This window comes from Paraburkholderia sp. RL18-085-BIA-A, from assembly GCF_046027075.1.
Classification (GTDB): domain Bacteria; phylum Pseudomonadota; class Gammaproteobacteria; order Burkholderiales; family Burkholderiaceae; genus Paraburkholderia.
The window spans coordinates 1-57,671 of the sequence record NZ_JARESU010000048.1 but is presented as its reverse complement, the minus strand read 5'-3'; the positions used below and the strand labels follow the sequence as shown (position 1 = coordinate 57,671).

The window sequence follows — 57,671 nt, the reverse complement described above, 5'->3', positions numbered from 1 at the left end:
TGTCAGCAATGCGGTGGCTCGTGGCGCAAAGCTGGCCGCTCAGTTACTGGCCTTCGCACGCAGACAACCGCTTGCACCGGCCGTCCTCAATCCCAGCCGCCTGGTCGAACGCATGAATGAGATGTTGCGCCGCACGTTGCCGGAGAACATCGAGCTCGGCATATCCGACACTCAGAACGGTTGGAACATCTCCGCAGATCGCAATCAGCTGGAAAGTGCTCTGCTGAATCTGGTGATCAATTCACGTGACGCGATAGACGGACCGGGCCGCATCGGCATCAGCATCGACAACGTCGACGCAAAAGCGGACGAACGCGCCCACGGCGCCGGGGTACCCGCTGGTGATTTCGTTCGGTTGTCGGTAACCGACAGCGGCAGCGGCATGTCGGAGCATGTGAAGGCCCGCGTATTCGAACCTTTCTTTACGACCAAAGCCGAGGGAAAGGGAACCGGCCTGGGGTTGAGCATGGTGTTTGGTTTCGTGTCACAGAGTTCGGGTCACGTCGGCGTCAAGAGCGCGGAAGGTCAAGGCACCACCGTGGACCTGTACTTTCCGCGCAGCCTCGAATCGGAGCACACGTCGCCGAAGTCGTCTCTGAGCCGGCAGGAGCGTGGCGGGGAAACCATCCTGATCGTCGAAGACGACGCTGATGTCCGGATAGCTGCAATCGAAATGCTTGCCCAGTTGGGATACAAAGTGCTGTCCGCGCAAGACGGCGATTCGGCGCTCGCACTCATCCAGAGTGGTCAACACGTCGACCTGATTTTCACCGACGTCGTCATGCCGGGTACGGTGAGGAGCAGCGAACTCGCGCGAATCGTCAGCGGTCCGCCGTACAACGCGCGGGTTCTGTTCGCATCGGGCTATACCCGGGACATCGTTTTCCATGACGGCAAACTGGACGAGGGTGTCGCGCTTATCAGCAAGCCGTACCGACTCGATGAACTCGCGCGAGCTGTCCGCGGTGCACTCGACGCCGCGCCTGATCTGGAAGCCGATGCGAACCGACAAGCCGGACAGCGCTAACCCTTGGAAGCATTCACCCCTGCCACTTCGTCTTTCGCATCCCATCCCCCACCCAGCGACCGGTACAACGCAACCGCTGCGAGCGCGTGCTCGCGCTTCGCCTGATTCAGCGATTCGGAGTCGCGTAGAAACGCTTCCTGCGCGGCAAGCACATCGAGAAAGCTCGACGCCCCGCCCTTGTAAAGTTCGGTCGACAGACGCAGCGCATGGTTCGACGCGTCGAGCGCGCCGCCGAGCCGTTGCACCTGCACCGCGCCACTCACCAGATCGCTGCGGTTATCCTCGATTTCCTTGAGCGCCTGCAGGATAGTCTGTTGCAAGCCGAGTTGCGATTCGCGCATGCGGCTCTCGCTCGCGTCGATATTCGCGGTGATGCGGCCCGCGTTGAAGATCGGGCTCGTCGCATTCAACGCGGCGCTGAAGAGGTTGTCGGTCAGCGTCGGCAGGCCGAGGTACGACGAAGCAAGCAGGCCATCGGCGAGATTGATCCTGAACTGCGGATAGCGCTGTGCCTTCGACACCCCCACCTCGGCCGCGCGCTGTTCGACCGTCGCATACGCGGTGCGCACGTCGGGCCGTTGTAGCAGCGCGTCGGACGGCAGTACCTGCGGCGCGCTTTGCGCGGGCACCGGGATCTCTCGGGCATCGGCGAGCAGCAAATTGTCGACGCTCTCCGGCGTACGCCCCGAATACACCGCGATCAGACTCAATTGATGCTGGACGGTGGATTGAATGCGGGGAATCTGCGCCTGCAAATCTTCCAACTGATTGCGCGCACGCGCGACGTCGAGTTGCGTCGACAGTCCGTAATGCAGACGCTCCTGCGTGAGCTTTAGCGCGCGCGCACGAATCTGTTCGTTGTCGCTGAGTATCTGCAATTGCGCTTGCGCCCAACGCAAATCGATATACGCCGCGGCTGCATTCGCGGCGAGCGCGAGCCGCAACTGATTCAATGCCGCCGCGCGCCCCGACACCTGCGCCTGCGCGGCAAGCACCGCGAGACGTTCGCCGCCGAACACATCCGGCGTCCAACTCGCCGCCAAGCCGAAGCCAGCCTGACGCACATAGCCGAGCGGCGGCGGCGCGTTCTGCCGCTCGGTCGAAGCCGTCGCCGTCGCATTCAACTCGGGCAGCAGCGCCGCGCGATTTTGCGTCACCAGATCCTGCGCCTGCTTCACGCGCTCCACCGCGGCCTGCACGTCGAGGTTGCCGGTCAGCACCGACTCGACCAGTTGATGCATCACCGGGTCGCCGAATTGCGCCCACCACGCGTCGGCGCTCACGCTGTCTTGCGGCGCGTCGACACTCCACGCAACCGGCGCGACGGTCTTGACGGTTTGCGGCAAATCCGCGTGCGTAGCGGGTTGCACCGCGCACGCCGCGAGCGTCAGCAATGCCGCGCTCGCCAGTACCTTGATAACGATCGGCTTCATGTTGGGTCCTCAATGAGCGTCGGGCGGCGGTGCGGTGTTGCCGAACGGGCGCGAGAACAGCACGCTCAGCAAACCGACCACGAAACAGAGCGACACGACGAAAAACGCGTCGGAGAAAGTGAGCACGAGCGCTTCACGCATCAGCAACGCGTGCAGCTGGTCGAGTCCCGCGTTGGCCGCATTCAGCACGTCTCCGCCAATCGCCGCGAAATAGTCGGCCTGCTTCTGCAACAACGACTCGACCACCGGGCGGCCTGTGTTCAGGTGCTCGTCGAGCCGCTCGTAATGAAAGTTCAAGCGATCGTTGAGCATCGTGCTGCTCACCGCGATCCCAATCGCGCCGCCGAGATTGCGCATCAGATTGAAGAGGCCGCTCGCGGAGCGAAGCCGCGACGGCGGCAACGCCCCCAACGCCATCGTGACAATCGGCGGAATACAGAACTGCTGGCCGATGCCGCGCAGCGCCTGCGGAATCAGCAACTGCTGCCAGCCCCATTGACTCGTCAACGGCACATACAGATAGCAGCCGATACCGAACAACAGGAGCCCGAACACCATTAGCAAGCGCATATCGACAATGCGTGCCAGCACCGAATACGCAGCCAACGCCAGCAATTGAAAACAGCCGACCGACAGCAACGCCAGGCCGATCTGCAAAGAATCGAAGCCACGTACTCGCGCCAAAAACACCGGTGTCAGAAACACCGTGCAGAAAATCCCGATCCCCGTGATGAACGACAGCAAGCTGCCGATACCGAAGTTGCGCACCGCCAGCGCGCGCAAATCGACAATCGGCTCTTTCGCCGTGAACGCATGCACGAGGAAAAGAAACCCGCAGATTGCCGCTACCCACGCGCACAGAACGATCACGTCGTCACCGAACCAGTTCTTGCGCGGACCTTCTTCGAGCACGTATTCGAGGCAACCGAGAAAGCCGGACATCAGCAGAATGCCGAGGTAGTCGCCCTTTTTCAGCAGCGAAAGATCGACTTTGTCGATGTGAACATATTTCGGCACCATCAGCGTGACGGCAACGCCGGGCACGAGATTCAAATAGAACAGCCAGTGCCACGACCATTGCGACGTGATCCAGCCGCCGATCACCGGACCGATCGTCGGCGCGAGCGACGCCAGCGCGCCGATCGTGGTGGACGCGATCAGCCGCTGTTTGCCGGGAAACAGCACGAAGGCGGTGGTGAAGACCGTCGGAATCATCGCGGCGCCGAGCGCGCCTTGCAAACCGCGAAACAGGATCATCGAGTTGATGTCCCATGCGAGACCGCACAGCATGCTGGTGACCGTGAAGCCGAACGCGGAGAACGTGAATAGCCAGCGCGTCGAAAACACACGCGTGAGCCAGCCGGACATCGGGATCACGATGATTTCGGCAATCAGATACGAAGTCTGCACCCACGAGAGTTCGTCCTGGCTAGCGGACAAGCCGCCGCCAATGTCCCGGAGCGAAGATGCCACGATCTGGATATCGAGCGTTGCCATGAAGAAGCCGACGCACATCAGCGTGAACGCAAAGACCTTGGTGCGGGTCGGCTGATCGGCGGGATTGTCGAGAAGCTGAGTCATGATCGGCTCATCCGCGCTGCGGCGCGTTGCTGGCGTCGTCGACATGCACCTTCACGGTTGCGGAGAGGCCCGGCCGCAGCACGCCTCGCATGTCCTTCGGTACGTTAAGGCGCACGCGCACCGGCACGCGCTGCACGATCTTCGTGAAGTTGCCGGTGGCGTTTTCCGCGGGCAACACGCTGAAGGTCGCGCCGGTGGCGGGCGCAAGGCTCTCCACCACGCCGCGAAGCCGCTTGCTCGATGCGTCCAGATCGACATCGACTTCATCGCCGACGCGCATCTTCTTCAACTGGTCTTCCTTGAAGTTCGCGTCGATCCACAGTCCGCTGGAAGGGACCACCGTCAGCAGCGACACGCCAGTGTTCGCCAGCAGCCCGACGCGCGCGGTGCGATTGCCGATATAGCCGTCGATGGGCGAACGAATCGTCGTGTACTCCACGTTCAATGCGGCGACACGCTGCGCTGCCTGCGCAGTGGCAATGCGCGCCTGGGCGTCGCCGATCTGCGCATCGAGCACGGCGATCTGGCGTTGCGCCGCAATCAGCGCAGCGCTGCTGCGATCGACCGCGGCGTGCGCCTTGGTCACATCGGCATCGGCCCGCTCGACCACCTGATTCGATACGGCATCGTCCTTCACGAGTTCGCGGTAACGCGTCTGGTCCGCCGCGCTGCGCGTCAACTCGGCACCGGAAGCCCGCACCTCGGCGGCCTGTTCGTTGATGGTCGCGAGCTGCAACAACTTCTTCGCCTGCAATTCGGTGACCGCGGCTTGCGCGCTCTGCACTTCCGCGCTGGCTTGCGCGAGGCGCGCGTCGTAATCGCGCGCGTCGAGGCGGATCAGCACCTGGTTCGCGCGGACAAACTGGTTGTCCTGCACGAGCACGTCGGTGACAAAGCCGTTCACCTTCGGCGCCATCACGGTCACGTCGCCGCCCACGTACGCGTCGTCGGTCGTTTCGACGAAGCGGCCGACGAAGAACCAGTACGACGCGGCGAGCGCCAGCGCGACGAGCACCGAGAGGATGGCGAGCAGCATCCACGGAATGCGCCGTGCCGGTTTGGCGGTATGCACCGCGCTCGGCGGGACGACAGTCGAAGGTGTAGTGGACATGATGTCGATATGTGCGTATGCACTCTTTGCGTTAAAAAAAACGGCGCGTGGCGCCGGCCTCCGTTACTGCTACAAGCGACTCTTCAGATTGCATCCCGCGTGATCGCAAACAGCTCGTCGCGCAACGCGGCCGCGCGCTGTTCGCCGAAGCGGTGCTCGAATTCGGCTTGCGCGGCATGCCAATGCTCGCCCCCCGCCTTCAGCCGCGCTTCACCTGCGGCCGTCAGCGCAATCGACAGCGTCCGCGGATCCCTGCCGAGTGTCTCGCTCGACACCAGCCCGTTGCGGCGCAGCGGCTGGATCGTGCGGACCAGGGTGGTGCGCTGCATGCGCATCGCTTCGGCCATTTGCTTCATCGTCATCGGGCCAGTGCGTTTGAGCCGGCCCAATAGCGAAAACTGCGTAATCGTCAGGCCGACTTTCGCCAGATGCCGGTCGTAAAGCTGCGACACGTAACGCGCGGCCTGGCGGATCGCAAAACAGTCGTCGTCCAATAGGCCATCCATTGCTGCACTTCCTCCGCTGCGCTTCGTCATTTACGAGTGCATACGCACATACACGGACGCATCGCCGCTCGTCAATACGAGCGCGTGCGGCAAAACTAACCGGTGATGCCGAACAACTCAGCGCGCAGCGCCTTCGCGCGCGCCGCCCCGAACTTCTTCTCGAACTCCTCCTGCGCGGCGCGCCACGCAATGGTGGCCTGATCGAACGTGGTTTCGCCCTTCTCAGTCAAACTGAACAGAAAGGTGCGGCCGTCGTGCTCCGCCGATTCCGCAAGCACCAGACCGTCGCGCTGCAACGGCTTCATTGCGCGGACCAGCGTGGTGCGCTCCATCACCATGGCGTCCGCAAGGTCCGCCATCGGCAGGTTCGGCTTGCGTGCGAGCTTGGCGAGAATCGTGAATTGCGCAGCCGTCAGCCCTACAGCCCCGAGATGGCGCTCGTAGATTTGCGTAACGTGCCGCGCCGCCTGCCGCAGCGCGAAGCAGTTGCATTCGTCGTAAGAGATAGGACGGGTCATGCTGCGCAGTCTATATGTGCATACGCACAGAGTCAAGTTTATTTTGATTCGACGCGCGGTTGACGTGGTCGACGCAATGGGCAAGCACGACCCGGGTAGCAGCGATCCATACATACGGTTGTTCGAAATTGCGCCGCCAGGCCTTAAAGCGCAATCACCGTCACCCCCACTTCCACACCATGCTCACCGCCACCGAGAATCGTCCCGCGCAGCAGGGACACATCGCTGTAGTCGCGGCCGATCGCAAGCGTCACGTGATCGGTATCGGCCAGCACGTCATTGGTCGGATCGAGATCGATCCAGCCGCCGCCGGGGCAATACACCGACACCCACGCATGCGACGCGTCCGCGCCGATCAAACGGGGCTGCCCCGGCAGCGGATCATTGCGCAGGTAACCGCTGACATAGCGCGCCGGCAAACCAAGCGAACGCAAGCAGCCGATCATCACCTGCGCGAAGTCCTGACACACGCCGCTCTTCAATTCGAACGCGCGCTCGGCGGGCGTATCGAACATCGTCGCCGAAGGCTTGTACACAAAGTCATCGTGAATCCGATGCATCAGATCGATCGCGCCCGCGGCGATGGGCCGGTCCGGCGGAAAGCTGGGCAGCGCATAAGCGCGCAGCGACGGCCGCGGCACGATATTCGGCGACGCGAAACAGAACTCCACCTCGGGCCGGAACTGCCCGCCGACGCGAAACTGCAGAGCATCGGCCACCTCTTCCCATCCGGGCGTGGCGTCGGGATCGAGGTCGGTCCAGCGCGGTGTGAGCGACACGGTCGTTTCGCTGACCAGCTGCAGGCGCTCGTGCGGCGCATCCAGCGCAAAGTACAGCACGTCATTGCCGAACGCATCGATGCGGCTGTTCAGATACGACGGCTCCGGTTCGATCCGCTCGCTGTGCGAGACCACCCGCTGCCACGCACAGGCGATCGGCCGGATCGTCGCGAGATGCTGCGCGGTCTCCACATAGGTGGAATAGCGGTAAGTCGTGCGATGCGAAACGGACAGCACAGTCGGCGCGTTCTTCATGACCACACCTGTGAAGCAACCGTGCTCGCGTGACTGAAATAGCGCGCGCTGATCTCATGCGCGGCCGCGCCGACAAACCCGCCGATCTGATCGCAGACCGCGATCAACTTGTCGTATGCGCCGTTGTCGTCGACCTCGCACAGCGCCGCCAGCGACGGCAACGCGTTCGCGTGCGGCATCAGCTCCGCGAACGGACGATGCCGCACGCTGCCCGCCGCCACCGCGATTTCATCGAGCTTGTTGCGCAGACGCTCATACACGCCGTAAATACCGCGCGGATTGGTCGGCTCGATCACCAGCAGGTCGAGCAACGCGGGCACTTCGAAGCGGCCCGGATACAGCGAGCGGTACGTCAGCGTGCTGTCGAACAGTTGCAGCAGCAGATCGAAACCGGCGGGTGTCGCAAGCTGGCCGTTGTCGGCGATCACGCGCAAGAACGACGTCATCGCCGACACGCGCTCGATGTGACGCCCGACGAACAGCAGACGCCAGGCTTCGTCGCGCGTCATGCGGTCGCCTTGCGCACCGCTGATCGCCGACAGTTGCACCGACAGCCGTTCGAGCGCATTGACGAGGGTTACGCGGTCATAACGGTCGTAGCGTGCGCCACGGCCATTCGCGCCTGCGCTGCCGTTGCCGCCGCCCTCGCCATTCCCGTTGCCATTGCCTTGCGATACCCCGCCACCAAACCCGCCAACCGGCATCAGCGCCTGCAACCCATCACGGAAGTCGTTGCGCGCCGCGAGAATCGTGCGCCAGTGATCATTCGACAGCCGCCCACGCACTTCGCCATTCGAGCGCGCCTGGCAATTCAGGTTCTGGCCGATGCCCGCGGGCCCGGTGCTCTCGCTCAGATTCGCGACCAGCGCGCGTTCGAACGCTTGCGGCGAATGCGGCGAGCGCATGTCGCCGGATTGCACGAGGCCGCATTGCATCGCGAGTTCGACCAGGGTCGGAAACATCGCGTCGGCGTCGTTGCTTTCCAGCGAGCCGAGAATCAGCCGCAATAGCCGCACGTTGTTCTCCGCGCGTTCGCCGTAACGGCCCGCCCAGAAGAGATTTTCCGCCGCACGGCTCGACACGGTGCGATGCTTGCGCGCGAGGTCGCCCGGTTGCATCGGCGACGGCAGCAGCGTGAACGTCGAAGTCGGCTGACTCGACAGCACCCAGGTATCCACGCTGCTGCCGCCGTATTGCATCGACACCGTCGCCTGGCGTTCCGCGGCCATCCGCGTGAAGCCGCCAGGCATCACATGCCAGCCGCCGTTGAAATCGGCAATTGCATAGACGCGCAGCACGGAAGGACGGCGGCCGATGGTGCCGTCCTCGTAACGCGGCGTGCAGGAAAAGTGCTGCACCTGCTGGATCGTGTAGGTGTCGGGCATCGCTTCGATACGCTCGCGCCATGCCGCCAGCTTCTGCCTGCCCTGATCGACGCCGGGTGGCGCATCGCGGCCGGCCATCGGCCACGTCGGCACGATGAACGCTTCGTCGAGCCGCTCGAACGCATGCTCGCGCGCCGCCTTTTCGCCGCACCACCAGGTCGCGACGCTCGGCAGCACGAGATCTTCGTCGAGCAGCACTTCGGCGATGCCCGGCAGAAAGCCGTGCATCGCCGGCGACTCGACAAAGCCCGAGCCGGGCACGTTCGACACGATCACATTGCCCGCGCGCATCACCTGCAACAGGCCGGGCACGCCGATGCTCGAATCGGCGCGCAGTTCGACGGGGTCGCAGAAGGCGTCGTCCAGGCGGCGCAGCACGACATGCACGCGTTCGAGCCCGGCCAGCGTCTTCAGATAAAGCATGTCGTCGCGCACGGTCAGGTCCTTGCCTTCGACCAGCGTGACACCGAGATAGCGCGCGAGAAACACGTGCTCGAAATAGGTCTCGCTGTACGGCCCCGGCGTGAGCAGTGCGATATGCGGCGACGACTCGGCAGAGGAACCGTCGTGATCGCTGTGACGCATCGTGGACTGCGCCGATTGGGCTAGCGTCGCGATCAGTTGCGAATAGGTCGGCGCGAGGCGGCTCACGCGCATCGAACGGAACGGATCGGCGAACAGCGTCGACACGATCAGCCGGTTTTCCAGCGCGTAACCGAGACCCGACGGCGCCTCGGTGCGATGCGCCATCACGGTCCACTCGCCGCCTGGCGTGCGCGCGAGATCGACCGCGACCACTTGCAGGAACTGGCCGCCCGGCGGCATGAATCCCTTCACCGGGCGCAGATAGCCGGGATGGCCGAACACCAGCGCGGGCGGCAGTTGGCCGCGCGCGAGCAAGGTCTGCGACCCGTAGATATCGGCGACGATCGCATTGAGCAGATGCGCGCGCTGCGTGACGCCGCGCTCGATGTGCGCCCACTCGTCCTCGCTGATCAGGAACGGCAACAGGTCGAGCGCCCACGGGCGGGACTCGCCTTTATCCGCGTAGACGTTGTAGCTGATGTCGTTGTCGCGGATCTGCTGCGCGACCGACGCGCAGTGATCTTCCAGCCGCGCGACGCCGTCCGCGCCCAGGCGCTCGAAGAATTGCCGCCACGGTTCACGCAGCGCGCCCGACTCGTCGCGCAACTCGTCCCAATGTCCGTCGTAGCCCGGCAACAGCCGCAACAGGGACGAAGCATCCGCATGCGCCGTGGACGCTTCGAAGGGAAAAGTCGATTGAAAAGCCAAGATCGTGTCGTTTCAGAAGTGTGCGGGTTTCACCAGTAGCGCAGATCGAGCGTGAACGGAAACTCCAGACTGCGCTGAGGCATGCCGACCGTGAGCGGCCCCGGCGTATGACCCGACGCGAAGAAACGTGCGCGCCGCCGGCTTTCCGCCTCATAGGCGTTGACCGGGAAGGTCTGGTAGTTGCGCCCGCCCGGATGTGCGACATGATACTGGCATCCGCCCACCGAGCGGCCGGTCCAGGTGTCGACCAGATCGAAAGTGAGCGGCGCGTCCACGCCGATGGTCGGATGCAGCGCCGACGGTTGCGACCATGCGCGATAGCGAACCCCAGCCACGTATTCACTGACGCGGCCGGTCGGCTGCAACGGCAGCGGCACGCCGTTGACGGTCAGCACATGGCGGTCGCCGTTCAGACCCAGCGCGCGCACTTCGAGCCGCTCCACCGACGAATCCACATAACGCACCGTGCCGCCCGCCGAGCCTTCTTCGCCCATCACGTGCCAGGGTTCGAGCGCATTGCGGATCGTCAGCGAGACGCCGTTCACCGTGGTCGCGCCGACCAGCGGGAAACGGAATTCGAAGTGCGGCGCGAACCAGCTGCTGTCGAATGCGAAGCCTGCTCGGTTCAGTTCGTCGAGCACGTCGTCGAAATCCATCTTCACGAAGGTGCCGAGCAGGAAGCGGTCATGCAGTTCGGTGCCCCAGCGCGTGAGCCGCTGCGTGTACGGCGTGTTCCAGAAGCGCGCCACCAGCGCGCGCAGCAGCAACTGCTGCACGAGACTCATGCGCGCGTGCGGCGGCATTTCGAAGCCGCGCAATTCGAGCAGGCCGAGGCGTCCGGTCGGACCGTCGGGCGAATAGAGCTTGTCGATGCAGAACTCGGCGCGATGTGTATTGCCGGTCACGTCGATCAGGATGTTGCGCAACGAGCGATCGATCATCCACGCGGGCAGGTTCGCGCTGTCACGGCCGCCGAGCAGGTCGATCTGCCGCTGCAACTCGCGGAACGCGACTTCGAGTTCGTAGACCTGGTCGTTGCGCGCTTCGTCGATACGCGGTGCCTGGCTGGTCGGCCCGATGAAGAGGCCGGAGAACAGATACGACAGCGACGGATGGTTGTGCCAGTACGCGATCAGACTCGCGAGCAGATCGGGCCGGCGCAGGAACGGACTGTCGGCGGGCGTCGCGCCGCCGAGCACGAGGTGATTGCCGCCGCCGGTGCCGGTGTGCCGCCCGTCGGTCATGAACTTCTCGCTGCTTAGATAACTGTGCGCCGCCGACTCATACAGGTACTCGGTGTGATCGACCAGTTGCGCCCAGTTCGCAGCGGGATGAATGTTCACTTCGATCACGCCGGGGTCCGGCGTCACCTGCAGCATTTTCAGGCGCGCGTCGCGCGGCGGCGGATAGCCTTCGAGCACGACCTGCATCTTCAACTCGGCCGCCGTCGCTTCGACAGCGGCGAGCAGGTCGAGATAACCGTCGAGTTCGGTGAGCGGCGGCATGAACACATGCAGCAACGTGCGGCCGCTGCCGAACGCATCCGTTTCGGCTTTCGGACCGGCCGCGCGTTTGGGGTCGCGCGCCTCGACGCAGATCGCCGTGCGCAGCGTCTCCTTCGACGACTCCCCGGGCGCCGGTGGCGCTTCATCGCCAGACTGATGACGCGTGTAGGCCAGCGCACCGCTGCCCGCCATGCCGCTCAGCAGATCCCCCGCCGACAGCGACAACGCGGCCGCCCGCCGCTTCTCGGCAAGGGTCGGGGACTGGCTCGCGGCAAGTTCTTCACTGTCGTATTGCCTGCGCAATTGCGCGGCCGAGCGCAGCGGCACCGGCGGCGCGAACGGATCGTGCGCGTGCTGATACGGATAGTCGGTCTTCGACACCCACGGCAGCGAGTCGAGCGGCAGCCGGTATCCCATCGGCGAGTCGCCGGGGATCAGGTACATGCGTTCTTCGCGGAAGAACCAGCGGCCGCTGACCCACTTCGGCGCTTCGTCCGGCACGTCGCGCTCGCGCGCGAGCGGCAGCACATAGCCGGTCGCGCCGCTCAAGCCCGCATCGAACACGCGACGCAAGCGCACACGCTCCAGCTCGTCGTCGAGGCGCGCGTCGAACGGATCGACGTTGACCGGCAAACGGCGCTCGCGCCACAGGTAGTACCAGACGTCTTCGAAACCGGGCTGAATGCATTCCTTGTCGAGCGACAGCTTCCCCGCGAGATGCGCAAGGAAGCGTTGCGCGTCGCCGGCGGTGTAGCGGCCTGGCTCGCGTTCGTCGGCGAACAGCGCCGGGTTGTGCCAGCAGGGCTCGCCGTCGGCGCGCCAATAGAGCGACATCGCCCAGCGCGGCAACTGCTCGCCCGGATACCACTTGCCCTGGCCGATATGCAGGAAGCCGTTCGCGCCGTAACGCGCACGCAGCTTCTCCATCAGCGCGACCGCGTAGCCGCGCTTGGTCGGACCGAGCGCGTCGGTATTCCACTCGGCGGCGTCGCGATCGCGCACCGACACGAAGGTCGGCTCGCCGCCCATCGTGAGGCGCACGTCCATGTCGGCGAGTTGCTGGTCGACCTGCTCGCCCATCTTCAGCACATCGCTCCAGACCGCTTCGCTGTACGGCCGCGTGACGCGCGGCGTCTCCAGCACCCGTTCGATCGACATCGTGTGGTCGAACTCGACTTCGGATTCGTCGACCGCGCCGGAGATCGGCGCCGCGCTGCCCGGCTCGGGCGTGCAGGCGACCGGGAGGTGCCCTTCGCCCGCGAGCAGACCGGAGGTCGGATCGAAGCCGATCCAGCCCGCGCCCGGCAGGTACACCTCGCACCACGCGTGCAGGTCGGTGAAGTCGACTTCGGTGCCGCTCGGTCCGTCGATGGATTTGACGTCGGGCGCGAGTTGCAGCAGGTAGCCGGACACGAAGCGCGCGGCCAGCCCCAGTTGCCGTAAGGTCTCCACCAGCAGCCAGCCCGAATCCCGGCACGAGCCCGCGGCGCTCACGAGCGTTTCCTCGGGCGTCTGCACGCCCGGCTCCATCCGGATCAGATAGCGGATCTCGCGTTGCAGCCGCTGGTTCAACGCGACGAGGAAGTCGGCGGTGACGGTCGGCGTGCGGTCGATGCTCGCGACGAACTCGGCGAAGCGCGGGGTCATCGGCCGCTTGATCAGATACGGCGCGAGTTCCAGTGCGAGGCCGGGCGCGTAGTCGAACGGGAATTGCTCGGCCGACGGTTCGAGAAAGAAGTCGAACGGGTTATAAACGGCCATCTCGGCGACCAGATCCACGGTCACCTTGAATTCGCGCGTCTTCTCGGGAAACACGAGGCGCGCCTGGTAATTGGCGAATGCGTCCTGCTGCCAGTTGATAAAGTGTTCGGCCGGCTCGACCCGCATCGAATAGGACAGGATCGGGGTCCGGCAATGCGGCGCAGGCTTAAGACGCACGACCTGGGGCGATAGCGAAACCAGCCTGTCGTAGCGGTAATGTGTGACGTGATGCAATGCGACGCGTATGGACACACCGGACTCCTGGACGAAGGATGGCAGCCCGCCAAAAAGCAAGCTTCATGCCGTTGAACAAAAAACCGCGTGACACGTGGGTATTGCCGGATCACCGCTTGCCGCGAAGTTCCCCGTCAATGGCCGGCGCTGCGGCCGGGCTTGCGAAACGCAGCGTGCCTCCCATGCCGCCAGGCCCTGCACCAAAGCGGCGCAGCACCCCGTGCACGATCCTGCACATACTGTGCGTTAAAGCAGTGACATCTGGCAATTGCGGCATGAAGATTGCGGCATGTTTGCGCTCATAACCGCCCCACCAACCAGGCTCGACCGATGAAAACCTTCCACTGCAATCGCTGCTCGCAACTCGTTTTTTTCGAAAACGTTCGCTGCGAACGTTGCGAGTCGTTGCTCGGCTACGTTCCGGAACTGGCGGAAATCAGCGCGTTCGAAGAGGCAGGCGAGGGACGCTGGCGGAGCCTTCATCCGCGCGCGGACGGCGCGCTGTTTCGCCAGTGTCACAACTACGCGATCGAAAACATCTGCAACTGGATGATCCCCGCCGACTCGCCCGACACCTTGTGCCCCGCGTGCCAGTTGACCCTCACGATTCCGAATCTGAGCGCGCCGGATAACCGGCTTTACTGGTATCGCATGGAAGTGGCGAAGCGGCGGCTGCTTTACACGCTGGGCGAGTTGGGCGTCGGCGTGAAGTCGCGCCAGGCGGACCCCGAGCATGGCCTCGCGTTCGAATTCCTCGAGGACGGCGGCGATGGTTCGCGTGTGATGACCGGTCACGACGACGGGCTGATCACGCTGAACATCGCGGAAGCCGACGACGCGCATCGCGAGAAGGTGCGCACCTCGATGGGCGAGCCGTATCGCACGCTGCTCGGCCACTTCCGCCACGAGACCGGCCACTACTACTTCGACCAGCTGGTGCAGGGCGATCCGCGCTGGATCGAACCGTTCCGCAAGCTGTTCGGCAACGAGCGCGCCGACTACGGCGAGGCGCTGAACGCGTACTATCGCAACGGCGCGCCGGCCGACTGGCAGGCGTCGTACATCAGCGCGTATGCGACGATGCATCCGTGGGAGGATTGGGCGGAGACATGGGCGCACTACATGTTGATCGTCGACGTGCTGGATACGTCGACTTCGTACGGTCTCGCGCTGCTGCCCGACGATCCGCGCGAGCCCACGCTCACGGACCGCACGCCGGTCGAGGATGCCAGCTTCGAGAATCTGATGAAGCGCTGGTTCCCGCTCACTTACGCGTTGAACAGCTTGAACCGCAGTCTTGGGATGAAGGACGGTTATCCGTTCACGCTGGCCGCGCCGGTGGTGGACAAGCTGCGCTTCGTGCATCGGGTGATTGCGGCGGCCAGTGATAAGGCGGCGGTGCTGACCGCTGGGGCACGACCGGCCGGGCAAACCGCAGCGACAGATACGAGGCAAACGACCAATGCCGGGGCCACCGCAGGCAACGCAGTGCCCGACCAAACGACCTCCCAGCCTCGCTAGTTCAGCCGGGAGGCCCGCGTAACCTAAGCGCTCGTGGCGCCTCGCCACCGGCCCATGAAAACCCATTGCCGGGCCCACCAGCAGCGGGCTTGATTCAGTCAATGCAGAAACCAACCGGGGCGCTGGTTCCGCGCCTGTCTTCGAGTGATGGCGCGTTTGGAGCGAACAGTCGCAAGAGCATGACAGCGCGCCAGGGAAAAATATTCACGCGAGCCGCATCGCGCGATTCGATGTAAACAGTTATTGCAAAAAGCGTGCGCCTACACCGCTTTCCTCTGACGAGAAACGCCAAGAAGCCTTTTCGTGCGGAGAGAAACGGCAGCCTCAACGTTGCGTTCAGCACATGTGAAGCAGCGCAAAAAAATGCCGCGAACGATGTCGGTCGTTCGCGGCATGGACTACCGGCAACGAAACGCGTCACGCTCGAAGCGAGCGATTTCGACGCTGTCGTTACTTTTTCTGCTGCAGGAGCGACTTCAGTTCCTGCACGTTTTCTTCTACGCGTTTTGCGATCACCGCATAAGACTCCGCCTGCGTCTGATACGCGGCTTGCGCGAGTTGCTGCATGTCGGCGAGCGACTTGTGCAGGCTCTGCTGGATCAGCTCGGCGGTTTTCGCCGAAGGCGCCGCGCCACCGGCCGACAACTGCCCGGTCAGCGACTGCAATTCGCTCAGCGTCGCGCGCAACATGTCGGCCTGCTTCTGCGCGAGCGACTGCATGCCCTGGAATGCCGTCTGATTCGCCTGAACCAGGGCTTCCACATCCTTGCGTCGCGCTTCCATGATGGCGGGTACGTCGAAGCCAGGGAGCTTGAACTGCTCCAGCATTTTGGTGAAATCGCCAAACGGATTGGCGGCGTCAGGTCGGTCCATGCGAAATCCTCCTTAACGGTTGAATACTCCCCGGCGGTGCAGCGCCGCGACGTGATTGCGTGACGGATGCAACGGCGGCTTCGTGCGCCGCACACCCCGTCAAGGCTTGCTGCTTCTGGGGTCGGACGGCACATTGGCCCAATCATGCGCTATCCGGAAACATTGCGCCAGCGGTCCTCACCCTGGCTCACCGGGCAGCCTTTCCACGGACCTCGCATGGGCATTGACGTCAGCGGCCGCGGCTCATGCAAGGTTTGGAAAGTTACTTGAGGGCTTCAGTAACCCTACGAATCCGCATGTCGACTATCGTTGCTCATGTGCCGGCGCACTGTGGCGCCGGCGTTGTCTCGATGGGAGCGAGATCATGAAAAAAGCAATTTTCGGCGCGGCCCTGGCCACCATTCTGGGCGTGACTGCAACGGCTGCATTCGCGCAGGAGGCATCACCGCCAGCCCCCCAGATGCACGGCGAGTCGCCGCGCGGCGACGGAGCGCCGCCGCATCGCGCGATGGGCCCGATGATGGGTCCGAGGGGTCCGAGCTTCGCGGTGATCAACGATCTGGAGCAACTGCGCCGCCTCTATGCGATGAGCGGACATCCGGGTGACATAGTCGCGGTGTATCACGACGTGCTGAGCAAGACGCAGGACCCGTTGCTGCGCCACTACATCTATGATTCACTGGCTCGCGAGCAGTTGAAGCCCGCCAATCCGGAGCAGGCAATCGCGACGCTGCGCACTAGTCTCGCGGAAGACCTGACTGCGGCGAACAAGGCGCCACATGGTGCGCCGGCGCAACCGCAATAAGTTCGTTCGTCACGCACATCCGTTCGCTACGAGCGCTTGCGCCGCGTCGCTGTTAAAAGCGGCGCGGCGCTATTCAACGCCCTCACTCAGGCCTGGAAGCGTCACCCTCCCCGAGTCGCGCATGCGTTCGACTCGCTGCGTTGGCTGTCCCACATTATTGCCTCACTGCCCACTTTTTCATCTTCCGCCAGGTGGCTAGCATTACAGCACTGACATGCCAGGGACTGTGAAGAATGCGCTATCCGTTGAATCTGCTGGTCGCCGCCGCGCTGCTCATCTTCGTTCTGGGCTGCATCGTCAAGCTTGCCTTGAACTGATACGCGATTTTCGCGGCGCACCGCGCGCGATGGCACCGCTTCACCCCGCTCGCCGCCAAGGCTGAGCACCACTCGCACGCCACTTCTGGCACGGCCCATCCGCTTTCTTCTCGCGCCACACAACCGCGCACGTCGCCGCTTTTGCGCGTGACATCACTCGAAATAATTGCTGAATGGAGTTCGGCGAGCGATTTGCCCATACTTCGTTTCGCTGCCGGTGCGTACGAAACAAGGACGCATGAGATCAAGGGTGCTTCACGTGCGAATACGTTCGCCGATGATCAACGATCCCACGGTTGCCCGATCATCGGCTGATACGTTCGAACATTCCGGCACCGCGTGCCGACGACAGGATGAACATGTTGACTTCAGTGAATTTCCTCAAAAAGAACGCCACCCGTTTGGTCTGCGTGGCGATGGTCTGCTGCACGGCGTTGCTGACCGGTTGCGCCGGCAGCAGCATCAGAAACACGAGCGAAGCGAGCGCGCAGCCGCAAGTGCGCCCGGACACCATCTATGTCTACACGTTCGACGCCAATCCCGATCAGGTCAAACTCGACGGCGGCGGCATGCTGCAGAAATTGAAAGCGCACGGCGGCGATTCGTCGGCGGAGCAGAAGCAGGTCGCGGAAGCGGACCAGGTACGCGAGCAGGTCGCCGACGAAATCGTGCATCAACTGCAGGCGCTGGGTCTGCATGCGATTCGCGCGGATGTCCCCGCGCCCGCTGACCAGAACGTGCTGCTCGTGCAAGGCAGCTTCGATACGATCGACTCCGGCAACCGCCGCCGCCGGGTGCTGATTGGTCTCGGCGCGGGCAAGAGCCAGGTGAGCAGCGCGGTGCAGATTCTGTATAAGCCCGCCGGCGGCACGCCGCGTCTCGTGCAAAGCTTCACCGCCGACTCGGACAGCGGCAAGGCGCCGGGTATGGCCGAAACCGCGGGCGTGGGCGCGGCCGCAGGCGCCATCGCGACGACGGCGGCAGTGGGCGGCGGCTTACACGCCGTATCCGAAACCAAACGGGCCGGCGTGTCATCGGACGCGAAGCGCCTCGGCGATGCGGTGGCCAAACAGATCGCACAGATCGGCGTCGACGGCGGATGGTTGTCGACAGCGCATACGAAGAGTTGATCGACCACGCCCGGTCAGTTCCGGGCACGTGTGAAACACGGCGCGGCAGCGTGGAGCTAATTTCCACCCTGCCGCGCGTTTCATTTCATTCACGCTTTCGTATAGCGCAGCCACACCGCATCGTGTTTCGTTTTCTCGACCGATGTCAGCTTCAGATACGCAGGCGCCCGCCAGTTGTCCATCGACACTTCGAATGAAGAGGGATGCTCGCTGCGCCCATCCACCAGCGGCAGGATCAGCACGCTCACTTCGTCGACGAGTCCCGCGTTCACGAACGCCCCGCTCACATGCGAGCCGCCTTCGACGATCAGCTTCTTCACGCCGAGTTCGCGCGCCAGCGTCTGCACCACACGATCGAGATCGAGCGCGCTCTTGCCGCCGAACAGATAAGACACGCCGATCGACTGTAAGTACGCGAGGTAGTCGTCGGCGACCTGTTCGGTCAGCACTTCGATCACGTGCGACTTGAGCGCCGTGTTGCCGCTCCACGCGACGCGGCCCTGCGGATCGATCGAAATCGCGTACTGGGCCGCCTTGCGTTCGACGAGATGATCGGTGCGCGGCAGCGCGCCCTTCGCGAGACCTTTCGGGTAATCGGTGCCGTGCGAAATCTCCTGCATGGTCACGCGTCCGCAGATCCAGCCGTCGGCTTCGAAACCGGCTGCGGTGTTTTCGTACAGGTCGGTGGCGTAGTCGAGATGCCAGCCGTCCGTCAGACTGTGGCCGTCGAGCGACGACATCATGTGAGCGACGATATAAGGTTTCATGCGTCGAGCCTCCGTGTCAGGTCAATGAAGAAACCTTGCAGCAAGGGTCGTTCCGCGAGTCGGCGGTGGTCAGGAGCGACAGACACGCTCCACAAAACGTACTTTTGCTCGGCGCCTTCGCGAAGTAAGGGTTTTGCGCGACCATCATCGGCTTGAGCGCGCCCTCGTAGATCAGCTTGTCCTGCACATCGAAGATATAGTCGCTCAAACCGAACGCGACCACCGACAACGCCATCGCCAGATGAAACGGCAGACTCAGAATGCCGACCGCATTGTGAGCATCCAGCCACATCCGCTTCAGATTCTTGCCGATGCGCAAAGCGAACAGGTCCTTCACCAGCGTCGGCAGCAGCACGATCACGCCGGACACCAGCGCGAGCCCGTACAGCAGCGAAACCACACCCATCACGCCCACGCCGATGGCGTAGCCGCCCGGCACTCCTGCCGTCATGTGCAGCAAGTCGATGAAGCGCGCCGCGTCCGAGGGCTTGCTTTGCGCGGCGTGCACCTGACCCTGTTCGTCGAGCCACGCATCCCAGCGCTGCCCCGGCGCGGATTGCCACGAAAGCCGCACGTGGTCCTCGTCGACGAGCGTCAGCGTGAACAGCTTGCGCGCGGCCGGATGCGCGTCGAGCGTGCGCTCGATCAACGCATCGGCCCGTCCGAGCGGCACCGACGGCAGGTCGACGACGGCCGGCGGCGTCGTCCAGGCGCTCAGCGAGTCCTTGAACATCGTGAGCGCGCCCGCGTAGAACGCGATGAAAAGCAGCAGACCGGCGACGATGCCGGTCCAGGTATGAACGGTCTTGTAGACGCGAAGAATGTCGCTGCGCATGTGGAAACGGAGATGAAGCGGGCGGCGGACCACTCGCGAAGCCAACGCTGAAAATAAGCGGCTGAAAGAAGGGGCTAAACGCTAGAGCGGCCAGCGCTGACAGAGCGCAACCAGCGCAAACGCGGCCAGATTGGCGAACGCAAGCCAGCCGATCGCGCGCGCCACTACGAAACATGAACGACGCGGAAGCGATCGCGATCCACAGCGGCGGCACAAGCCACATCGTCACGTGGAACTTGCTTGCCGCCGTCAGGCCGCCCGGCGACAGCCGCGTGAACAGCGCACTCGCCGCAATCGCCAAACCGAAGCCGCCGACTACCCCGGCCACGAACTTCGTCATCAGGCCGCGCTCGATCGAAGTCGCTGCGCGCCGGGACGTGGACGCGCGCGTCATCGGCCGGCACGCCGCGCACGGCGGCGTTCGATCAGCGCGCCGATGAACGGATACGAGGTGAGGCTCGCCATCAGCGTCGTAACGACGACCGACAACGACGTGGCCGGCAGCAACGCACGCGCCGCGCAAGCGAGCGACAGCGCGACGCACATAGTCGCCGCGAGGCGCGCCGGTCGCGCAGGCCACGGCGCGCGCAACCAGCGCTGGCCTGGCGCGCTGACATAGAACAGCAACGCGCCGGCCAATGCCGACACGACGATCAAAACATTCCCCATGGTTCAACGAAACGGCGTGCGCGATTCAAGTTTATTAATGAGAATCATTATCATACACGCAAGGACGGTCTCAACGGTCTCAAGTAGGGAAACCGCTCATCGCCACCCCGTTCAAGCGGCGCGCACCCCGGCGCACGCCACGCCTAGTGTGGGAACCGGTGCCGCATGCCTGCCGCCACCACCTGCTGATTGCCCGACGCCGCGCTTTGTCCGCTGACATCCTTGAGGTAAGCGCCTCATGCAAAAAGGTAACATTTACCACACGCAAAAATGAAACATTACAATGTCCTTTCTTCAATCCGCGAAAGGAGGACATCCAATGGTTCTGTTTCACCGTGGCGCAGCAATCCAGGCGTCCGCAATCAGACATGGTCACATGTTCGTCGGCCGCGCCTGCATTTTGAAGGAAGACGGCGAATCCACCTCACTGGGTGATCTTGGTCCGTTCGCAAGCCCTGCCTGTGCATACGAGTTTGCTGTGCGTTGTGCGAGTGCTTTGGTGGATGGCGAGCCGATGCCTCGGTGCCCATTCGGCAAATCATCAACCGTGGACGAGACGGCCCATAATTGACGACTCTCTCCAAAGCACTTTGCATCCCGGCGCAATAGCGCCAAACACAATCGGCCAGGCAAGGAGACGCGATGTACAAACCCGTACTAAGCCGCTTTCAATACACCCGCAAGCACGGTAAGCAACGCACCTACGACGTAACCGTCAACCTCGTGCAAAAGGCATCCGGTGTCTGTTCATACGCGGCATGGGTGCATTTCCAGGCTGAATTCAAAGGCTCCGGATTAATGCTCCCACTCGTTGCCAATACACGTGACGCTGCCGTGCTGGAAGCGCAAATACGTATTCAGACAGACATCGACAATCTGATTGGTATCGTCGAATAGGGAATCGGCCAGCGCGGGGCGATTCGGGTGAATGAATGCCGCGCGCTTTCCTAATAGTGCTTATATGAGCAGGTCTTCATAGAACGCGCCGAATCGTCGCGTCGGATGCGCCAGTTGTATTTCGAGTATCCATAAGCCGGGGTCCGGATACGGGTCGAAATCGCCGAGATTGCCCGCCTTGTAATTGCGTGCGGAAAATCGCTGACGCGATGGCCTTTGATGTCCAGGTTCAGACGCCAACCCAATGCGTCAGCCCGTTGTGCCGCATAGTCGTATAGCGCTTTGCCTCCTGCGCCGGTTTCGCGCCAATGCCGCTCGACGTCGTCGAACACGGTCTTCACGGCGGCAGCGCATGCTTTCATCTGCGCATCATCGCCCACTACGAAGGTCGCACCCACATCGCCTTCATGAGCGTCCCACACGACCCCGAGGTCGATAAAAAAAATATCGTCATCTTCGAGACGCGAGTCGCCGTCGGAGCGCTGGTTGAATTTTTTCAGCGTGTTTTCACCGAACCGCACGAGAACCGGATGCCAGATGCGGTCCATGCCAAGTTCGATCAGTAGTTTCTCGCAATGCGCGATAGCTTCCGATTCGAACATGCCCGGCCGCACGGCGGCGCGCAACTGGTCGACCACCTCCCACGTCTTGTCCCTCGCGAGTTTCATCGAGTCGATCACGTATCTGCTTCCGACCGCCTGCTTCGCTGCTGCGTCCATCAATCCGCTCCGGTTATATCCCGATGAATATAACGAGCGGGTGATCCGGTGTCTACGTGCCGCATAGGCTCACTATGCGGCACTGTGTGTCAGAAAGGACGACAATCGCCGTGAAGTCGTTTACGGAAAGATAACATACCGTTATATTATTAAAGATATAACGGAGCAATACGTTCAACTGCGCACTAGCCGGTTTTCGTTTCGCCCCCGTTCACTCGCATCTCCCCGACACCGACATCATCCATGCGCGTTCTCGTGCGGCTTGGTCGTGGGCGCTCGGTTCATGCGTGCCCTGCTTGTCAACGCTATTTGTCAACCCTGGTTGCCGCCGCGCATGTCAACACGCGCCACGCATCCATCGCAAAAGAAGAAGGAAAAATGAAAAAGGCCATCCTCGCAACCGCAGTCCTCGGCGGCGTGTCGCTCGGCGCTCAAGCTCAGAGCAGTGTCACCCTCTATGGCTTGATCGACGCCGGTATCAGCTATGTGAACAATGCGCGTGCCGGCACGGGTAACGGTTCCCTCGTCAAGTACGACGACGGCGTTGCTTCGGGTAGCCGTTGGGGCCTGCGCGGCAGCGAAGAGCTCGGCGGTGGCCTGAAGGCGCTGTTCGTGCTCGAAAGCGGCTTTAACAGCGGCAGCGGCACGCTCGGCCAGGGCGGTGCGATGTTCGGTCGTCAGGCGTTCGTCGGTCTGTCGCAAAACGGTATCGGCTCGCTGACCTTCGGGCGTCAGTACTCGTTCTCGACCGACTATCTGGGCGGCACCTACTCCACGGGTAGCCAGACCGTTGCAGGCAACTACGCCTACCACATCAACGATGTCGATCAGCTGACCTCGAGCCGGATCAACAACGCCGTCAAATTCAGCAGCGCGAACTTCGCCGGTTTCACGTTCGGCGCGTTGTATGGCTTCTCCAACCAGGCAGGCGCTTTCGCGGGCGCACCGGCAAACGGCACGGTCGCGGGTTCGTCGCGTGCTTACAGCTTCGGCGCCAACTACGCGAATGGCCCGATCAGCGTCGGCGCGGCGTACACGGACATCCGTTACCCGAGCCAGGCGATCCCGGCTTTCTCGACCACGATCGCGAACGTGTCGATGGGCAATGTGCGCGACCTGCGCACGTTCGGCGTGGGCGGCCGGTACGTGATCGGCGCGGCGACGCTGTGGGCGCTCTACACCAACACGCGTTTCGAAACGGTGACGAGTTCGGCAACCACGTTCACCGCCTATGACGCAGGCGCGAAATACGCGTTCAACGCCGCGCTCACGGTCGGTGCGGGTTATACGTACATGCATTTGAGCAATGCCAACAGCGGGCATTGGAATCAGGGCAACCTGAGCGTCGACTACTCGTTGAGCAAGCGTACGGACGTTTACGCGCTGGGTATTTACCAGGCGGCTTCGGGTCGCAACGGTACACAGGACGTGCAGGCTCAGATCGGCTCCAGCACGAGCTTCTTCGGCCCGTCGGGTGTGGGCGCGGACGACCAGTTGGCATTTCGCGTCGGCATTCGTCATCGCTTCTGATGCTTGAGTTGCTGGCGTCAGCGGACCACGCTCAATTGTGAGCGACCCATTACGCCAGCACTGACACAGCAGCACTGACAACATGCCGTCCGCTTTCACGCCGACGGCATGTTGCATATCGACTCCCGCTAAGGCAAGTCGACAATCTCCAGACTCATCAGCGCCGAACTCAAAGACTTGCCATGCGCATCGAGGGCGAGCGAACGCGTGACACCGCCGCCAAGCGCATCGCCAAGGACAAAGTTGAATGCCGCAAGATGCGGAAGTTCGTAGCGAACGACATCGCCACGCACGACCTCACGCAAATGCAACTTCACGCGGTCCGCGGATAACTCGCGCCGCAGATGCTCGTAGTGACGCGGGTCATAACAAATGACCGACACGTTCAGCGTATTGCCCTTGTCGCCAGTTCTGGAATGGGCCAGCTCTCGCAGTTTCATCTCATGCCTCCACAAACTCGAATGCCGGATTGACGTCGACGCGCGGTAGCAGCACGGATTGAACCGCAAGCACTTCTCGCGTCAGCCTGGTGACGCCCCCGCCTCCGGCCGGACCGTTCGTATAGAGCGTTTCGACTTCGTTGCCAATTCTCACGGCTTCCGCCGCCGACGCCGTCCGTCCGGCCACGCGTGCGCGCACTTCATACGGCTGCGCATCGCAGGCGCCCAAAGCGTCGCCGTGCAAAGCGTTCACGCCGATCAGATCGAAGCGCAGCTCGCTCGTGTCGACGCCGGTGAGTCGCAACCTTTCCCTGACGACATCGAGTGCCAGCCGGCCTCTTTCGACCGCGCCGGGACCCCCATACGATATCTGCCCTTCCCCGATATAGCCATCGACATAAGCCACCGACACCTTGAGCGTATCGGTCCGCGGCGTGCCGCGCCCCCCGCTCACACGGACGCGATCCGGCGCTTCCTCGGTCACACGAACACCGGTGAAGTCAGCGACGACATCGGGTTGCAAATACCTGGCCGGGTCATGAATCTCGTAGATCAGTTGCTCCTTGCAGGTCGCCTCGGTCACGCGGCCGCCCGCATGCGCCACTTTCGTCACGATGACGGAACCGTCCTCGCCGACTTCGCCGATCGGAAATCCGAGGCGCGCGAGCTTCTGCACATGCTTGAAGCCTGGGTCGGCGAAATAGCCCCCCGTGACCTGGCCCGCGCATTCGAGCAGATGCCCGACCACGGTCGCTTGACCTAGCGTGTTCCAGTCGTCCATTTTCCAGCTGAACTCATGGATCAGCGGCGCCGTGAAAAGCGACGGATCCGCCACACGCCCCGTCAACACGATATCCGCGCCGGCCGCGAGCGCGGCGACAATCGGCGCGGCGCCCAGATAGGCATTGGCCGACACGATGCGGTCATTGAACGAAGCGACGCTTTCTCCCGATTCCTCGAAATGGAAATTGCCTCGCTGCACGATGTCGAGCACGTCATCGCCGGTGACGGCGGCTATTTTCAGACCGTCGAGTCCGAGTTCGCGCGCGATCTCGGCGGTCTTCTGCGCGGCCGCTCTCGGGTTGGCCGCGCCCATGTTGGAAATGATGCGCACGCCGTGACGCGCTGCGACCGGCAGCACCGCTTTCATGCGCGCCTCCAGCAGCGGATCGTAGCCAAGCGCCGGGTCTTTGCGCCGGCTCTGCTGCGCGAGCGCGATCGTGCGCTCGGCAAGACATTCGAACACTAGATAGTCGAGCGCGCCGTATTCGGCCAGTTCGACCGCGGGCTCGATCCGGTCGCCGGAATAACCCGCGCCTGCGCCGATGCGCACGCGGCGTTGGGGTTGAGTTGTCGTCATACGGATACCGCCTGTCGAAAAAGCTTCACAGAGGAAAGACGCCGAGCACGACGCACGCGATCGTCATGACGATCGACGCGCCGAACAGCAGCGGGAACGTGAATTTCTGGTGGTCGGCGAGATCAATGCCACACAGGCCGACGACGAGAAACGTCGCGGGCGTGAGCGGGCTCACCGGAAAACCCGTAGTCATCTGGCCCAGCAAGGCGGCCTGACCGACGTGCACCGCCGGCACACCGAGTTGTCCCGCGACTTCGGCCACCACGGGCAGCACGCCGAAGTAAAACGAATCGGGGTCGAACAGCATGCTCAGCGGCATCGAAACGAGACCGAGCGCGATGGGGATGTGGCTCGCCATTGCCTGAGGCACGAAGCCGACGGCGGCCTGCGCCATCGCCTTGAGCATGCCGCTGCCCTGCATGATGCCGGTGAAAACGCCCGCTGCGAGAAGAATGCCGGCCATCATCAGCGCGGCGCGCGCATGTGCATCGATTCGCTTGCGCTGCGTGTCCACGTTCGGATAGTTCACCATCAACGCGATGCACAACCCCACCATGAACATGATCGCCGGCGGGACCTTCTCACCCAACACGACCATCGTGCCGAGCACCACCACGGTCAGGACGATGTTGAACCAGAAGTTCTTCGGCCGGCGCAGGGCCTGTTCTTCAGCGGTGAGTTCACGCCTGGGCATCGGCACCGCGCCGTCCGTGCCGAAGTACCCGAGGCGCTTCTCCTCGCGCCGGCCGAGCCAGAATGCCATGCCGAACACAAAGACCAGTCCGACGATCTGCACGGGAATCAGCGGATTGAACAGCGCGGAGACAGGAAGATGCAGCGACGCCGACGCGCGGATCATCGGCCCGGTCCACGGCAGAAAGTTGATGCCCGCCGCCATCGACACCGCGGCGGCCAGTACGCGCCGATCCATTTTCAAGCGATCGTAGAGCGGCAACATCGCGGGGATCGTCACCAGAAAGCACACCGCGCCCGAGCCGTCCAGATGAATCAATAGCGCGAGCAGCGTCGTGCCCATCACGATGCGCGTCGGCATCGTGCCGACGGCCCGCAGTATCCGGTCGATGATCGGGTCCAGCGTGCCCGCTTCGGTGATGGTTCCAAAGTACAGGATCGCGAACACGAACATGCCGACGACCGGCGCGAGACTCTTCAGCCCGTCGATTACGAACTTGCTGGTCTGAAACCCGAAGCCGCCAACCAGCGAAGCCGCGATCGGCACGATGATGAGCGCGACGAGCGGCGACATGCGTTTCGAAAGGATCGCCCCGAGCAGGACAACGATGGTGGCCAGCCCCAACAATGGAAGCATGAGCTTGTCTCCAATCTGTTTTTTAATGTGACCCAGCGTAATTTCACGCCTACAATAAATCAATTGAAATGATTTGATCGCAACAATCAGAAAACATAATGGATCTGACCTTCCGCGATATTCGCGCTTTCATCGCCGTGGCCCACGCGGCCAGCTTCACGCGCGCGGCGACCCGCCTGAATGTCTCGCAGCCCGCGTTGACCGTGCAGATTCGCCGTCTGGAGCAGACGGTCGGCGTGCGGCTGCTGGACCGCAACAGCAGGAACGTCGCGTTGACGCCCGCGGGCCGGGAGCTGTTGCCCGCGTTGCAAAAGTCGCTTCACGACATGGAGCACGTATTGAGCGACGCGCGGGCGCTCGGCGACGGCACGAGCGGTACAGTGAGAGTCGCGTGCCTGCCGACATTCGCCGCGAGCGTGTTGCCCGAGTTGATCCAGGATCTGAAGAACGAGGTGCCGCGCGCGCGCTTTTACATTCGCGATGTCGTCGCGGATATGGTGAATACCTTAGTGCGCAGCGAGGAAGTCGACATCGGGCTGACGGGCGGCGATCTGTCCGATACGGATTTTGAAGTTTTGCACGCCGGTGTCGATCGCCTCGTTGTCGTATGCCCGAAGGAGCACCGGTTGGCGCGCGGGCGGCACGTCAAGCTCGAAAACCTTGCCAGCGTGCCGCTGGTATTGACCGCGCAGGGTACGAGCGTGAGGGCCGTGGTCGACGCCGCGTTTGCAAGCAGCGGCTATACGCCCGACATCGCGTGCGAGCCGACGTACATGATGACCGCGGTCGCAATGGTTCGCGGCGGGCTGGGCGTGACGATTCTGCCTGGCTCGGCTCGCGAAGTTCTCGCGGAACCAGGGCTGGTCGCGCGCCCGATCGGAGATCGGGCGTTCGAACGTCCCATTACGCTGATCAAAAAGCGTAGGCGCACTTTGCCGGCGGTGACTGAAAAGTTCGTCGCGGCGATGAAGAAAAAAATCGGCGTGCCGCGGCGCGTTCGGTAGAAAAGTCGCAGCGGCGGCTCGAACAAGCCGCGCGCGCCTTCAACCGGCATAACCCTCTTTCATCGATGCGCCGACCCCGTCGCCAGCGCTGCCTGCGCGCGTTGCAGCCATTCGCGGTTATGGTCCCTTGCGTGGCGCGGCCAGTGCTTGGCGTCCTGAACGATTTCCTTGTACAGGTCGTCGGCCCGCTTGCGATCCGCCGCATCGGTTTGCGCGGCCAGCCAGTCCGCGAACAGACAGCGCGGGGCCACGTCACTCGCGCAGGTCAACGACTGCTCGAACGCCGCGCGCGCGCCAGGGGCTCCTAGCGCGGCAAGCGTGCGTGCATACAGCAGCGCCGGTTCACCTTGATTGCGGGCCTGCGGGTGAGCCGCGAAGAGTTTCGTCAAGGTCGCGTCGGCGGCCGCGGGGTCGCCCATCGCAAACTGCGCGCGCCCCAGGCCGAGCAGCAACGCGGGGTCGTTCGCAAACGGGCCGTTCGCGGCAGCCTGATAGTGTTCGAGTGCTTCGCCGGCATTACCGGCCGCGAGCAACGCTTCACCGAGCCGCATACGGTGCTGAACGGTGGGTGCGCGGTCGAATTCAGCGCGCGCCTCGCGCACGGCGCGATTGGGGTCGACGAACTGAGTGATGGCCTGCGTGGCTGCGCGTGCGCCGCGCGATTGACGCAGGCTCGGCAGGTAGACGGCGAATAAATACACCACGCTACCCAGCATCGGAAAAACAAACAGGATGAACAGCCAATAGAGGCCCTGCTGAGTACGTACCGCGTGCACCGCAAAGCAGATTGCGATGATGACGTGAAGACCGATTCCGAAATATGACATGTTTGTTTACCCGTCTTGGCTTAGGGAGCGCTTGTGGACACGGCCGCGCTGCTTCTTCATAAGCAAGTTTATTACAGGCGAACAGAACTATTGAAAAAGGTCGTGGCGGATTAGTGCAAGTCATCGCATGAGGATACGCGCGCGGGAGCAGGACGCTATGGCAAAGCGCCCTGCTGTGAGTCACATGGAAACAGTGGCCGTTCCTCCACCAGTCAATGCATGCCCGAGCGGATCAGCGGTTCCTTCGCGGCGACCGGCCGCTCCCGCGCTTCCTGATCAGCAGCCTTCGATGCGTCGGTTCCTCCAGCCGATTCCCGGTTGAGCACGGCGCGCGCCCGGTTCATATCGAGCGCCCCTTCCCAACGCGCGACCACGATGGTCGCCACGCCATTGCCGATCAGATTGGTCACCGCACGGGCCTCGTTCAGAAAGCGGTCGACGCCCAACAGCAACACCAGTCCCGACACAGGGATCTTGTGCATGCTGGCGAGCGTCGCGGCCAGCGCGACGAAGCCTGCTCCGGCCACGCCCGCCGAGCCTTTCGACGTGAGCAGCAACACCCCGAGCAGCAGCAACTGGTCCCAGATCGTCAGGTGAATGTTCATCGCCTGCGCGACGAACATCGCGGCCATCGTCAGGTAGATCGCGGTTCCATCGGCATTGAAGGTGTAGCCGGTCGGCAATACCATGCCGACAACCGGGCGCGAGCAGCCGAGCTTTTCCATCTTGATGAGCATTTGCGGCAACACAGCTTCGGTCGACGCGGTGCCGAGCGTAATGAAGATTTCGTCCTTGATGTAGCGAAGGTACTTCCACAAGGACAGTCCGCACATGCGCATCACCAGTCCAAGCACCACGACCACGAAGAAAATCGAAGTCAGGTAGAGGCACAGCATCAGTTGACCGAACGATGCCAGCGTGCCGATGCCGTACCTCGCGATCGTGAATGCCATGCCGCCGAATGCGCCGATCGGCGCGACGTACATCACGATACGCACCACGCCGAACATGCCCTGCAAGAACATGTCGAGCATATCGACGAACGGCGCGGTGCGCGGTCCGAGCTTGGCGAGGGAAATAGCGAGAAGAACCGAAAAGAAAATGATGGGCAGAATCTCGCCGTTCGCAAACGCTCCGACGATGCTGGTCGGCACGATGCTCATGAAGAAATCGAGCATGCCGTGCTGCTGCGCGGCGTGGGTATAGCTGGCAATCGCCGAACTGTCGATATGCGCGGGGTCGATGTTCATGCCGCTGCCGGGCCGGATCACGTCCACGATCGCGAGACCGATCATCAGCGCGATCGTCGACGCGACCTCGAAGTAGAGCACCGCCTTGACGCCCACTCGACCCGCCTCGTGCAGGTCGTTCATCCGCGCAATGCCGACCACCACCGACGCGAAGATGATCGGCGCGAGCAGCATCCTGATCAGTTTGATGAACAGGTCGCCGAGCGGTTTGAGTTGCGAACCGATATCCGGGTAAAAGTGTCCGACAAGAATGCCGGCCACGATACCGATTAGAACCTGCACATAGAGTCTGGTGAGATATTTTCCGATCTTTGCAACCCGCATGTCTGTCTCCTATGCGTGGCGTCTTCCATTGAAGTCCGGACCAGTCGCTCGCGGCAGCGCATCACGCCGCCGCGAGTACGGCCGGATCTCGCCTGCGTTTTTCTTTATTGTTTTAACGCTGCGCCGATTCGTCGGATCGGCGCGTGGGTGCCGGCCGCTTAAGCGGACAACTTCCGCATCTCGGCAATCAGATCGGCTTTTCCTTCGAAGCCGATGCCCGGCAAGTCGGGCATGGTGATATAGCCGTTGTCCACTTTCACGCCGTCCGGAAAGCCGCCATATGGCTGGAACAGATCCGGATACGATTCGTTGCCGCCCAGACCCAGGCCGGCTGCGATGTTCAGCGACATCTGATGCCCGCCGTGAGGAATGCAGCGGCTCGGCGACCAGCCATGCTGATGCAGCATGTCGAGCGTGCGCAGATACTCGACGAGGCCGTAGCTCAACGCGCAGTCGAATTGCAGCCAGTCGCGATCCGGGCGCATCCCGCCGTAGCGGATCAGGTTACGGGCGTCCTGCATCGAGAACAGGTTCTCGCCGGTGGCCATCGGCTTGTCGTAGTAGTTGCGCAGGATCGCCTGCAGTTCGAAGTCGAGCGGGTCGCCCGGCTCCTCGTACCAGAACAGGTCGTATTGCGACAGCGCCTTTGCGTACTGGATGGCCGTGTCGAGATCGAAGCGGCCGTTCGCGTCGACGGCAAGTCTCTGTCCGTCGCCGAGCACGCTCAGTATCGAGTCGATGCGGCGCAGGTCTTCGTCGAGCGACGCGCCGCCGATCTTCTTCTTCACGACCGTATAACCGCGATCGATATAGCTGCGCATTTCGTCTTTCAGCTTGCTGTGATCCTGGCCCGGGTAGTAATAGCCACCCGCCGCATAGACGAAAACCTTGCGCTCGGGCTGGCCGTTGCCATAGCGATCGGCCAGCAACTGGAACAGCGGCTTGCCTTCGATCTTCGCGACCGCATCCCAGATCGCCATGTCCATCGTGCCGATCGCTACCGAGCGCTCGCCGTGACCGCCCGGCTTTTCGTTCATGAACATCGTCGCCCAGATCTTGTGCGGGTCGAGATTGTCCCCTTTCGAATTGACGAGCGTCGAGGGATCGGCTTCGAGGATGCGTGGAATGAAGCGCTCGCGCATCAGCTTGCCCTGACCGTAGCGCCCGTTGGAATTGAAGCCGTAACCGATGACCGGTTGCCCGTCGCGTATCACGTCCGTCACCACAGCGACGAGACTCAGCGTCATCTTGCTGAAGTCGATGTAGGCATTGCGGATCGGGGAACTGATCGGAACGGTCTTTTCGCGGATTTCAACGATTCTCATGGATGTCTCCGTGTAGTACGGCCGGTTGTCGAAGCAACGGGCTGTGGGAGTGCGTAGGTTATTCGCGAAGGCCGGCGTTATGATTCACCTAAAGTCACTTCTTTATTAACTCAAGGTGAAAAACGATCTGTCGTCCCAGCTGGAATTTTTTGTCCTGCTTGCGCGGCACGGCAACCTGTCCGCCGTCGCGCGCGACATGGACATCACCCCGCCGGCCGCCACCAAAAGGCTCGCGCAACTGGAGGCGCGTCTGGACGTGCGGCTCGTCAACAGAACGACGCGCAGCATCAGTCTGACGGCCGAAGGCGAGACCTATCTGGGGTACGCGACGCGCATCCTGAACGATGTGCGGGAGATGGAGGAAGTCGTTTCATCCAGCCGGTCGGTGCCTAGAGGGTTGCTGCGGATCAATGCGACGCTGGGGTTCGGGCGCAACACGATCGCACCGCTCGTCTCCGAGTTCGCGAAGCGCTACCCGCACGTCGAAGTGCAACTGGACGTTACGGACAGGCCAATTGATCTGGTCGAAAGCGGTGTAGACCTGGCGATCCGTTTCGGCGAGTTGCCGGACAAACGGCTCAACGCGCGCCGGGTGATGTCGAACCGCCGCTTCCTGTGCGCGTCGCCACGCTATCTGGAACTGCACGGCACGCCTCGAACGCTTGCCGATCTGGCGGATCATCAGTGCATCGTTCATCGTCAGAACGACGACGCGTACGGCATCTGGCGTCTCGTCCAGAACGGCGACGCACACGCGGTGAAGGTGCACGGCATGCTGTCGAGCAACGACGGCGACATCGTGCTCGGCTGGGCGCTCGACGGTCACGGCATTCTCGTGCGATCGGAATGGGATCTCGCGAAGTATCTGGAAAGCGGGCGCTTGCGGATCGTTCTTCCGGAATTCGCGCAGCCATCAGCCGACCTGTTTGTCTACTACCCGAACAAACGCAATCAATCGGCGCGCGCGCGGGCATTCATCGACTTCCTCGTGGATCGCTTCAAGCGCAACGCGAATACGCTGCCGTCGGGTTCCGCGTAATGCGACTGCGTCGGTCCATGCGCGCCGCGCGAGCCGGCGTTGCGCGCGCACTGCGCATTTGCGGGTTATTTCCGGTTTGCCAGTCGAAACTTCACCGTCTAAACTGGTTTGGTTGATGCGGTGCAACACATGCGGTTGCGACTCCGTGTCACGCATGTGACAACCCGCGTAGCCGTGCAATCCGTTTTATCGCTGATCCTGGTGAAAACCGCGCCTTTGACAGGGCGCGCCAGGTCTCGCCCAGTTCCACACCAGCTGCGTAAAACCGCGAACGTGGATGCCTCAGGGCCGGCCGACTATCTGAGGGAGTTCGAAGCGAACATGACCCAGTCACAACCGCTACCCGCCTCGCCTGACTTTAGCGCCCCCGCCGTTCCCTACGGCTTGCCGTTCGTGCAGGCCGCCGTCGACTACTCCATCGACGCCTGGCAACGCGGCGTACTGTTCGCCGACGTGCTGCGCGAACGCGGCAACCAGTATCAGGCACACCTGCTCGAACGCACGCCGAACGTACTCGACTTCGGCGCCGAGCTGATCGTCGACGGAAGAACGTTGCCGCGGCCGGTCAACTATGGTCTCGTGCGCATCGTCGCCCCCGACGACCTCAAGCCCGACCGCGACGCCGTCAGCGCGCACGATCCCGGCCGCCTGCGCCCATTCGTCGTGTTCGATCCGCGCGCAGGGCACGGACCCGGCATCGGCGGATTCAAGCGCGATAGCGAGATCGGCGCCGCATTGCGCGCCGGACACACGTGCTATTTCGTCGGCTTCCTGCCCGACCCGGTGCCGGGCCAGACGGTCGAAGACGTGATGCGCGCCGAAGCGACGTTCCTTGAAAAAGTCATCGAATTACATCCGGACAGCCCCGGCAAGCCCGCCGTGATCGGCAATTGCCAGGCCGGCTGGCAAGTGCTGATGACGGCCGCGATGCGTCCCGACCTGTTCGGGCCGATCATCGTCGCCGGCGCGCCGGTGTCGTATTGGGCCGGCTGGCGCGGCAAGAATCCGATGCGCTATTCCGGCGGACTGCTGGGTGGTTCGTGGCTGACCGCGCTCACCGGCGACCTCGGCGCCGGCCGCTTCGACGGTGCATGGCTGGTGCAGAACTTCGAGAACATGAACCCGGCCAACACGCTGTGGGACAAGCAGTACAACCTCTACGCGAACATCGACACCGAGGCGCAGCGCTATCTGGGCTTCGAGAAGTACTGGGGCGGCCACGTGTTTCTGAACGCGGCCGAAATGCAGTACATCGTCGATAACCTGTTCGTCGGCAACCGGCTCGTTCAAGGCGAAATTGTGACATCGGACGGGATTCGCCTCGATCTGCGCAACATCCGTTCGCCGATCGTCGTGTTCTGCTCGTACGGCGACAACATCACGCCGCCGCCACAAGCGCTCGGCTGGATCACCGACCTGTATCGCGACGACGCCGATCTGCGCGCCCACGATCAGACGATCGTATATGCGACGCACGACAGCATCGGACACCTCGGCATTTTTGTGTCCAGCAGCACGGGACGTAAGGAGCATCGCGAGTTCGTCAGCAATGTCGATCTGATCGATCTGCTCCCGTCGGGTCTGTATGAAGCGCAGATGGGCAACAAGACCACCGCCACCCCTCACGCGGAACTGGTCGGAGGCGAGCACGTGCTGGCCATCACGCGGCGCAGCGTCGACGATGTGCGCGCGATCGTGCAGCCGGACCCGGCAAGCGACCGTCGCTTCGCGACGGCGGCTTACGTGTCCAACGTCAATCTCGGCCTGTACCGCAGCTTCATGCAACCGTGGATGCACGCTTGCGCGACGCCGTGGGCCGCCGATCTGACAAGCCGGGCCCACCCGCTGCGCGTGCCCTATGAGTGGTGGTCCGACCGCAATCCGCTCGCGTCGGGCGTCGCCCACCTGGCGGGGAACGTGAAGCAGGAGCGCAAGAGCGTCGCCGCCGACAATCCGTTCTGGCAGATGCAGACGGTCATGTCGAACGCGATCGAAACGTCGCTCAATTACTACCGCGATATGCGCGATGCCGCGGTCGAGCAGATGTTCGAGACCATTTACGGCGCGCCGTGGCTGCAGGCGATGGCTGGCCTTCCCGCCCCGCTTGGCAATGAAGAGACCGCAGCAGTGACGCAGCCGGGTGCGGCAGAAGAACGCGACGCGTCGGTCGCGGCCGAGCACGAACGCCTGCGCGCGGCGATGACGGCGGGCGGCCTGGCCGAGGCGAGCATGCGCGCGTTGCTGTTCGTGCGCCGCACACACGGCGAAGCCGACGAGCGGCGCTTCAATCTCGCGCGAGCGATGCTCGGCACGCTATCCGATCGCGGAATTCTGGCTTTCAAGGAGGTGGTCCGCGAGCAGGCCAAGCTGCTGCGCTTCGACAGCAACGCCGCCATCGACGCGCTGCCCGCCTTGCTGAAAGGCGTGCCGCCGGCCGATGTACGCTCCGCCGCACGCCACCTGGAGAAGCTCTGCGCGACGCTCCCCCTCGATGAGCACGAACGCGCCGATCTCGATCGCGTGCTGGCGATTTTCAAATCCGCGGAGAAAGCGAAAACGACGCAGCGTGACGAGGTTCATCAGAAGGTCGAATAACGCGCGTCACTGCACGTCTGCCCATCCACCCACGTTGTGAGCCGTCGAGGGTCTAGCATATGGAACATCACCGCGAGAAGTACGAGCGACTCGTTACATTTGCGGCCACGCTGCCGCCCACGCCGACCGCCGTCGCGCATCCGGTCGATCACGATTCGCTGTCGGCGGTCATCGAGGCGGCCCGGCTCGGGCTGATTGCGCCAATCCTCGTCGGGCCGCGCGCGAAGATCATGGCGGCGGCGCGGGAAGGCAACCTCGACCTTGGCGACCTGCCCATCGTCGACGTGCCGCACAGCCATGCGGCCGCGGCTGCCGCCGTGCAACTGGTGCACGAAGGCCGGGCGCAGGCGTTGATGAAGGGCTCGCTGCACACCGACGAACTGATGGCCGAAGTGGTCTCACGCTCCACGGGTCTGCGCACCGAGCGCCGTGTCAGCCATTGCTTCGTGATGGATGTGCCGGGCCACGAGGAGGCGCTCATCATCACCGATGCGGCCGTCAACATCTCGCCGACGCTCGACGAGAAGCGCGACATCGTGCAGAACGCGATCGACCTGGCGCACGCGCTGCGCTTTCCGGTGGCCCGCGTCGCGATTCTGTCGGCGATGGAAACGATCAACTCCAAAGTACCGTCGACCCTGGACGCGGCCGCGCTGTGCAAGATGGCGGACCGGCACCAGATCACCGGGGGCATTCTCGACGGGCCGCTCGCACTCGACAACGCCATTAGCCTCGAGGCCGCGAAGATCAAAGGCATTGCGTCGCTGGTCGCGGGGCAAGCGAATATCCTTGTGGTTCCGGACCTCGAAGCGGGCAACGTGCTGGCGAAGAGCCTGTCGTTTCTCGCGGGCGCGGATGCCGCGGGCATCGTGCTCGGCGCGAAGGTACCGATCATTCTGACGAGCCGCGCCGACTCGGTGATTACGCGGCTCGCGTCCTGCGCGGTGGCTTCGCTGGTCGCGCTTGCGCGGCGCGAGAAGCTTGCCGCGGTCATCGCGTGAGGGTTGTCGGCATGGACGTCATTCTCGTCATCAATTCCGGCTCGTCGAGTATCAAATTTCATGCGTTCTCGGTGAGCGGCGGCACGCTCGAGCCGATCGCGGGCGGCAAGCTCGAAGAGCTGTACACCACGCCGCGCATGCAGGTGAAGCGGCAAAACGGCGAAGTGATCGAAGACCGGCGCTGGCCTGCGGGCGAACAGCTCGCCCACGACGATGCGATCGCGTTTCTGCTCGACTGGCTGCGCGCGCATGCGGGCGGCGCGACCGTGGTGGCCGTCGGGCATCGTGTCGTGCATGGCGGCGAGCGTTATTTCGAGCCGGTGCGCGTCGATGCAGAAGTGTTGGCCGCGCTCGAGGCGCTCGTTCCGCTGGCGCCGCTGCATCAGCCGCACAACCTTGCGGCAATTCGTTCGATCACGGCGCGCAATGCTCAGGTCCCGCAAATCGCGTGCTTCGACACCGCGTTCCACCACACGCAACCGGCAATCGCGACACGCTATGCGCTGCCGCCCGACATCACGAGCCACGGCGTGCGGCGTTACGGGTTTCACGGCCTGTCGTATGAGTACATCGCAAGCGTGCTGCCGCAATACAGCGAGCGGGCCGCGCGCGGTAAAACCGTGGTGCTGCATCTTGGCAACGGCGCGAGCATGACCGCAATGGACGGCAGCCGGAGCATGGCGAGCACGATGGGATTCACGGCCGTCGAAGGGCTCGTGATGGGCACGCGCTCTGGCTGTCTCGATCCGGGCGTGGTGTTGTGGATGATCGAGGAAGCGCATATGGATGCTCACGCGATCGGCTCGCTGCTGTACAAGCGCTCCGGGCTGCTCGGCGTGTCCGGCATTTCGAGCGACATGCGCATGCTGCTCGCCAGCGACGCACCTGCCGCCGCCGAAGCAGTCGACCTGTTCTGCTACCGGATCTCGCGCGAACTCGGATCGCTGGCGGCCGCGCTCGGCGGGCTCGATGCGATTGTGTTCACCGCGGGCATCGGCGAATATGCGCCGCCCGTACGCGAGCGCGTGTGCCGCCTGGCAGCGTGGCTCGGCGTGTCGCTGGACGCGAGCGCGAACGCTCGACATGGACCGCGCATCAACGATACGCAAAGCGCGGTCGATGTGTGGGTCATCCCGACAAACGAAGAACTGATGATTGCCCGGCATACGCTCGAACGACTGGAGGGATGAGCATGGACAAGCTTTCCGCGCAGCCGTTCGCGCAACGCAAGGTACTGATCGTTGGTATTGCCAATGAATATTCGATCGCCTACGGATGCGCGCGCGCATTCCGTGAGCTGGGCGCGGACCTCGCGCTGACCTATCTGAACGACAAGGCAAAGGCCTACGTCGAACCGCTCGCCGAAGAACTCGGCGCGTCGATGCTGCTACCGCTCGACGTCTCGAAGCCAGGCCAACTCGAAAGCGTATTCGATACGATTCGCGAGCGCTGGGGACGGCTCGACGTCGCCGTCCATTCGATTGCATTCGCTCCAAAGAACGATCTGCAAGGCGGCCTTCTCAACAGTTCCGCCGAAGGCTTCGCCCAGGCGATGGACATCTCGTGTCACTCGTTCATCCGGATGGCGCGACTCGCGGCGCCGCTGATGAACGAAGGCGGCTCGCTGTTCGCGATGAGTTATCTGGGCGCGGCGCGGGTCGTGCCCAATTACGACTTGATGGGGCCGGTCAAGGCGGCGCTCGAAGCCTCGTGCCGATATCTTGCGCATGAGCTTGGGCCCAGGCGCATTCGCGTGCATCCGATCTCACCGGGGCCGTTGAAGACGCGCGCGGCGTCGGGGCTGAAGGACTTTGATCTGCTGCTCAATGAAGCAGCCGCGCGCGCGCCGATTGGAGAACTGGTGGATATCATGGACGTGGGGTATACGTGCGCGTTTCTTGCGACACCCTACGCTCGGAGGATGACCGGGAATACGGTTTTTGTTGATGGCGGGGTTAGTATCATTGGGTGAATGGAACAATGATGCAGATGGAACTGGCACAGTTAGCCGCCTGCCGAAGCCCGGTTCAAAACAGGGGGTAAGGAAGGCCGCCACACATTGTGGCGATTTCCGATGACGGATATTTGCCTCGACGACGCGTGATCCACGGAGGAACGCGGGCCGCTGCACTGGTGCTCCCGACTTGCGCGCGAACCGGACGGATCATTGCAATTGCTTCACTGATGGCACTGTCGGTCGTGCTATCAGCGCGACGGCGAACGGCTGCTATCGACTTCGACGAATGGGCACTTTTGACCCTCGACGAACGATGGCCCGAGCGCCACCTGGTCGGTAGCTGCCCGGGTACAAATGTCATTCACTCTTTCGAGCCATTCCGCAGATTACCGCCCAGGTGGCCCTTCGCGACAGCAACGCGACTTCGGCGAATCTGCGTTGACAGACTGCACGCGCGCACCTTCCTTGCGTGATGCGCCGCGTGCAGCGTTATGCCTCATTGGCCCGCGTTCTCGAACGGCAGATGCCAGACGGTCACGGTGTTCGTGTTGTCGTCGACTGCCGCAAAGCGCACGAACTCATGCTGCGGCTGCCCAAACGCGATTCCAAACGGACCAGCGGGTGCCGGGTCGATGGAAAACTGCGCGACGAAGCGGCCTTGCGGCGTAAATTCGACGATTTCGCTCGGCCGCTTCGGATCGGCGTTGACCGCGTCGCCGTTCGCGACGAACAGATGGCCGTTCGGTCCGAGGGTCATGCCGAGCGGGCCGTGCAGATGCTTATTGTCCGCGTAGATCAGCACGCCCTTGCTGCCGTCGTGCTGCGAGTTGCCCGCGCCGGAAACCGCGAAGATCGCGTTGTCGGCGGTCGAGGCGACATACAGTACATCGCGTTGCGGATCGTAGGCGAGTCCCGTGGGTCCGAGGACCAGTGCTGCTGGATCACCGCGAAATGCGTAGCCGGAGGCGATCTTCGTGGCGCGGTTCAGATGGACGCCGCCGTCGTCGACGCTGACGTCGAGCCTCGTGACGGTGCCATCCAACACGTTGGACACAAATACCTTTGCATGGTCGCCCTCATCGAAGATCGTCAGATCCCAGGGACCGTTGATCTTTGCAGTCGCGGGCGTCCATTCCGCAATTTGACTGCCACTTCGATTGATCACCAGCAGCGAGCCGGGCTGGACCGTTGCGGACGTGCCGTCCTTGGTCGGTACATTGCCGACCAGTACGAAACCGGCCCTGAGCACACCAAGCGCGGTGCTCAGACCGAGACGCGCCGGCCCCTGGAAGAACGTGACCGGGTTGTCGTGCGGCACGATCTTGACGATAGTCGTGCCTTTGCCCTGAAGGTTGCCGGCGCTCTGCGCGTTGTTGAAATTGGACACGAGCAGGTCACCTGCTGCGATCGTGCCGTAGCGGGGGAAACCGTCGGGCACGAATACGATGCCGTACGGATTGAGGTCACCGTTGGTGGGCACCGTCGATGAGGTGACGAACGAAGGCGGCAGCAGCGCCGTGAGTTCGTCGGCAACGGCGATGCCCGCTGAGGAAAGCGCGAGACTGGCGCCGTAAAGCGTGGTCAGCAACAGGCGTTTGAGCGCGCGGCCTTTTCCACGGGCCACGCGCTGGCACGGTTGCCAGCCGAACTTCGGAGTAAGACTTTGCATGAGGGGATTCATGACTTCGCTCTCCACGAAAGCCGCGGGGCGGGCGCGTCTGTTGTCGCTGCACGCATCGCGTGCCGGCCGCCGCAAGCAATTTTCGCCCGTGTCCGGGCAACGGACACTAGCACAGCAGTCCTGCGACTCGAACGCGGGTCGCACAGCGTCGGCAGCAGTGGGGCGAATGACGTAAACCAGGCAAAGGCAGACCCGCTGCCACCCAGTGCGCGGCGAACGAGGCATGCGTTATGAACAACGAGAACTGGATCGTCCGATGGCGAACGCGAATGCGGGCGAAGCGTGTGCAGTAAACGTGCGGCAGGGGCAAATATTCCAGCGTGCTCCCTGACTGAACCAGAGTCTTCTGATACCCAAAGGCCCAGATGGGCGAACGACATTCGTTTGCCCCGGACGACGAGGCACCGAAAACGACAGGATCAGCAGCCGTTCGCATCGTGGTGACTGTCAGCAGTTTGTATGACTGCAACTCGTAGGATGCGAGCTAAAGAGGAAACGGACTCGACGCCCTACGCCGGCGACGCAACCGCCTGCCGAATATTTCCGGGCGGTTGCGTCGCGCAAGTCAGGGAGCTTAAGTTGCCGCAGCCGAGAACTTTCCGGGCTTAAAAGCGGTCCCGCTCAAAGCCCGGCAGTACACGCGTTCCCTCGAATGCGACCGAATGCAGCAGTTCAGGCCTGAGGCCAAGCATGTGCAGGATAGTCGGTGCAACCTGTGTAGTCAGCACCGGATCGTCGATGGTTTGTCCCGCTCGACGAGCGCCCGGAACGGAGACCACCAGACCGAGATGGCTGTCGTCTGGGGCGTTACCGCCGTGCTCTTCGTCTTTGGCCGTGCTCGACGTATAGATGACGCCCGGATTCGGCTGCACGATGATATCGGGCGTGCGGCCCTGCGCCGGATCGCCGAAGCGCTCAGCAAGTTGCGAGCCGTACAGGATGTATGCCTGCGGACCATCTGCGCAAATGCCCGGCGCATTGCAACCCAGATTGGCTTTGAGCGTCTTGACGACTGCCGGCAACTGACTTTGATCGTGCAACCAGATCAGCCCGACGTCGTCCGACTGAACCATGCCGGTGTCGACGAGACCCGTGCCGTCGTTCAGATTGCCGCTCTTCGTCGCGTTCTGCCCGAAGTTGCCATTAGGGTCCAGATAGCTATTGGCTTCCAGCAGTTTCGAGAGCGTGTCGCCGTTCTTCACGAGCTTCGAGTGATCCGTAGGCGACTGACCATGTTTGGCCGTGACGATGATCGCGGTGGACGAATAGAGCCCACGCTGCTTGAGTTCAGACACGATACGGCCCAAAGCATCGTCCAGATAGGTTATCGCACCGGCAACCTGCGGGCCCGGCGTAAAACTCGCATCCAGATAGCCGCCGCCCGTCGCGAACGTAGCCTTCTGGGCAACGCTCAGCGTTTGGAAGTTGGTGCCGAACAGCGTGGGTACATCGGCGCGGGACTGACCGGTCGAGTCCTTGCCGTCGATCTCGGCGATCAGCGACTGCACATGGAGGTTATCGAATATTTCCGTATGCGTGTAGACGTCGGTGTAATTGGTGTTGGTCGCAGGATCGATCGAATTGATTTCCGTGCGCGAAAGGTCGTCGACGCCTCTGCCCGATGGCCCGTTAAGCCAATCGTAGCCCCATGCGTGCTTATCGGCCCATGCGGTCCGTGCGTCCCGCCTGTTCTGTTTGACGACTTCGAAGACCGTGTTGGTCTTTATATAGTTGTGAGGATAGACAGGCTGGCAGACGCCGTTGACCAATGCGTGAGGAATTGCCTGCGGGTTGAAAGCGCCGCCGCCGTCGAGATGCGTCAGCGCGCCGCCGTTCTCGCCATCGACGCCGGTCGTCTCGTCGAATACGACGTTCCAACCTTGTTTCCCCGTACAACTGGTATCGGAAGGCGCGTAGAGCGTTCGATCATAGGACACGTCATAGAACAGACCGGCTGATTTCGGCGAACCACCCGTCACCAATGCGGCCAGGCCGGGGAACGAATCGGACAGTCCGGGCGTATATGCATTCGTGTAATTCATACCCGACTTCGCCAGCAACGCGAGATTAGGACACGAATTCGAACCGATACAGCGGGCGACGTCCTGTTCATGCAAGCCGTCGAAGCTGAGCAGCAGCACATGCTTCACCGACTCACGCTCATGCTCATGCTCACGCTCATGAGCGCCGGAATCGCCAGCCACCGCGCTTGCCGCATACAGCGCAGCGAGCATCGCAACGCTTGCGCCAATCGTTCGTTGTACGCACATCCATCTCCTGATCGTCTTCATGTCTTGTCCTTTTTAAAGTAATTACGAAATATTTCGTAATCGAAGATGAATGTGCAATGGAACTAAGTCCTCCCGATGAATTAGAACTTTCGATTCGCTAACGTAACAAACGCTTACCTTATGCCCCAAAAAATTCACGAAACATCGCGGAGTGCTTAAGGTTTTCTTAAGCATTGGAGGTTCTATTTCACTGCTATTTCGTTCTTCAAAAGCAGCTATCCACTTGCTACAACGCCAACCACGAAAATCGAACTTGGTGCGCAGGGTGATAAATAAGTCATTCAGTATGTGCACCATTCTTTGCAGTACAAATTGTGCTGACGATTCCTTACCTGAATGGCTCCCCCAACGCACAATCGGCCACGCTGTTTCCGGAAACGCCTAAACTGATCTGATCCGCTTCATCGAGACTACTTAGAACGCTGCGGAGTTGACGTCGCGCCATCTCGTCGAACGGAGAATGCAGCACGACTGTGGACAGTCAGCCGGTCACACGTATTCACGCAACGCTGCCAGGACGTACCGTCCGCATGGGAGACATCATGGTCATCGGTTCGATTGCAGAGAGCGCCGGTACCGGTATCGTCACCGTTGCAAGCGCGCACTCCGGCGCCGCGACGGTCGACCAGCTCCAGACGCTGATCCGGGACCGGGGGCTGATGCTTTTCACTTGCATCGATTTCAGCGGCGACGCCGAGCGAGCCGGGCTCGAGCTGCGGTTCAGCCAACTCGTGATCTTCGGCAATCCCAGGGCAGGTACGCCATTGATGCAATGCACGCCAACCGCTGCGCTGGACCTTCCGCTCAAGGTGCTCGTCTGGGAGGATGCGAACGGCGATACGTGGCTGTCATTCAACTCGATCGAGTATCTCCGCCAGCGTCATGGTCTTCCGGGTGATTTGATGACGCCGGTCAGTGGCGTGGCCGCCCTGGTGGACGCCGCTGCGCGCTAAGTCCCTGAAACGCGGGTCCGTCACGATTCGACGCGCTCGAGTCACGGTACAAGGGGCAAGAGACCATCATGTCCATGCACGCTTTGATACTTAACCGCTATAACGGTCCGCTGGAATACTCGACGCTGCCATGCCCTGAACCTGCTGCCGGGCAGGTGCTGGTGCGCATCGCAGCAAGCGGACTCAATCCTCTCGACACCAAGATTCGCGCGGGCGCCGCCGCGCACGCGAAGCATCCGCTGCCGCTAGTACTCGGTATCGACCTCGCCGGCACCGTGACGGCACTCGGCGCCGGAGTCACCGGGTTCTCCGTCGGCGACAAGGTCTACGGCATGGCCGGTGGCGTCGGCGGCATTCAGGGATCACTGGCGGAGTACGCTGCGGTCGATGCCGATCTGCTCGGCCACGTGCCGCGCAATCTGTCGATGCGCGAAGCTGCTGCGTTGCCGCTCGCGTTCACCACGTCGTATGCGGGCATCGTCGATCGCGCACATCTGCAAGCCGGTGCCAGAGTGCTGGTACAGGGCGGCTCGGGCGGAGTCGGCCACATCGCCGTGCAACTGGCGCATGCACTTGGCGCCGAGGTCTATGCCACCGCGAGTGCCCATCATGGTGAGCTGGTGCGGCAGCTCGGCGCAACACCGATCGACTACCGCGCGCAAACGGTTGAGCAGTATGTGGCGGCGTATACCGATGGTGAAGGTTTCGACCTGGTCGTCGATACCGTGGGCGGAGCCACGCTTGATGCGTCGTTCGCCGCCGTCAAGCACTTTGGGCGCGTGGTCAGTGCGCTCGGCTGGGGGACGCACGCACTCGCGCCGCTGTCATTTCGCGAAGCTGCCTATTCCGGCATCTTCACGCTATATCCGTTGCTGACAGGTCAATGCCGCGCGCATCATGGCGAGATGATGCGCGCGGCGACGCGCCTTGTAGAAAGCGGCAATCTCGCGCCGGTGGTCGATCCGAGACGGTTCGACTTACGTACGGCGGAACAGGCCTATGAACTCGTCGCGAGCGGCACGGCACGTACCAAAGTCGTCGTCGAGGTGGAGCAGGCGGTGCACCGGACATCGGCTTCGTGACGAGCACTCGGGACGGCATCGCAGCGGCCAGGCCATCGCCCAGAGAAGATTTTCGCGGCATGGGCAAGCGCATCCACCAGGTCAAAGCCGTCAAACATTCTGGCAAGTGAAATCACCTCTGTTTGCTGAGCCTGTGCGATCTGGTCGAGATGATGTCCGAAAGTGGCCTTTCTCTGGCGCACACGACAATCATGCGCTGGGTCAAACGGTTCACGCCGGAGTTCGTTAAGCGCTGCTCAGTGTTTAAGGCGGCTACCTGACCGACCGATAGGTTTTCGAGCGTTCAGCATGAGTCAGCACGAGTTGCCAGAGCTGCCCTTGCCGCGACCGAAAAAATCCCGCGCAGCAAAGTAGATAATATTTCCACATCAGGTAAAAGCGCTGGTTATAGCGTGACTCGAGACGCGGCCACGCCTGGTCAAAGCGATCCCACCATGCCATCAGGGTACGGTCATAGTCCTGGCCAAAGTTATGCCAGTCTTCGATGATGAAACGGCCTTCGACCGCGGCGGAAATTTGTCTGGCAGAGGGAAGCTTCCCATTTGGGAAAATGTACTTGTCGAGCCAGGGGTCCGTTCCCTGGCTGGTCGTGGCTAGTCCGATCGAGTGCAGGAGGAACAAACCGCCCGGGGCTAGCAGGCGCTTGACGGTATCAAAGTAGACCTCATAGTTCTTCGGTCCTACATGCTCGAACATGCCAACGGAGACGATCTTGTCAAAGCGCCCTCGCAGTTCGCGATAATCTTGAAGGATCAACGTGACCGGTAGTCCTTTGCAACGCTCTTTGGCCAGCGTCAGTTGCTGTTTCGAAACGGTGACCCCGGTCACTTGTGCGCCATATCGTTCAGCGGCAAACTTGGCAAGTCCGCCCCAGCCGCAGCCTATATCGAGCAGCGTTTCTCCGGGGCGGAGCTTCAGTTTGCGACAAATCATGTCAAGTTTGTCAAACTGTGCTTGCTCGAGATCTTTCGCGTGTTCCCAATAGCCACATGAATAGATCATGCGACTGTCCAGCATTGCCTCGAATACATCATTCCCTGCGTCGTAATGGCGCTCGCCCACCTGGAAAGCGCGATCTTTCGATTGCAGATTGAAAAAGCGATGACGGAGATGCTCGAAGAGGAGTCGAACCTTTGAGATACCGACTGCCGCCGATTCGATATCGGTACGGAGCAACCTTGTGAAAAGTTCGTCGAGTTGCTCGCAGTCCCACTGGCCATCCATGTAAGACTCGCCGAAGCCGATGGACCAACTTGAAAATACCCGCTTGTAGACTGCCTGATCGACAACCTGAATGTCCCAGCCACGGTCACCGTTGATCACTACGTCTGCCTTCCCGAGCAGCGACGTCAGAATTTCGGGTGTGTCGCCAGCCTGGTCCGAAAAGTCGTATTGAGATTGCCGAAGCGACTGCTGTTCACTATTCATACCGATTCCAGTTACACGCGTATGGTTTGCCTCAGACCGACTGTGGTCGAGCTTTCGGGCAGCACTATGGCTGGAGACACCGAAGTTGTGAAATTTAAAATGCCCATTGACGCGATAGCTTCAGGCCGCATCGCGGATCGTGCCGTTTGCGGCCTCGCCCACGTGGAACACGGCGACTGCGCCGTGTAGCGCGTGCGCTTGCTCCTTCAGCGTATTTGCCGCTGCCGCCGCCTGCTCGACGAGCGCGGCGTTCTGAAGCGTTGCGTCGTCGATGTGCGCAATCGCGCGGCCGACCTGCTCGATGCCGTCATTCTGCAAATCAGAAGCCTCAGCGATCTCGCTCATGATCTGGTTGACCTGGCGCACGGCGCGCAGGATTTCGTCCATCGTCGTTCCGGCCCGGCGCACCTTGTCCGATCCGTCATGCACGCGTTGCAGCGAGTCTTCGATGAGTACCTTGATCTCCTTCGCCGCGGTCGCCGCGCGTTGTGCGAGCGAACGCACTTCGGTCGCGACCACCGCGAACCCGCGTCCCTGGGTGCCGGCCCGCGCTGCCTCGACGGCCGCGTTGAGCGCGAGGATGTTGGTCTGAAACGCGATGCCTTCAATGACGGAAATGATGTCGCCGATCCGTGCCGAGGCGGTCGAGATGCCGTCCATTGTGTCCACGACCTCGCGCATGCTGTCGCTGCCGCGTGCGGCCACGTTCTCGGCCGTCGTTGCGAGACCGCTTGCTTTCTTCGCGCTGGAGGTGTTCTGCCGCACGGTGTCTGTCAACTGTTCCATCGAGGCGGAGGTCTCCTCAATCGACGCCGACTGCGATTCGGTGCGGGTCGACAGATCGGCATTACCATCCGAGATTTGCAGGCTTGCACTGAGCACGCTATCGGCATGCGTGCGCACGCCTTCGACGACCTCGCGCAGCGCGTCCCGCATGCGGTCCATTGTCGCGAGGATGCTGTCGCTGTCACCGGGCCGCACGCGCACCTCGTGGACAAGCGAGCCTTCGCGGATCGCATCGGCAAGCCTGCGCACTTCGTCGGGTTCGCCGCCGAGTGCCTTCGTGATATGGCGTGTGATGAGCCAGGCTATGACGGAACCGATCGCGATCGCCACAGCCGTGAGCGCAACCATCAGGAACTCGAATGTGCGGCCGACTTCACGTGCCGCATGTGCCTGTATCTGGTTCAGCTTCTCTTCGAGATCGATGAAGCTGTTGACGTCATTGAGCCATTCGACGAAGGACGGTGCGGCAGAATCGAGCACGACCTGCTGCGCGCCGGCCTGGTCGCCAGCCTCACGCCTCGCCAGCACGTCCGCGATCAGCGGCGTTGTTCGTGCCTCGTCCGCTTCGATCTTTGCGAGAACAGTGCGCTCCTCGTCGGACGCCTTGGAGCGATCTGAAACCATCGCGTCGAGCGGCGCGGCTGCCTGTCGATAGTCGGCGTCAAGCGCACTTACGTGACCGGCCACGCCGGCCACCCGGGCGGGCGGCACCAGCACGGCGTCACGCACCGCGATCGCGCGGTCGTGCACGCTGCCACGGAAAGCGATGGCGTAGGTTTCCTTGACACTGTTGACGTCGTTGATCGTCGCGAGGCTCGCATTGATCATATTGACACGTACGACGCCCACTGAGGTCAGCGCAATCAGCACGAGCAGCACAAGCGCAAAACCGCTCGCGACACGGGTGCCGACACGGAGGTTTGGCAGCACGAACATTTCCCCGATCCTTTCTATCGTTTTGTTGGGTCGATGTTCACATATCAACTATGCGGCCGTGAAATGCTTATCGTTGATTGATGCGATTAACGCGGCCTATCGGGCGGCTCGGGTATAGGGCCGCTCACACCATCCCCAGCAGTTGCACTCTGCATCCCCGGCCTCTATTGCTCACTCGCATCCGAATAGCACGACCGAGTGCGGCGATGTCAGTGCCAGCATCGGCTCCCGCCCAGGGCATATCAGGGGCATGGCTCAAAGCAGCGACGACGCGTCTATACACGCGGTCTATTTCAATCTGGCGCGGCCGATCGGTTCACACAGATCGGCATCGTTAAAGCAATGGTTATGTTCGCGAACGTCGCGATTCACAATCCATTGCCTGTTACGCATGACGGCCTCTTTCACTGCGCATAATCTCTATGCGTATTGCATATGCTGCACCGCAGTTGCTTCTATCTTCCAACGCATGCGATGCTTTCGATGCTTTTGATGCGGTAGTACCGTACCGGACCCGCATGCCGCAAGCAGACGGCATCGGATGGCATCGCGCGACGAGACCAGTGAAACGCCCATACACCCAGGAGGCGACATGAGCATCCAGTCACAGTCTCATATCAGCGCAGCGTCATCGAGCGACGCGCAATTCGTCGAACCGTCGTTTCAGGCATCCGCATGGCGGTTCTCTCCGCATCTTTCTCACAGTCGAAAGCACATCACGCGACAGCGCTCACTCACTGCGATCCGCGCGGCCTGCATTGCAACCCTCGTGTTCGCGTCGGCGAGTGGCCTCGCCGATACCCAGGTCGGCGCAGCGTTGCCGCCTGCACCTGACATCCTGTACGGCGATCTGTTCGTCGCCGTGCAGACCGCGCAGATTTTCAGCGATCAGAAGACTTTCGTAGACTCGACGCCGAAGATGAACCCCGCGACAATCGTGCAACTCTACGAAGCACAGAAGAACCAGCCGGGCTTTTCGCTGCTCACATTCGTGAACCAGTATTTCACGCCGCCAGTCGACCAGAGCCTCACGCCGCCGCCCAACCAGAGCCTGCGCGAGCACATCGACTGGCTATGGTCCGGTCTTACGCGCATGACAACGACCGCGCCCGACTTCAGCTCGCTGATCCCGCTGCCCAATCCCTACGTCGTGCCGGGGGGACGCTTTCGCGAAGGCTACTACTGGGATACTTATTTCACTATGCTTGGCCTGCAGGAGTCGGGACGCGAAGATCTCGTCGACAACATGCTCGACAACTTCGCGTACATGATCGACACCTTCGGCCATATCCCGAACGGCAATCGCACCTACTACCTGAGCCGGTCGCAACCGCCGTTCTACTCATACATGGTCGAACTCGCTGCGCAGAAGGAAGGCAACAAGGTCTATCAGAAGTACTTGCCTCAGCTGCGCAAGGAGTACGCGTACTGGATGAAAGGCGCAACCAGCACCGCGCGCGGCAGTGCGACGCGCAACGTCGTCGTGCTGCGCGACGGCACCGTGCTCAACCGCTACTGGGACGAGCTGGACACGCCGCGCAACGAGTCGTACATCGAGGACGTCCAGACGGCGGCGCAGGCCAGCGGGCGTCCGGCAAACGAGGTCTACCGCGATCTGCGCGCGACCGCCGAAAGCGGCTGGGATTTCAGTTCGCGCTGGTTTGGCGACAACCAGAACCTGTCGACCGTGCGCACCACATCGATCATTCCGGTCGATCTGAACAGTCTTCTTTTCCATCTCGAGACGACGATCGCGCGCGGCTGCACCATCAGCCGCGATTTCGGCTGCGTCGCGCAGTTCATCGGCTACGCGGGGCGCCGCGCGGAGGGCATCAACCACTACCTGTGGAACAACAAAGGCTACTACGGCGACTACGACTGGCAGCTCGGCAAGGCTCGCGACAATCAGACGCCCGCGATGCTTTATCCGTTGATGGCGGGCGTCGCCTGGCCTGACCGCGCATGGAAAACCGCGCAGACCGTGCAAAGCGTGCTGCTCAAGGAGGGCGGTCTCGCGACGTCGACGTACAACACCACGCAGCAATGGGACGCGCCGAACGGCTGGGCGCCGTTGCACTGGATCGCGATCCAGGGGCTCAAGCGCTATGGACGCGCCGATCTTGCAAAGCCGATCGGCACGCGCTTTCTCTCGGACGTTGAAAACGTCTACAAGACGCAGCAGAAACTCGTCGAGAAGTATGTCGTCGAAGGGGCGGGAGCAGGTGGCGGCGGTGGTGGCGAATATCCGTTGCAGGACGGCTTCGGCTGGACCAATGGCGTGACATTGATGCTGCTCGATCTGTACGGCAACGGCCAGTAATGGATGCGGCGCCGACAACGGCGTCAAGATCTGCAACTTACGCTCACGGCGCTTCGCGAGCGGACCCGGCCCGCAGCAAATGGGCCGGGGCCGCGGTCAGTTGCCGCTCGACCGAACGACGCCTGCATGGCGGCTCAACAGTACAACTGACATTCGCGCGGATAGCCGCCCACGTCATTGCGTGACGCGGCAGGATTTCGCGCGACCCGACGTTGGCGACCGAACCTCATCGAGTTAATCCGGATACCCCGAATCAAAAGCCGTGTCGGACAAAAAGCGTTGCGCCTGTACTGTTCGAATGGAAAACAGCAATACGCGCCGTGGCGGAAAAGACCCAGTCGTCGACAGTTAACGACAGCCTTCGCTGCGGTCCTGTACCGAGCGTCAAGGTCGCGTTCGCCGACTGGACGATCGAGAGCTGCGGCGCCGTCGACGGAATCAGATGGAGAACATTCGATGCCGGTTGCGCCGCCGCGTCGGACGCTGGCGTGACATTCCCGGTGCCGAACCGGAAGTCATGCTTCAACTGTACGCTATAGAAGTTCTCGATTTGCGTATAGAACGGCCCACCCTGATTCGACGAGTGTTCCATTTCATAGCGCTGCAAATAGCGTCCCGGCGGCGGAATGGGCGCGACAACCTCCACGGGCAGAGTTGCAATGTTCGCAACCGTCATTGCTCCGGGCGAGTCGATGGCAACGCCGCCCGCGAACGCCAACCCACTCTGCACAAAGAAGATAACGCAAACAACCCTTTCGTTCAGGCACGTCATGAGCATGCCTCCAATGAAGGAATTGAAACGCCACACTACTGAGCGTTATGCCCAGACCGACCGTGTCTGAAAAGACACGCCTCCAGCTTCGCTTGCATTTACACAGTGTAGTCAGTCATTCGCGCTTGGCTACTCCAATGTGCACAGCGATGAAGGCGACGAGCGACATCGCGCCGGGTACCACGATGCCGCTCTTTATGATCTAGCACTCCGCGTGCCGCGCCGGAGTGGGCCAGCGCCGGCACGATTGACACGTCAAGCGAGTGACTCTTGTGGGCCGCTGCGCGGCGAGGCGATCCTTCGAAAGCTTTACAATGATCCAGATGAGTTCCCCTCTGCAACAACGCCGAATGCCAGACATGCTGACCTCCTTTTTCTGGAGCGGCGACGCCATCCGCAGTCGACGCGTGAGCGACCTCGTCCTATCAGGCAGGGTCGACGTGCCCGAGCCGCCTCGTCACCTGCTTGCGGATTGGGACAGGGAGATATCGTCGCACGTGGTGCTGGAGCCCGGAGACGTCGAGGCATTGCCTTTGGCAAGAGCGCGGGCGCGTTGGCCGGACTACACGCGTTGCGTGCAGGCAGTGTCCGATTGGACGCACGCGCTTGGAATGCCCGAGGTGCTCGCCTCCAGTGACGTAGCCCTCATGGCCTGCCGCGGCGCCAGGTATCACCATGACGGCAACCAGTATGGCGGTGCGGCCTTTTGCAATCTCTTCCTGAGCGAGGACAAGGGACTGGACGTGCATTTTCCCTCTACCGGCCATCGCATTCCTCTGCGCCGCGGGACGGTTGTGATCTTCGATACTTGCCAGCCGCATGGCGTCATTCGGCGCGACAGCAGTGCTTTTGATGCGGCCGACTTCGCGACGGATCAGGATTGCATCCAGATATTCCTGACCTGGGAGCTTCCCATCGAAGATGCCCACGTCGCGCAGGCGCTCAAGATTGCATTCGACGTCTGCCCTTCGACCTCGTCGCAACTCGATGCGGAGCAAGTCCTCGTGGACCACGAACAGGCCATCGTGTGCCCGGACTCGGGGCGTTGGCGCCGCGCTGAGTAATCGCCAGCCAAGGCCACTGCGCGCTGTTGCGGCGACGGAATGGACGGGCTCATGCTTAACGACAGCCGCCGTCCGCCTGTATGATGGCGGGCTCGCGCCCGCCGCAAAAGCGGCAGCGGGCGCCAACTTTATCCATTCACAATGATCCGGAGGAAGACCGTCATGACGGCCGCTATGCAATTCGATCAGGTTTCCGTTATCAAACGCGCCAACGTTTACTTTGAAGGCAAGTGTGTCTCGCACACTGTTCTTTTTGCCGACGGCACGCGCAAGACGCTCGGCGTCATCCTGCCCGGCTCGCTCAACTTCGGCACCGACGCGCCGGAACTCATGGAAGTGCAGGCAGGCCAATGCCGCATCCGCCTCGAAGGCAGCGATGTGTGGACAACCTACGGCGCGGGCGAATCTTTCCACGTGCCCGGCAAGAGTCGCTTCGATATCGAAGTGATCGAAACGCTCGACTACGTCTGCAGCTATCTGTAAAGACAGTTCCGGTCAGCCTCTCTCACGCCGAACACGGCCAGGTTCCCGGCTGAAAGCGGTTCGCTCGCAATTCAAGTCGAGCGTGTCAGCGCCCCGGCGATCCATCTTCCGTGCGACCTCATCGAACCGCTCTTCAGTGGGATCGAACACTTCGGCCGGATCGCCATGTCCTTCGACAAACTCGCCGCCATACCCGACCCGGCGGCGCGCCGACGCTCAGCAGTTATACGTCCGGATCCAGGCCGGCGCCAATGCCGTTTGAGTTCACCTGTCCTGGATCAGCCGGCCAAGTGGGGCAAGCGGGCCGACCGGCATCAGCTCATACGTCATGAGGCCATCAGCTACCAGCGGCAGCGCGTCCAGCGTCGCCCGAGCCTGTTCGACCGACTCGACGTTCATAAGAAAGATCGGCCCGGCCTTCTCACGAAACCAGAACTGCTCGACCTTGCCCTCGAGATAAAGCTTGAGTGTGGCCGGGACCTCGTTCGGCATGTGCTGCTGGAGCTTGTCGGGTGTGAGGGTCGGTTGCGCGGATGCGATGGCAAAAACTTTCATGAGTGATCTCCTTTGAGAACTTCGTTGCGGCATGCAACGGGGACCACTGTAGCCTTCGAACTCAAAAAGCTGTATCGTCGTAAATGACAACTTTAGGGTCATTCACGCCATGCGCATCGCCGTACTCGCCCTGCAGGGACTATTCGACACGGGCCTCACCGTGATGCTCGACGCGTTCTCGCTGGCGAATAAATTCTCGGCCGTGCAAATGGGCGGACGACCTTGTTTCGACGTGTCGTTAGTAGGCGTGCGCAAGAAGGTCCGCTCCGGACAAGGACTGACGATCCCCGTGCAACCCGTCATGGCAGACCTGAAGCCGGACTGGGTGATCATTCCGGCGCTCAACACCGGGACGCCGGAGCAGTTGGTCCCGGCTCTGGGACGGCCGGATGTGATTCAGGCCAAAGCACAACTGCTGAAGTGGCATGCGCAAGGCGCTCTGCTCGCTGCGTCCTGCATCGGGACGTTCCTCGTGGCGGAAACTGGCCTCCTCGATCATCGGCAAGCGACCACGACCTGGTGGCTCGGTCCGTTGTTCCGGCAACGCTACCCCAATGTTTTGCTCGACGAGTCTCGCATGCTCGTGCCGACAGACGTGGGGGTCACTGCTGGCGCAGCGATGGGGCATCTCGATCTTGCGCTCTGGTTGATACGCCGCGCCAGCCCCGAGCTGGCCGCACTCGTTTCGCGCTACCTGCTCGCCGATATACGCTCCTCGCAAGCGCCCTACATCATCCCCAACCATCTGGCTCAGGCAGATCCGCTGATTCAGCGCTTCGAATTGTGGGCGCGAGACCATCTCAAGGCAGGGTTCTCGCTGCAGGAAGCGGCCAGCGCACTGGCCACGAGCGCACGTACGCTCCAGCGGCGTTGCCAGGACGTGCTTGGCAAATCGCCGCTCGCCTACTTTCAGGACCTGCGGGTCGAGCATGCGCAGTCTCTCCTCCATGGCAGCGGCCTGGGCATCGACGCCATTGCAGCCGAGGTGGGTTACGTCGACGGCGCAACCTTGCGCACGCTCTTGCGCCAACGCCTCGGAAGAGGCGTGCGCGATCTGCGCGCCGATCTGCGCTGATAACTTGTCCGGTCAGCAGCCGCGAGACGACAGCAAACTTGATCCCACCGGCCGCGGAAATCAAAGACTTACACTCGCAAACGACACCATTGGTGAGATCAGAAACGCCGATACTTGAGATTTTTCAGCAATCGCTCAGCAATAAATGAGGATATGAAGTGTACTGCGACCCTATTTATTGCTCTTGCACGGTCTAATCCAGTGTTGCCACAGCGTAGCGGAGATACCACCGGGGATAGGCAAGGAGGGGCAGTGTATGTCCCTCCACTGCTCTTCCTCGATCGTGTAGGCCTCATCAATTGCAATCTTGAGGTTCAACCCCGCGAACGGATGCCGTCCAGACTTCACGGCGGCGTGAACATAATGGTATCTGCGATGCGCCTCGTTCCGTCTGCGCTCGCTGAGCGTTGCGAACGCCTCGTCCTCCTGCGCGGGTGTCGCCCCGTCTTGAGAAAGAGGATGGACTACGCTCTCGTCGACCAATTGCCAGAATGTCGCAAGTGGCAACATTCGCGGCCGGCCGCCGGAAGCGGCAAACCGTTAATTGTGTCAAATTCAGACAATCGATTCTTTTGGAACCATCCTTCTTCGCGTAGCGAAACAGGATTTGCGTTCCGCGCCAGTTTCGTCGACTTGGATATTCCGCTGCGCGTCCTATACTGAAAGGGAGCCGCGCGGAAGCCGGCCCCTGATGCAGAAGCGGACGAGAAATCGTTCATTGGGGCGCGGTAGCGGGGCCACGGAAACGCCTGTGTGAAAAGCGCAGGCGTTTTCTTTTGCGGCCCAGATGACGACTACGCCGCAAATGCGCACACGTTCACCAGCGCCGCTATGTGCGAAGTGTGGCTGCGTCCGCATGGAGCGGGTGCAACGCAACCTACCCCGGTCACACTGAATGAGTTTGGCGGGAACGACGCGTTAGGCTGAGCCAGCTCAGAGAATTCCGGAATACCTACATCCCCGAACAGCTTCTGCAAGGCATCGAAGCCTCGTCGTCGCATTGCAATGTCCGCGGAGGATAGCGTGTTCGCTGACACGGTCAGTAGACGGGAACCGGTAGGCTGCGTTGGTTGAGGCCCAGTCCTGACACGCGAAGGGGATCATTTTCCCATGCCGGTCCAAAGCTGTTTTAGCAGGGTTACGAAGCGGCGGAGCAACCCGACGTCCTGGAATTTGCTGTCCTGAACCTCCAGATCGCACCACGACCGATCAGCCGTCTGTCGTTTGCCGGCCATCTCGCTCGCATACGGGACATGACGTATGCCAGGTTAGCGCGTTTCGCGATGATGAGGTGGGTAACTACAAGCCGGCAAACCCGTCTTGACGGATTGGGTCAGGAGACGGCCGCCGCTCGTCATGACCGGTCCGCGCGGTCGCCATGCACGCCCTGATATCATCGAAGACAGGCTCGGCCTTGCGTCTGCGCCGCCGCGTAGAGCCGGTCTGCGCCCTTGCCGCCCGAGCCTTTGTCATGCCCAATCATGCCAAACGTCGCGTCCACACCGTCCTGTTCGGGGCGTTCGACCGCCATAACTTCGGCGATCTGTTGTTCCCTCACATCGTTGCACGGATGCTCGCGCCGAGCGACGTACTGTACGCAGGGCTCGTTACACGCGACTTGCGCGCGTGGGGCGGTCATGCCCCATGCGCGTTCGCAAACCTCGGCGCGTGGTCGCGCGGAAAATCGCTGAACGTGATTCATGTGGGCGGCGAGCTGCTCACGTGTAACGCATGGGAAGCCGCAGTCATGCTTGCGCGGCCCGAACGGGTGCGCACAATGATTGCAGAAGAGAAGCAATGGCGGCGCGATCCGCTGGCATGGGCGATGGCGCATCTCGGCACGGCGTCGCGTGCGCCTTATATCATTTCAACGGCTTCGTTTCCCCAGGTTTGCGTGAACACGACCTCTTTTCACGCGGTCGGTGGCACGGATCTGGACCGCCGGGAACCCTCTTTCCGCAATGAGGTTCTGAGCAAGCTCAGGCGTGCCGCGCATCTCAGCGTGCGCGATCGGCAGACGCAGGCGCATCTGCGCGCAGCCAACATCGAAGCGCCGCTCGTACCCGACCCTGTCGTCATGGTCGCGGAGTTGTTCGGCGCACGAATACAAGAACGGGCGGCCGGCGATGCGGTCAAGCCGCTGCGCGACGCATATCCGCAAGGCTATGCAGCGTTGCAATTCGACGCCAGCTTCGGCGACGATGCCACGCTCGACGTCCTCGCTTACCAGATCGGGCGCGCGGCAAAGACCAATAGGCTGGGTGTGGTCATGTTTCGCGCAGGCGCCGCGCCCTGGCACGATGACCTCGATGTATATCGGCGTCTCGCTGCGCGTCTGCGCGGCACGCCGGTGCACCTTTTTACTTCGCTGTACCTCTGGGACATCTGCGCGCTCATCGCGTACGGCCGCGTGTACTGTGGCAGCAGCCTGCACGGACGGATCGTCGCGATGGCCTTCGCGCGGCCGCGCGTCAATCTCGTTCATGCAAGCGAGGCACAGCAGTCGACGAAGCAGGCGGCCTTCGCCGCAACGTGGGAGCCGCAAGGCATCGCCGCGACGACGGTCGCGGATGGTCTCGCCGATGCAATCGGCACCGCGCTGGAGACCGATGTAGCACTTATGCGCCATACGGCCGCCGATATGGCGCGCCGCTATCGCCTGGCATTCTGCGTGTAAAGCGGGGGACGGCGGGTTCTGTCACCTGTTCGCAGGAGTTGAGACATTCACGAAGCACGCCGACATCAACTTGCCCAAAATGATGTTTTTTCGTAGCGATTTTTTGACGCGGCGTTTGCAATGAGTCACCCGACGTGTCTCGCCGGCATCGAGAGAAAAATCGAACCCGTCGATATTCTCGCCAATGCCTTGCCAGTCGACTTCGGCTTCACGGGGGCCAGCACTGCTTCGCGACTTCCCGCACTGCCTGCGCACCGGTGCTATCCGCCATGTCGGCCGGCGTCACCTTGATCATCAGCAGCCGCTCGTCCAGAGTCGACCGCCATCGTCAGCGACTCTGCAAATTATCGCTCCGGCCGATGACACGGCGAACAGAAGCTTAGATTGGTGGTCCCTTAACTGAATGAAGCGGACCTGCTAGCGTCCGCCTAGGTGTGCGATCGACCCACCGAGACTTGCCGTTCCCGGAAAGTCGCCGGCCACTCACGTCGAACGATGCATCGGACACGCGTTTTTTTCGCTCATTTCGCGGGCGCCGCCGAAAGCGGTTCGAGCCCAGTCTTCGAAATCGCGGGCGCGGCGTCCGGCGACGACAGAAAATGGATCAGCGCCTCTGCCCCGGCTGGATTTTTCGCATTTGTGGCGATGCCCCCGGAGTACACCGTGTACCGCTGCACTTCTGAGGGCAAACTGCCGACCACCGTCACCCCCTTCACCGGTAACAGTTCGACCACCTGCTGAATTCCGATCTCAGCTTGTCCATTGGCGACGGCATCGGCGACCTGCCCGGCCGGAATCATGCGGCTCTTGTTCTCCATCCGCCCCGCGATGCCGAGACGCCAGAACAGTTCGTTGCCGACATAGACGCCACTCGGGCTGTCAGGATAGACGATCGACTGCGCCGCGAGCAGCGCTCGCCGCAATGCGTCGATCGAGCTGATATCCGGCTTCGGCGTCCCCTCGCGAACCACCATGCCGATTGCCGAGCGTGCGAAGTCCACCTTACTGTCAGGCAAAACCTTGCCGGCACTAATCTGTTCGTCGAGCGCATACCCAACCACGATCAGCACGTCGGCCCACTCGCCGCGCGCAAGCCGCACAGGGATCGCATTCGCCGCCGTACCCACAGCGGGCCCCCAGACGGTGATTAGCTTACGGCCGGTCGCCGCCTCGAACTGCGGGCCCAGTTCGCGATAGGCCGACGCAAACCCGCCAGAAATCATCACCTTGACTTCGTCTGCCAGTGCGGCCCCCCTGCACAGTAACGCGCCCGTTACGCAGAACGCGAGTGCGCAAATCCTCAGCTTGCGGATGGTCACGGCCCCGCCCCATGTCGATCGGATGACCTAGTCTGCATATGCATCGAGTCCGGATGCTAGTCATGATGGTAGCCGGCATCAAGTGCGGCCGCGAGACTGCCGCAAACCTGTCAGTTCACTACCGCGGTCGACGCGCGCTGTTCCAGGTCTTACGGGCATTAGCGTCGACGACCGCCCCACGACGCGTCTTGGATCCGCTATAAGACGAACCGGTCCTCCATCCTTCATCGTAGTCCGCGCCGATAGCCGAGTTTCAGTGCGCCATCATGACAAGGAATGTCTTGTGCATTGGTACGCGGACCAGAGTGGCGCGTCCGAGATTGCGAACACGGGCTCGGTGACCCAC

The 57,671-nt window shown here is 62.2% G+C and carries 47 protein-coding genes and 2 pseudogenes (1 of these 49 running past the window's edge); 21 read left to right on the top strand and 28 right to left on the bottom strand.

The window, feature by feature from the left end; all coding sequences use genetic code 11:
- A protein-coding gene (locus P0D89_RS27555) for an ATP-binding protein (RefSeq protein ID WP_408362700.1) crosses the window boundary here: on the top strand, positions 1 to 1,027 show its 3' portion. Its footprint begins 749 nt before the window's first position; 1,027 of the gene's 1,776 nt are visible here — the last part of the coding sequence; the start codon falls outside the window, past its left edge; its stop codon occupies positions 1,025 to 1,027.
- On the opposite strand, the gene P0D89_RS27550 is transcribed toward P0D89_RS27555, so the two are convergent.
- From P0D89_RS27550 to P0D89_RS27515, 8 genes are all read right to left on the bottom strand, one after another.
- Positions 1,024 to 2,460, bottom strand: a complete 1,437-nt coding sequence (locus P0D89_RS27550; protein ID WP_408362698.1) for an efflux transporter outer membrane subunit — start codon at positions 2,458 to 2,460, stop codon at positions 1,024 to 1,026. The two genes, P0D89_RS27555 and P0D89_RS27550, sit on opposite strands and share 4 nt — an antisense overlap.
- Before the next feature lie 9 nt (positions 2,461 to 2,469).
- On the bottom strand, positions 2,470 to 4,041 hold the full coding sequence (locus P0D89_RS27545; RefSeq protein ID WP_408362696.1) for a DHA2 family efflux MFS transporter permease subunit: 1,572 nt from the start codon (positions 4,039 to 4,041) through the stop codon (positions 2,470 to 2,472).
- A gap of 7 nt (positions 4,042 to 4,048) precedes the next feature.
- Positions 4,049 to 5,152 (bottom strand): HlyD family secretion protein, encoded by a 1,104-nt coding sequence (locus P0D89_RS27540; RefSeq protein WP_408362694.1) that lies wholly within the window; start codon positions 5,150 to 5,152, stop codon positions 4,049 to 4,051.
- An 83-nt stretch (positions 5,153 to 5,235) separates the two neighbouring features.
- Complete coding sequence (locus tag P0D89_RS27535) at positions 5,236 to 5,658, bottom strand: MarR family winged helix-turn-helix transcriptional regulator (protein WP_408362692.1); 423 nt, start codon at positions 5,656 to 5,658, stop codon at positions 5,236 to 5,238.
- Positions 5,659 to 5,753: 95 nt separating this feature from the next.
- Positions 5,754 to 6,176 carry a MarR family winged helix-turn-helix transcriptional regulator gene (locus tag P0D89_RS27530; RefSeq protein ID WP_408362690.1) on the bottom strand — a complete coding sequence of 141 codons (423 nt, stop codon included), beginning with the start codon at positions 6,174 to 6,176 and terminating at the stop codon, positions 5,754 to 5,756.
- Positions 6,177 to 6,319: 143 nt separating this feature from the next.
- The gene (locus tag P0D89_RS27525; protein WP_408362688.1) at positions 6,320 to 7,210 is read right to left on the bottom strand and encodes a transglutaminase family protein; all 891 of its coding nucleotides are present in this window, start codon (positions 7,208 to 7,210) and stop codon (positions 6,320 to 6,322) included.
- Positions 7,207 to 9,888, bottom strand: coding sequence for a circularly permuted type 2 ATP-grasp protein (locus tag P0D89_RS27520; protein WP_408362686.1), 2,682 nt, complete (start codon positions 9,886 to 9,888; stop codon positions 7,207 to 7,209). The genes P0D89_RS27525 and P0D89_RS27520 overlap by 4 nt, the downstream gene beginning before the upstream one ends.
- 29 nt (positions 9,889 to 9,917) lie before the next feature.
- Positions 9,918 to 13,406 (bottom strand): transglutaminase family protein, encoded by a 3,489-nt coding sequence (locus P0D89_RS27515; RefSeq protein WP_408377498.1) that lies wholly within the window; start codon positions 13,404 to 13,406, stop codon positions 9,918 to 9,920.
- A 312-nt stretch (positions 13,407 to 13,718) separates the two neighbouring features.
- Between P0D89_RS27515 and P0D89_RS27510 the strand changes: the two genes are divergently transcribed.
- A complete protein-coding gene (locus P0D89_RS27510; RefSeq protein WP_408362682.1) occupies positions 13,719 to 14,909 on the top strand; it encodes a zinc-binding metallopeptidase family protein in 1,191 nt (396 codons plus the stop codon).
- A gap of 450 nt (positions 14,910 to 15,359) precedes the next feature.
- On the opposite strand, the gene P0D89_RS27505 is transcribed toward P0D89_RS27510, so the two are convergent.
- Positions 15,360 to 15,782, bottom strand: a complete 423-nt coding sequence (locus P0D89_RS27505) for a phasin family protein (protein WP_149670979.1) — start codon at positions 15,780 to 15,782, stop codon at positions 15,360 to 15,362.
- Positions 15,783 to 16,146: 364 nt separating this feature from the next.
- Here P0D89_RS27505 and P0D89_RS27500 point away from each other — a divergent pair, with 364 nt between their 5' ends.
- A complete protein-coding gene (locus P0D89_RS27500) occupies positions 16,147 to 16,587 on the top strand; it encodes a hypothetical protein (RefSeq protein ID WP_408362680.1) in 441 nt (146 codons plus the stop codon).
- 238 nt (positions 16,588 to 16,825) lie between these two features.
- Here the strand turns inward: P0D89_RS27500 and P0D89_RS27495 are convergent, their stop codons facing one another.
- Entirely contained in the window at positions 16,826 to 17,104 is a 279-nt protein-coding gene (locus tag P0D89_RS27495) for a hypothetical protein (protein WP_408362678.1), read from the bottom strand.
- A 159-nt stretch (positions 17,105 to 17,263) separates the two neighbouring features.
- Here P0D89_RS27495 and P0D89_RS27490 point away from each other — a divergent pair, with 159 nt between their 5' ends.
- The gene (locus tag P0D89_RS27490) at positions 17,264 to 18,034 is read left to right on the top strand and encodes a DUF4410 domain-containing protein (protein ID WP_408362676.1); all 771 of its coding nucleotides are present in this window, start codon (positions 17,264 to 17,266) and stop codon (positions 18,032 to 18,034) included.
- 89 nt (positions 18,035 to 18,123) lie between these two features.
- Here the strand turns inward: P0D89_RS27490 and P0D89_RS27485 are convergent, their stop codons facing one another.
- From P0D89_RS27485 to P0D89_RS27475, 3 genes are all read right to left on the bottom strand, one after another.
- Complete coding sequence (locus P0D89_RS27485; RefSeq protein WP_408362674.1) at positions 18,124 to 18,801, bottom strand: dihydrofolate reductase family protein; 678 nt, start codon at positions 18,799 to 18,801, stop codon at positions 18,124 to 18,126.
- Between the two features lie 16 nt (positions 18,802 to 18,817).
- Positions 18,818 to 19,636, bottom strand: a complete 819-nt coding sequence (locus P0D89_RS27480; RefSeq protein WP_408362672.1) for a PepSY-associated TM helix domain-containing protein — start codon at positions 19,634 to 19,636, stop codon at positions 18,818 to 18,820.
- A gap of 390 nt (positions 19,637 to 20,026) precedes the next feature.
- Entirely contained in the window at positions 20,027 to 20,305 is a 279-nt protein-coding gene (locus P0D89_RS27475; protein WP_408362670.1) for a hypothetical protein, read from the bottom strand.
- A gap of 319 nt (positions 20,306 to 20,624) precedes the next feature.
- Between P0D89_RS27475 and P0D89_RS27470 the strand changes: the two genes are divergently transcribed.
- Both P0D89_RS27470 and P0D89_RS27465 read left to right on the top strand, forming a co-directional pair.
- Positions 20,625 to 20,876 carry a hypothetical protein gene (locus tag P0D89_RS27470; protein ID WP_408377497.1) on the top strand — a complete coding sequence of 84 codons (252 nt, stop codon included), beginning with the start codon at positions 20,625 to 20,627 and terminating at the stop codon, positions 20,874 to 20,876.
- Positions 20,877 to 20,947: 71 nt separating this feature from the next.
- Positions 20,948 to 21,202, top strand: a complete 255-nt coding sequence (locus P0D89_RS27465; RefSeq protein WP_408362668.1) for a hypothetical protein — start codon at positions 20,948 to 20,950, stop codon at positions 21,200 to 21,202.
- 50 nt (positions 21,203 to 21,252) lie between these two features.
- On the opposite strand, the gene P0D89_RS27460 is transcribed toward P0D89_RS27465, so the two are convergent.
- Complete coding sequence (locus tag P0D89_RS27460) at positions 21,253 to 21,921, bottom strand: M24 family metallopeptidase (RefSeq protein ID WP_408362666.1); 669 nt, start codon at positions 21,919 to 21,921, stop codon at positions 21,253 to 21,255.
- A gap of 378 nt (positions 21,922 to 22,299) precedes the next feature.
- Here P0D89_RS27460 and P0D89_RS27455 point away from each other — a divergent pair, with 378 nt between their 5' ends.
- Positions 22,300 to 23,451: a porin gene (locus P0D89_RS27455; RefSeq protein WP_408362665.1), complete on the top strand. Its 1,152-nt coding sequence runs from the start codon at positions 22,300 to 22,302 to the stop codon at positions 23,449 to 23,451.
- Positions 23,452 to 23,579: 128 nt separating this feature from the next.
- Here the strand turns inward: P0D89_RS27455 and P0D89_RS27450 are convergent, their stop codons facing one another.
- Genes P0D89_RS27450 through P0D89_RS27440 form a run of 3 tightly spaced genes read right to left on the bottom strand, consistent with a single transcriptional unit; the run spans position 23,580 to position 26,581 of the window.
- The gene (locus P0D89_RS27450) at positions 23,580 to 23,891 is read right to left on the bottom strand and encodes an AtuA-related protein (protein ID WP_408362664.1); all 312 of its coding nucleotides are present in this window, start codon (positions 23,889 to 23,891) and stop codon (positions 23,580 to 23,582) included.
- Between the two features lies 1 nt (position 23,892).
- Positions 23,893 to 25,251 carry an acyclic terpene utilization AtuA family protein gene (locus P0D89_RS27445; protein ID WP_408362663.1) on the bottom strand — a complete coding sequence of 453 codons (1,359 nt, stop codon included), beginning with the start codon at positions 25,249 to 25,251 and terminating at the stop codon, positions 23,893 to 23,895.
- A 25-nt stretch (positions 25,252 to 25,276) separates the two neighbouring features.
- Positions 25,277 to 26,581, bottom strand: coding sequence for a CitMHS family transporter (locus tag P0D89_RS27440; RefSeq protein ID WP_408362662.1), 1,305 nt, complete (start codon positions 26,579 to 26,581; stop codon positions 25,277 to 25,279).
- A gap of 98 nt (positions 26,582 to 26,679) precedes the next feature.
- Between P0D89_RS27440 and P0D89_RS27435 the strand changes: the two genes are divergently transcribed.
- Complete coding sequence (locus P0D89_RS27435; protein WP_408362661.1) at positions 26,680 to 27,585, top strand: LysR family transcriptional regulator; 906 nt, start codon at positions 26,680 to 26,682, stop codon at positions 27,583 to 27,585.
- A 59-nt stretch (positions 27,586 to 27,644) separates the two neighbouring features.
- Here P0D89_RS27435 and P0D89_RS27430 read toward each other — a convergent pair whose 3' ends face one another.
- From P0D89_RS27430 to P0D89_RS27420, 3 genes are all read right to left on the bottom strand, one after another.
- Complete coding sequence (locus tag P0D89_RS27430; RefSeq protein ID WP_408362660.1) at positions 27,645 to 28,412, bottom strand: tetratricopeptide repeat protein; 768 nt, start codon at positions 28,410 to 28,412, stop codon at positions 27,645 to 27,647.
- A 212-nt stretch (positions 28,413 to 28,624) separates the two neighbouring features.
- A complete protein-coding gene (gene dctA, locus P0D89_RS27425) occupies positions 28,625 to 29,986 on the bottom strand; it encodes a C4-dicarboxylate transporter DctA (protein ID WP_408362659.1) in 1,362 nt (453 codons plus the stop codon).
- Between the two features lie 158 nt (positions 29,987 to 30,144).
- The gene (locus P0D89_RS27420) at positions 30,145 to 31,311 is read right to left on the bottom strand and encodes a mandelate racemase/muconate lactonizing enzyme family protein (RefSeq protein WP_408362658.1); all 1,167 of its coding nucleotides are present in this window, start codon (positions 31,309 to 31,311) and stop codon (positions 30,145 to 30,147) included.
- Between the two features lie 115 nt (positions 31,312 to 31,426).
- On the opposite strand from P0D89_RS27420, the gene P0D89_RS27415 reads away from it, so the two are divergent.
- The 5 genes from P0D89_RS27415 to fabI all read left to right on the top strand — a co-directional run bounded on the left by P0D89_RS27415 (position 31,427) and on the right by fabI (position 37,918).
- Positions 31,427 to 32,350 carry a LysR family transcriptional regulator gene (locus tag P0D89_RS27415; RefSeq protein ID WP_408362657.1) on the top strand — a complete coding sequence of 308 codons (924 nt, stop codon included), beginning with the start codon at positions 31,427 to 31,429 and terminating at the stop codon, positions 32,348 to 32,350.
- A 321-nt stretch (positions 32,351 to 32,671) separates the two neighbouring features.
- Positions 32,672 to 34,945, top strand: a complete 2,274-nt coding sequence (locus P0D89_RS27410) for a DUF3141 domain-containing protein (protein ID WP_408377496.1) — start codon at positions 32,672 to 32,674, stop codon at positions 34,943 to 34,945.
- A 59-nt stretch (positions 34,946 to 35,004) separates the two neighbouring features.
- Positions 35,005 to 35,946 (top strand): phosphate acetyltransferase, encoded by a 942-nt coding sequence (locus P0D89_RS27405; RefSeq protein WP_408362656.1) that lies wholly within the window; start codon positions 35,005 to 35,007, stop codon positions 35,944 to 35,946.
- Positions 35,947 to 35,957: 11 nt separating this feature from the next.
- Positions 35,958 to 37,136, top strand: coding sequence for an acetate/propionate family kinase (locus P0D89_RS27400; protein WP_408362655.1), 1,179 nt, complete (start codon positions 35,958 to 35,960; stop codon positions 37,134 to 37,136).
- A gap of 2 nt (positions 37,137 to 37,138) precedes the next feature.
- Entirely contained in the window at positions 37,139 to 37,918 is a 780-nt protein-coding gene (fabI, locus tag P0D89_RS27395; RefSeq protein ID WP_408362654.1) for an enoyl-ACP reductase FabI, read from the top strand.
- Positions 37,919 to 38,399: 481 nt separating this feature from the next.
- On the opposite strand, the gene P0D89_RS27390 is transcribed toward fabI, so the two are convergent.
- Positions 38,400 to 39,572, bottom strand: a complete 1,173-nt coding sequence (locus P0D89_RS27390) for an NHL repeat-containing protein (RefSeq protein WP_408377495.1) — start codon at positions 39,570 to 39,572, stop codon at positions 38,400 to 38,402.
- A gap of 617 nt (positions 39,573 to 40,189) precedes the next feature.
- A complete protein-coding gene (locus P0D89_RS27385) occupies positions 40,190 to 41,875 on the bottom strand; it encodes an alkaline phosphatase family protein (RefSeq protein ID WP_408362652.1) in 1,686 nt (561 codons plus the stop codon).
- 530 nt (positions 41,876 to 42,405) lie between these two features.
- Between P0D89_RS27385 and P0D89_RS27380 the strand changes: the two genes are divergently transcribed.
- The 3 genes and pseudogenes from P0D89_RS27380 to P0D89_RS27370 all read left to right on the top strand — a co-directional run.
- On the top strand, positions 42,406 to 42,828 hold the full coding sequence (locus P0D89_RS27380; protein ID WP_408377493.1) for a DUF302 domain-containing protein: 423 nt from the start codon (positions 42,406 to 42,408) through the stop codon (positions 42,826 to 42,828).
- A 68-nt stretch (positions 42,829 to 42,896) separates the two neighbouring features.
- Positions 42,897 to 43,910 carry a zinc-dependent alcohol dehydrogenase family protein gene (locus P0D89_RS27375; protein ID WP_408377491.1) on the top strand — a complete coding sequence of 338 codons (1,014 nt, stop codon included), beginning with the start codon at positions 42,897 to 42,899 and terminating at the stop codon, positions 43,908 to 43,910.
- A 125-nt stretch (positions 43,911 to 44,035) separates the two neighbouring features.
- Positions 44,036 to 44,143 (top strand): annotated as a pseudogene (locus P0D89_RS27370) (IS6 family transposase); the annotation flags it as partial.
- A 19-nt stretch (positions 44,144 to 44,162) separates the two neighbouring features.
- Here the strand turns inward: P0D89_RS27370 and cfa are convergent.
- Positions 44,163 to 45,338 carry a cyclopropane fatty acyl phospholipid synthase gene (cfa, locus tag P0D89_RS27365; RefSeq protein WP_408362649.1) on the bottom strand — a complete coding sequence of 392 codons (1,176 nt, stop codon included), beginning with the start codon at positions 45,336 to 45,338 and terminating at the stop codon, positions 44,163 to 44,165.
- Positions 45,339 to 45,458: 120 nt separating this feature from the next.
- Positions 45,459 to 47,060, bottom strand: coding sequence for a methyl-accepting chemotaxis protein (locus tag P0D89_RS27360; RefSeq protein ID WP_408362648.1), 1,602 nt, complete (start codon positions 47,058 to 47,060; stop codon positions 45,459 to 45,461).
- Between the two features lie 592 nt (positions 47,061 to 47,652).
- On the opposite strand from P0D89_RS27360, the gene treA reads away from it, so the two are divergent.
- On the top strand, positions 47,653 to 49,380 hold the full coding sequence (gene treA / locus P0D89_RS27355) for an alpha,alpha-trehalase TreA (protein ID WP_408362647.1): 1,728 nt from the start codon (positions 47,653 to 47,655) through the stop codon (positions 49,378 to 49,380).
- Between the two features lie 253 nt (positions 49,381 to 49,633).
- Here the strand turns inward: treA and P0D89_RS27350 are convergent, their stop codons facing one another.
- Entirely contained in the window at positions 49,634 to 50,152 is a 519-nt protein-coding gene (locus P0D89_RS27350) for a hypothetical protein (protein WP_408362646.1), read from the bottom strand.
- 350 nt (positions 50,153 to 50,502) lie between these two features.
- On the opposite strand from P0D89_RS27350, the gene P0D89_RS27345 reads away from it, so the two are divergent.
- Together P0D89_RS27345 and ppnP are read left to right on the top strand one after the other, a co-directional pair.
- A complete protein-coding gene (locus tag P0D89_RS27345; RefSeq protein WP_408362708.1) occupies positions 50,503 to 51,216 on the top strand; it encodes a hypothetical protein in 714 nt (237 codons plus the stop codon).
- 162 nt (positions 51,217 to 51,378) lie between these two features.
- A complete protein-coding gene (gene ppnP, locus P0D89_RS27340) occupies positions 51,379 to 51,699 on the top strand; it encodes a pyrimidine/purine nucleoside phosphorylase (protein ID WP_408362645.1) in 321 nt (106 codons plus the stop codon).
- A gap of 264 nt (positions 51,700 to 51,963) precedes the next feature.
- Here the strand turns inward: ppnP and P0D89_RS27335 are convergent, their stop codons facing one another.
- A complete protein-coding gene (locus tag P0D89_RS27335) occupies positions 51,964 to 52,254 on the bottom strand; it encodes a hypothetical protein (protein WP_408362644.1) in 291 nt (96 codons plus the stop codon).
- Positions 52,255 to 52,363: 109 nt separating this feature from the next.
- On the opposite strand from P0D89_RS27335, the gene P0D89_RS27330 reads away from it, so the two are divergent.
- Positions 52,364 to 53,329: a GlxA family transcriptional regulator gene (locus P0D89_RS27330; RefSeq protein WP_408362643.1), complete on the top strand. Its 966-nt coding sequence runs from the start codon at positions 52,364 to 52,366 to the stop codon at positions 53,327 to 53,329.
- Between the two features lie 933 nt (positions 53,330 to 54,262).
- Here P0D89_RS27330 and P0D89_RS54810 read toward each other — a convergent pair.
- A pseudogene (locus P0D89_RS54810) lies at positions 54,263 to 54,564 on the bottom strand (IS4/Tn5 family transposase DNA-binding protein).
- Between the two features lie 236 nt (positions 54,565 to 54,800).
- On the opposite strand from P0D89_RS54810, the gene P0D89_RS27320 reads away from it, so the two are divergent.
- Positions 54,801 to 56,006, top strand: a complete 1,206-nt coding sequence (locus P0D89_RS27320) for a polysaccharide pyruvyl transferase family protein (protein WP_408362641.1) — start codon at positions 54,801 to 54,803, stop codon at positions 56,004 to 56,006.
- Positions 56,007 to 56,527: 521 nt separating this feature from the next.
- Here the strand turns inward: P0D89_RS27320 and P0D89_RS27310 are convergent.
- The gene (locus P0D89_RS27310) at positions 56,528 to 57,325 is read right to left on the bottom strand and encodes a substrate-binding domain-containing protein (protein WP_408362640.1); all 798 of its coding nucleotides are present in this window, start codon (positions 57,323 to 57,325) and stop codon (positions 56,528 to 56,530) included.
- Between the last annotated feature and the right edge of the window lie 346 nt (positions 57,326 to 57,671).

Excerpts from the sequence above, each read along its gene's own strand:
- P0D89_RS27550 (WP_408362698.1), bottom strand. The coding sequence starts at position 2,460 with ATGAAGCCGATCGTTATCAAGGTACTGGCGAGCGCGGCATTGCTGACG.
- P0D89_RS27545 (WP_408362696.1), bottom strand. The coding sequence starts at position 4,041 with ATGACTCAGCTTCTCGACAATCCCGCCGATCAGCCGACCCGCACCAAG.
- P0D89_RS27540 (WP_408362694.1), bottom strand. The coding sequence starts at position 5,152 with ATGTCCACTACACCTTCGACTGTCGTCCCGCCGAGCGCGGTGCATACC.
- P0D89_RS27535 (WP_408362692.1), bottom strand. The coding sequence starts at position 5,658 with ATGGATGGCCTATTGGACGACGACTGTTTTGCGATCCGCCAGGCCGCG.
- P0D89_RS27530 (WP_408362690.1), bottom strand. The coding sequence starts at position 6,176 with ATGACCCGTCCTATCTCTTACGACGAATGCAACTGCTTCGCGCTGCGG.
- P0D89_RS27525 (WP_408362688.1), bottom strand. The coding sequence starts at position 7,210 with ATGAAGAACGCGCCGACTGTGCTGTCCGTTTCGCATCGCACGACTTAC.
- P0D89_RS27510 (WP_408362682.1), top strand. The coding sequence starts at position 13,719 with ATGAAAACCTTCCACTGCAATCGCTGCTCGCAACTCGTTTTTTTCGAA.
- P0D89_RS27505 (WP_149670979.1), bottom strand. The coding sequence starts at position 15,782 with ATGGACCGACCTGACGCCGCCAATCCGTTTGGCGATTTCACCAAAATG.
- P0D89_RS27500 (WP_408362680.1), top strand. The coding sequence starts at position 16,147 with ATGAAAAAAGCAATTTTCGGCGCGGCCCTGGCCACCATTCTGGGCGTG.
- P0D89_RS27495 (WP_408362678.1), bottom strand. The coding sequence starts at position 17,104 with ATGGGCAAATCGCTCGCCGAACTCCATTCAGCAATTATTTCGAGTGAT.
- P0D89_RS27490 (WP_408362676.1), top strand. The coding sequence starts at position 17,264 with ATGTTGACTTCAGTGAATTTCCTCAAAAAGAACGCCACCCGTTTGGTC.
- P0D89_RS27485 (WP_408362674.1), bottom strand. The coding sequence starts at position 18,801 with ATGAAACCTTATATCGTCGCTCACATGATGTCGTCGCTCGACGGCCAC.
- P0D89_RS27480 (WP_408362672.1), bottom strand. The coding sequence starts at position 19,636 with ATGCGCAGCGACATTCTTCGCGTCTACAAGACCGTTCATACCTGGACC.
- P0D89_RS27475 (WP_408362670.1), bottom strand. The coding sequence starts at position 20,305 with ATGGGGAATGTTTTGATCGTCGTGTCGGCATTGGCCGGCGCGTTGCTG.
- P0D89_RS27470 (WP_408377497.1), top strand. The coding sequence starts at position 20,625 with ATGGTTCTGTTTCACCGTGGCGCAGCAATCCAGGCGTCCGCAATCAGA.
- P0D89_RS27465 (WP_408362668.1), top strand. The coding sequence starts at position 20,948 with ATGTACAAACCCGTACTAAGCCGCTTTCAATACACCCGCAAGCACGGT.
- P0D89_RS27460 (WP_408362666.1), bottom strand. The coding sequence starts at position 21,921 with ATGGACGCAGCAGCGAAGCAGGCGGTCGGAAGCAGATACGTGATCGAC.
- P0D89_RS27455 (WP_408362665.1), top strand. The coding sequence starts at position 22,300 with ATGAAAAAGGCCATCCTCGCAACCGCAGTCCTCGGCGGCGTGTCGCTC.
- P0D89_RS27450 (WP_408362664.1), bottom strand. The coding sequence starts at position 23,891 with ATGAAACTGCGAGAGCTGGCCCATTCCAGAACTGGCGACAAGGGCAAT.
- P0D89_RS27445 (WP_408362663.1), bottom strand. The coding sequence starts at position 25,251 with ATGACGACAACTCAACCCCAACGCCGCGTGCGCATCGGCGCAGGCGCG.
- P0D89_RS27440 (WP_408362662.1), bottom strand. The coding sequence starts at position 26,581 with ATGCTTCCATTGTTGGGGCTGGCCACCATCGTTGTCCTGCTCGGGGCG.
- P0D89_RS27435 (WP_408362661.1), top strand. The coding sequence starts at position 26,680 with ATGGATCTGACCTTCCGCGATATTCGCGCTTTCATCGCCGTGGCCCAC.
- P0D89_RS27430 (WP_408362660.1), bottom strand. The coding sequence starts at position 28,412 with ATGTCATATTTCGGAATCGGTCTTCACGTCATCATCGCAATCTGCTTT.
- dctA (WP_408362659.1), bottom strand. The coding sequence starts at position 29,986 with ATGCGGGTTGCAAAGATCGGAAAATATCTCACCAGACTCTATGTGCAG.
- P0D89_RS27420 (WP_408362658.1), bottom strand. The coding sequence starts at position 31,311 with ATGAGAATCGTTGAAATCCGCGAAAAGACCGTTCCGATCAGTTCCCCG.
- P0D89_RS27410 (WP_408377496.1), top strand. The coding sequence starts at position 32,672 with ATGACCCAGTCACAACCGCTACCCGCCTCGCCTGACTTTAGCGCCCCC.
- P0D89_RS27405 (WP_408362656.1), top strand. The coding sequence starts at position 35,005 with ATGGAACATCACCGCGAGAAGTACGAGCGACTCGTTACATTTGCGGCC.
- P0D89_RS27400 (WP_408362655.1), top strand. The coding sequence starts at position 35,958 with ATGGACGTCATTCTCGTCATCAATTCCGGCTCGTCGAGTATCAAATTT.
- fabI (WP_408362654.1), top strand. The coding sequence starts at position 37,139 with ATGGACAAGCTTTCCGCGCAGCCGTTCGCGCAACGCAAGGTACTGATC.
- P0D89_RS27390 (WP_408377495.1), bottom strand. The coding sequence starts at position 39,572 with ATGCAAAGTCTTACTCCGAAGTTCGGCTGGCAACCGTGCCAGCGCGTG.
- P0D89_RS27385 (WP_408362652.1), bottom strand. The coding sequence starts at position 41,875 with ATGAAGACGATCAGGAGATGGATGTGCGTACAACGAACGATTGGCGCA.
- P0D89_RS27380 (WP_408377493.1), top strand. The coding sequence starts at position 42,406 with ATGGGAGACATCATGGTCATCGGTTCGATTGCAGAGAGCGCCGGTACC.
- P0D89_RS27375 (WP_408377491.1), top strand. The coding sequence starts at position 42,897 with ATGTCCATGCACGCTTTGATACTTAACCGCTATAACGGTCCGCTGGAA.
- cfa (WP_408362649.1), bottom strand. The coding sequence starts at position 45,338 with ATGAATAGTGAACAGCAGTCGCTTCGGCAATCTCAATACGACTTTTCG.
- P0D89_RS27360 (WP_408362648.1), bottom strand. The coding sequence starts at position 47,060 with ATGTTCGTGCTGCCAAACCTCCGTGTCGGCACCCGTGTCGCGAGCGGT.
- treA (WP_408362647.1), top strand. The coding sequence starts at position 47,653 with ATGAGCATCCAGTCACAGTCTCATATCAGCGCAGCGTCATCGAGCGAC.
- P0D89_RS27350 (WP_408362646.1), bottom strand. The coding sequence starts at position 50,152 with ATGACGTGCCTGAACGAAAGGGTTGTTTGCGTTATCTTCTTTGTGCAG.
- P0D89_RS27345 (WP_408362708.1), top strand. The coding sequence starts at position 50,503 with ATGCCAGACATGCTGACCTCCTTTTTCTGGAGCGGCGACGCCATCCGC.
- ppnP (WP_408362645.1), top strand. The coding sequence starts at position 51,379 with ATGACGGCCGCTATGCAATTCGATCAGGTTTCCGTTATCAAACGCGCC.
- P0D89_RS27335 (WP_408362644.1), bottom strand. The coding sequence starts at position 52,254 with ATGAAAGTTTTTGCCATCGCATCCGCGCAACCGACCCTCACACCCGAC.
- P0D89_RS27330 (WP_408362643.1), top strand. The coding sequence starts at position 52,364 with ATGCGCATCGCCGTACTCGCCCTGCAGGGACTATTCGACACGGGCCTC.
- P0D89_RS27320 (WP_408362641.1), top strand. The coding sequence starts at position 54,801 with ATGCCCAATCATGCCAAACGTCGCGTCCACACCGTCCTGTTCGGGGCG.